Origin of the sequence: Paraburkholderia graminis (genome assembly GCF_003330785.1) — a bacterium.
GTDB classification, from domain to species: Bacteria; Pseudomonadota; Gammaproteobacteria; order Burkholderiales; family Burkholderiaceae; genus Paraburkholderia; species Paraburkholderia graminis.
Genome location: NZ_CP024935.1, coordinates 2393184 through 2450139, shown reverse-complemented (window position 1 = coordinate 2450139; position 56956 = coordinate 2393184). Strand labels below are relative to the sequence as shown.

The 56956-nt window shown below is 62.0% G+C and carries 52 protein-coding genes and 1 tRNA gene (2 of these 53 only partly in view); 27 read left to right on the top strand and 26 right to left on the bottom strand.

Annotated features, from left to right (window positions below):
* From CUJ91_RS35280 to CUJ91_RS29045, 5 genes are all read right to left on the bottom strand, one after another.
* Positions 1–91, bottom strand: the start of a protein-coding gene (locus tag CUJ91_RS35280) for a transposase (RefSeq protein WP_006047215.1). 197 nt of this gene lie to the left of the window's left edge; only the first 91 of its 288 coding nucleotides appear in the window; it begins with the start codon at positions 89–91; the stop codon falls past the left edge of the window.
* A gap of 101 nt (positions 92–192) precedes the next feature.
* Entirely contained in the window at positions 193–1461 is a 1269-nt protein-coding gene (locus CUJ91_RS29065; RefSeq protein ID WP_114157768.1) for an isoprenylcysteine carboxylmethyltransferase family protein, read from the bottom strand.
* 76 nt (positions 1462–1537) lie between these two features.
* Entirely contained in the window at positions 1538–3184 is a 1647-nt protein-coding gene (locus CUJ91_RS29060) for a collagen-like triple helix repeat-containing protein (protein ID WP_167450676.1), read from the bottom strand.
* Between the two features lie 275 nt (positions 3185–3459).
* Positions 3460–4623, bottom strand: a complete 1164-nt coding sequence (locus CUJ91_RS29050; protein WP_114157767.1) for an iron-containing alcohol dehydrogenase — start codon at positions 4621–4623, stop codon at positions 3460–3462.
* The gene (locus CUJ91_RS29045; protein ID WP_006047209.1) at positions 4620–4928 is read right to left on the bottom strand and encodes a putative quinol monooxygenase; all 309 of its coding nucleotides are present in this window, start codon (positions 4926–4928) and stop codon (positions 4620–4622) included. The genes CUJ91_RS29050 and CUJ91_RS29045 overlap by 4 nt, the downstream gene beginning before the upstream one ends.
* 318 nt (positions 4929–5246) lie before the next feature.
* On the opposite strand from CUJ91_RS29045, the gene CUJ91_RS29040 reads away from it, so the two are divergent.
* Positions 5247–6296: a TauD/TfdA family dioxygenase gene (locus CUJ91_RS29040; RefSeq protein WP_006047208.1), complete on the top strand. Its 1050-nt coding sequence runs from the start codon at positions 5247–5249 to the stop codon at positions 6294–6296.
* A 334-nt stretch (positions 6297–6630) separates the two neighbouring features.
* Positions 6631–8859, top strand: a complete 2229-nt coding sequence (locus CUJ91_RS29035) for an NADP-dependent isocitrate dehydrogenase (RefSeq protein ID WP_114157766.1) — start codon at positions 6631–6633, stop codon at positions 8857–8859.
* A 164-nt stretch (positions 8860–9023) separates the two neighbouring features.
* On the opposite strand, the gene CUJ91_RS29030 is transcribed toward CUJ91_RS29035, so the two are convergent.
* The 3 genes from CUJ91_RS29030 to CUJ91_RS29020 form a co-directional block, all read right to left on the bottom strand.
* Positions 9024–9251, bottom strand: coding sequence for a hypothetical protein (locus tag CUJ91_RS29030; RefSeq protein ID WP_006047206.1), 228 nt, complete (start codon positions 9249–9251; stop codon positions 9024–9026).
* 381 nt (positions 9252–9632) lie between these two features.
* Complete coding sequence (locus CUJ91_RS29025; protein ID WP_114157765.1) at positions 9633–10451, bottom strand: alpha/beta fold hydrolase; 819 nt, start codon at positions 10449–10451, stop codon at positions 9633–9635.
* A 111-nt stretch (positions 10452–10562) separates the two neighbouring features.
* On the bottom strand, positions 10563–11459 hold the full coding sequence (locus tag CUJ91_RS29020; protein WP_114157764.1) for a LysR family transcriptional regulator: 897 nt from the start codon (positions 11457–11459) through the stop codon (positions 10563–10565).
* Between the two features lie 99 nt (positions 11460–11558).
* Between CUJ91_RS29020 and CUJ91_RS29015 the strand changes: the two genes are divergently transcribed.
* From CUJ91_RS29015 to CUJ91_RS29005, 3 genes are read left to right on the top strand one after another with little or no spacing between them, the layout of a single operon-like run.
* Entirely contained in the window at positions 11559–12863 is a 1305-nt protein-coding gene (locus CUJ91_RS29015) for a CitMHS family transporter (RefSeq protein ID WP_029966992.1), read from the top strand.
* Positions 12864–12889: 26 nt separating this feature from the next.
* Positions 12890–14248, top strand: a complete 1359-nt coding sequence (locus tag CUJ91_RS29010) for an acyclic terpene utilization AtuA family protein (protein WP_114158094.1) — start codon at positions 12890–12892, stop codon at positions 14246–14248.
* Between the two features lies 1 nt (position 14249).
* On the top strand, positions 14250–14567 hold the full coding sequence (locus CUJ91_RS29005; RefSeq protein WP_006047200.1) for an AtuA-related protein: 318 nt from the start codon (positions 14250–14252) through the stop codon (positions 14565–14567).
* 72 nt (positions 14568–14639) lie between these two features.
* Here CUJ91_RS29005 and CUJ91_RS29000 read toward each other — a convergent pair whose 3' ends face one another.
* A complete protein-coding gene (locus CUJ91_RS29000; protein ID WP_006047199.1) occupies positions 14640–15359 on the bottom strand; it encodes a FadR/GntR family transcriptional regulator in 720 nt (239 codons plus the stop codon).
* 419 nt (positions 15360–15778) lie between these two features.
* Between CUJ91_RS29000 and CUJ91_RS28995 the strand changes: the two genes are divergently transcribed.
* The 3 genes from CUJ91_RS28995 (at position 15779) to kdgD (ending at position 19512) form a co-directional block, all read left to right on the top strand.
* Positions 15779–17110 carry an MFS transporter gene (locus CUJ91_RS28995; protein ID WP_114157763.1) on the top strand — a complete coding sequence of 444 codons (1332 nt, stop codon included), beginning with the start codon at positions 15779–15781 and terminating at the stop codon, positions 17108–17110.
* A 45-nt stretch (positions 17111–17155) separates the two neighbouring features.
* Positions 17156–18505, top strand: coding sequence for a glucarate dehydratase (gudD, locus tag CUJ91_RS28990; RefSeq protein ID WP_114157762.1), 1350 nt, complete (start codon positions 17156–17158; stop codon positions 18503–18505).
* Positions 18506–18594: 89 nt separating this feature from the next.
* A complete protein-coding gene (gene kdgD, locus CUJ91_RS28985) occupies positions 18595–19512 on the top strand; it encodes a 5-dehydro-4-deoxyglucarate dehydratase (RefSeq protein ID WP_006047196.1) in 918 nt (305 codons plus the stop codon).
* Positions 19513–19575: 63 nt separating this feature from the next.
* Here the strand turns inward: kdgD and CUJ91_RS28980 are convergent, their stop codons facing one another.
* Positions 19576–21084, bottom strand: a complete 1509-nt coding sequence (locus tag CUJ91_RS28980) for an MFS transporter (protein ID WP_114157761.1) — start codon at positions 21082–21084, stop codon at positions 19576–19578.
* Positions 21085–21345: 261 nt separating this feature from the next.
* Positions 21346–21933 carry a hypothetical protein gene (locus tag CUJ91_RS28975; protein ID WP_232292224.1) on the bottom strand — a complete coding sequence of 196 codons (588 nt, stop codon included), beginning with the start codon at positions 21931–21933 and terminating at the stop codon, positions 21346–21348.
* 457 nt (positions 21934–22390) lie between these two features.
* On the opposite strand from CUJ91_RS28975, the gene CUJ91_RS28970 reads away from it, so the two are divergent.
* The 7 genes from CUJ91_RS28970 to CUJ91_RS28945 all read left to right on the top strand — a co-directional run bounded on the left by CUJ91_RS28970 (position 22391) and on the right by CUJ91_RS28945 (position 30901).
* Positions 22391–24028, top strand: a complete 1638-nt coding sequence (locus CUJ91_RS28970; RefSeq protein WP_114157760.1) for a methyl-accepting chemotaxis protein — start codon at positions 22391–22393, stop codon at positions 24026–24028.
* Positions 24029–24246: 218 nt separating this feature from the next.
* The gene (locus CUJ91_RS28965) at positions 24247–25596 is read left to right on the top strand and encodes a saccharopine dehydrogenase C-terminal domain-containing protein (protein ID WP_114157759.1); all 1350 of its coding nucleotides are present in this window, start codon (positions 24247–24249) and stop codon (positions 25594–25596) included.
* Positions 25597–25605: 9 nt separating this feature from the next.
* On the top strand, positions 25606–27546 hold the full coding sequence (locus CUJ91_RS28960; RefSeq protein WP_114157758.1) for a glutathionylspermidine synthase family protein: 1941 nt from the start codon (positions 25606–25608) through the stop codon (positions 27544–27546).
* 387 nt (positions 27547–27933) lie between these two features.
* A complete protein-coding gene (locus CUJ91_RS34215; protein WP_161966599.1) occupies positions 27934–28101 on the top strand; it encodes a hypothetical protein in 168 nt (55 codons plus the stop codon).
* Positions 28101–28664 (top strand): lysozyme, encoded by a 564-nt coding sequence (locus tag CUJ91_RS28955; protein WP_114157757.1) that lies wholly within the window; start codon positions 28101–28103, stop codon positions 28662–28664. Before CUJ91_RS34215 ends, CUJ91_RS28955 begins: the two co-directional genes overlap by 1 nt.
* A complete protein-coding gene (locus tag CUJ91_RS28950) occupies positions 28651–29100 on the top strand; it encodes a hypothetical protein (RefSeq protein ID WP_114157756.1) in 450 nt (149 codons plus the stop codon). The genes CUJ91_RS28955 and CUJ91_RS28950 overlap by 14 nt, the downstream gene beginning before the upstream one ends.
* A gap of 217 nt (positions 29101–29317) precedes the next feature.
* Entirely contained in the window at positions 29318–30901 is a 1584-nt protein-coding gene (locus tag CUJ91_RS28945) for an alpha/beta hydrolase family protein (RefSeq protein ID WP_114157755.1), read from the top strand.
* A 43-nt stretch (positions 30902–30944) separates the two neighbouring features.
* Here CUJ91_RS28945 and CUJ91_RS28940 read toward each other — a convergent pair whose 3' ends face one another.
* On the bottom strand, positions 30945–31547 hold the full coding sequence (locus tag CUJ91_RS28940; protein ID WP_114157754.1) for a methylated-DNA--[protein]-cysteine S-methyltransferase: 603 nt from the start codon (positions 31545–31547) through the stop codon (positions 30945–30947).
* A 155-nt stretch (positions 31548–31702) separates the two neighbouring features.
* Between CUJ91_RS28940 and CUJ91_RS28935 the strand changes: the two genes are divergently transcribed.
* Together CUJ91_RS28935 and CUJ91_RS28930 are read left to right on the top strand one after the other, a co-directional pair.
* Positions 31703–33043, top strand: coding sequence for a leucine-rich repeat-containing protein kinase family protein (locus CUJ91_RS28935; protein WP_114157753.1), 1341 nt, complete (start codon positions 31703–31705; stop codon positions 33041–33043).
* 94 nt (positions 33044–33137) lie between these two features.
* On the top strand, positions 33138–34100 hold the full coding sequence (locus CUJ91_RS28930; RefSeq protein ID WP_114157752.1) for a substrate-binding domain-containing protein: 963 nt from the start codon (positions 33138–33140) through the stop codon (positions 34098–34100).
* 14 nt (positions 34101–34114) lie between these two features.
* Here CUJ91_RS28930 and CUJ91_RS28925 read toward each other — a convergent pair whose 3' ends face one another.
* Positions 34115–35689, bottom strand: a complete 1575-nt coding sequence (locus CUJ91_RS28925) for a methyl-accepting chemotaxis protein (protein ID WP_053859900.1) — start codon at positions 35687–35689, stop codon at positions 34115–34117.
* Positions 35690–36033: 344 nt separating this feature from the next.
* On the opposite strand from CUJ91_RS28925, the gene CUJ91_RS28920 reads away from it, so the two are divergent.
* Positions 36034–37065: a transporter gene (locus CUJ91_RS28920; RefSeq protein WP_053859901.1), complete on the top strand. Its 1032-nt coding sequence runs from the start codon at positions 36034–36036 to the stop codon at positions 37063–37065.
* Between the two features lie 23 nt (positions 37066–37088).
* Here CUJ91_RS28920 and CUJ91_RS28915 read toward each other — a convergent pair whose 3' ends face one another.
* From CUJ91_RS28915 to CUJ91_RS28905, 3 genes are all read right to left on the bottom strand, one after another.
* Complete coding sequence (locus tag CUJ91_RS28915; RefSeq protein ID WP_114157751.1) at positions 37089–37349, bottom strand: hypothetical protein; 261 nt, start codon at positions 37347–37349, stop codon at positions 37089–37091.
* A 174-nt stretch (positions 37350–37523) separates the two neighbouring features.
* Positions 37524–39146, bottom strand: coding sequence for a chaperonin GroEL (gene groL, locus CUJ91_RS28910; RefSeq protein ID WP_029966961.1), 1623 nt, complete (start codon positions 39144–39146; stop codon positions 37524–37526).
* Positions 39147–39179: 33 nt separating this feature from the next.
* Positions 39180–39497, bottom strand: coding sequence for a co-chaperone GroES (locus CUJ91_RS28905; protein ID WP_114158093.1), 318 nt, complete (start codon positions 39495–39497; stop codon positions 39180–39182).
* A gap of 392 nt (positions 39498–39889) precedes the next feature.
* On the opposite strand from CUJ91_RS28905, the gene CUJ91_RS28900 reads away from it, so the two are divergent.
* The 4 genes from CUJ91_RS28900 to CUJ91_RS28885 all read left to right on the top strand — a co-directional run bounded on the left by CUJ91_RS28900 (position 39890) and on the right by CUJ91_RS28885 (position 41703).
* The gene (locus CUJ91_RS28900) at positions 39890–40333 is read left to right on the top strand and encodes an Hsp20/alpha crystallin family protein (RefSeq protein WP_114157750.1); all 444 of its coding nucleotides are present in this window, start codon (positions 39890–39892) and stop codon (positions 40331–40333) included.
* 63 nt (positions 40334–40396) lie between these two features.
* Positions 40397–40828 carry an Hsp20/alpha crystallin family protein gene (locus tag CUJ91_RS28895; protein WP_029966956.1) on the top strand — a complete coding sequence of 144 codons (432 nt, stop codon included), beginning with the start codon at positions 40397–40399 and terminating at the stop codon, positions 40826–40828.
* A 144-nt stretch (positions 40829–40972) separates the two neighbouring features.
* The gene (locus tag CUJ91_RS28890; RefSeq protein WP_006047180.1) at positions 40973–41536 is read left to right on the top strand and encodes an Hsp20/alpha crystallin family protein; all 564 of its coding nucleotides are present in this window, start codon (positions 40973–40975) and stop codon (positions 41534–41536) included.
* A 91-nt stretch (positions 41537–41627) separates the two neighbouring features.
* Positions 41628–41703 (top strand) — tRNA-Lys (locus tag CUJ91_RS28885).
* 40 nt (positions 41704–41743) lie between these two features.
* On the opposite strand, the gene CUJ91_RS28880 is transcribed toward CUJ91_RS28885, so the two are convergent.
* From CUJ91_RS28880 to CUJ91_RS28845, 9 genes are all read right to left on the bottom strand, one after another.
* Positions 41744–43243 carry a sensor domain-containing diguanylate cyclase gene (locus tag CUJ91_RS28880; protein ID WP_029966954.1) on the bottom strand — a complete coding sequence of 500 codons (1500 nt, stop codon included), beginning with the start codon at positions 43241–43243 and terminating at the stop codon, positions 41744–41746.
* Between the two features lie 243 nt (positions 43244–43486).
* Entirely contained in the window at positions 43487–43756 is a 270-nt protein-coding gene (locus tag CUJ91_RS34050) for a hypothetical protein (RefSeq protein ID WP_006047178.1), read from the bottom strand.
* An 82-nt stretch (positions 43757–43838) separates the two neighbouring features.
* Positions 43839–45299 (bottom strand): xylulokinase, encoded by a 1461-nt coding sequence (xylB, locus tag CUJ91_RS28875; RefSeq protein ID WP_053859903.1) that lies wholly within the window; start codon positions 45297–45299, stop codon positions 43839–43841.
* Between the two features lie 49 nt (positions 45300–45348).
* Positions 45349–46251, bottom strand: coding sequence for an AraC family transcriptional regulator (locus CUJ91_RS28870; RefSeq protein ID WP_114157749.1), 903 nt, complete (start codon positions 46249–46251; stop codon positions 45349–45351).
* Between the two features lie 44 nt (positions 46252–46295).
* On the bottom strand, positions 46296–47471 hold the full coding sequence (locus CUJ91_RS28865; protein ID WP_006047175.1) for an ABC transporter ATP-binding protein: 1176 nt from the start codon (positions 47469–47471) through the stop codon (positions 46296–46298).
* A gap of 3 nt (positions 47472–47474) precedes the next feature.
* The gene (locus CUJ91_RS28860; RefSeq protein ID WP_114157748.1) at positions 47475–48509 is read right to left on the bottom strand and encodes an NAD(P)-dependent alcohol dehydrogenase; all 1035 of its coding nucleotides are present in this window, start codon (positions 48507–48509) and stop codon (positions 47475–47477) included.
* Positions 48510–48519: 10 nt separating this feature from the next.
* Complete coding sequence (locus tag CUJ91_RS28855) at positions 48520–49332, bottom strand: carbohydrate ABC transporter permease (protein ID WP_053859907.1); 813 nt, start codon at positions 49330–49332, stop codon at positions 48520–48522.
* The gene (locus tag CUJ91_RS28850) at positions 49320–50198 is read right to left on the bottom strand and encodes a carbohydrate ABC transporter permease (RefSeq protein ID WP_006047172.1); all 879 of its coding nucleotides are present in this window, start codon (positions 50196–50198) and stop codon (positions 49320–49322) included. The genes CUJ91_RS28855 and CUJ91_RS28850 overlap by 13 nt, the downstream gene beginning before the upstream one ends.
* Before the next feature lie 28 nt (positions 50199–50226).
* Positions 50227–51501, bottom strand: a complete 1275-nt coding sequence (locus tag CUJ91_RS28845) for an ABC transporter substrate-binding protein (protein WP_114157747.1) — start codon at positions 51499–51501, stop codon at positions 50227–50229.
* Positions 51502–51851: 350 nt separating this feature from the next.
* Here CUJ91_RS28845 and CUJ91_RS28840 point away from each other — a divergent pair, with 350 nt between their 5' ends.
* Entirely contained in the window at positions 51852–52250 is a 399-nt protein-coding gene (locus tag CUJ91_RS28840; protein WP_114157746.1) for a BON domain-containing protein, read from the top strand.
* Positions 52251–52269: 19 nt separating this feature from the next.
* On the opposite strand, the gene CUJ91_RS28835 is transcribed toward CUJ91_RS28840, so the two are convergent.
* Positions 52270–53214, bottom strand: a complete 945-nt coding sequence (locus CUJ91_RS28835) for a LysR family transcriptional regulator (protein WP_107706969.1) — start codon at positions 53212–53214, stop codon at positions 52270–52272.
* Positions 53215–53376: 162 nt separating this feature from the next.
* On the opposite strand from CUJ91_RS28835, the gene CUJ91_RS28830 reads away from it, so the two are divergent.
* From CUJ91_RS28830 to CUJ91_RS28815, 4 genes are all read left to right on the top strand, one after another.
* Positions 53377–54666, top strand: a complete 1290-nt coding sequence (locus CUJ91_RS28830) for an MFS transporter (RefSeq protein ID WP_114157745.1) — start codon at positions 53377–53379, stop codon at positions 54664–54666.
* A gap of 118 nt (positions 54667–54784) precedes the next feature.
* Positions 54785–56293, top strand: a complete 1509-nt coding sequence (locus CUJ91_RS28825) for a M81 family metallopeptidase (RefSeq protein ID WP_114157744.1) — start codon at positions 54785–54787, stop codon at positions 56291–56293.
* Between the two features lie 239 nt (positions 56294–56532).
* Positions 56533–56868: a DUF4148 domain-containing protein gene (locus tag CUJ91_RS28820; RefSeq protein ID WP_006047166.1), complete on the top strand. Its 336-nt coding sequence runs from the start codon at positions 56533–56535 to the stop codon at positions 56866–56868.
* A gap of 69 nt (positions 56869–56937) precedes the next feature.
* On the top strand, positions 56938–56956 hold the 5' portion of the coding sequence (locus CUJ91_RS28815) for an alpha/beta fold hydrolase (protein WP_114157743.1). Its footprint extends 761 nt past the window's final position; the window shows 19 of its 780 coding nt (coding positions 1–19); it begins with the start codon at positions 56938–56940; its stop codon lies beyond the right edge, outside the window.

The window sequence follows — 56956 nt, the reverse complement described above, 5'->3', positions numbered from 1 at the left end:
TTCGGCGCGGGCGCCCGCGCGTGGCAACAGGCTCCGGAAATAGACTCTGGACTCGCGCCCAATCGGCGTCGGAGAGGGGAATTTCTAGCATCGGCCAGCTTGATTGACTGTGTGCAGGACGCAGTCGTTGAGTTGCGTGGCTGACGATGCTAGTAAAAGTTCTTTGTCCGGTCAAATTGCCTCCTGCGTCTTCTATCGGAACGCGCGCGTTATCTTTGCAAAGACGCCGTTTCTCGCGATCCATTCGGCGTATGCACGATAGTCGGGGTCGTTCATCAGATGCTTTTCTTCTGTTTTCGCCCGCACGAAATAGAGAAGATTGACTGCAACGAGTGCTGCGCAATGCATGAGTGCGACTTGCCAACCCAAAGGCTCGATGAACGGCACGCTCACCATCCAGTACGACAGGTTCTTGGCAATATAGGCAGGATGCTTTGTCAAGCGATAAGGTCCGGAGGTGATGATTCCCCGGTTGGTCAGATTCGAGAAGCGCAAGCCAAAAGACATCGTGGCACAGGCATAGCACAGCAATAGCGCCACGATCACAGAGCCCCAGACTATCCGTAATACCGGCATCGAAATAAGCCAGTTGTCCCAGAACATCGAGCCTTCGTAGCGAATGTACTGACTGGAAATCAGCGACCAGAACGGCTGATAGCAGATGAGCGCAACGAGCCAGCCAAGCGTGGTCGGCTCCGCGCTGCGCACATGACTGTCCAGAATGCGAAGCGTGCATAAATAGCCGACCGTGCCGAACATCAGATCCATTGCAAACGAGAGGTCGTACATGAAGCGAAACGTTGCGAGAGAGAACGGCGCGTTCAATGCGGCGGAAAGCGAAGCGTTGAGTTGGGCTGCGTTGGTCGAGAGATAGACGGTCATCAGCGGAAGGAAGAACGCTTTCACCATCCAGCCGGCCAGCATTTCGCGTAGGGGCCGCCAGTTCGACGGACGTTCGCCGCGTAACAGCAGACGCGCGAGCAGCAGATAGGCGTCGTCGGTTTCGCGCTGATGCGTGTCCATCCACGCGAAGTAAAACGGCGCGGCGACTGCCACATAAGGTGCGAGCGTTCCAATCAGCGACCAGAACGGGTGATAGAACGAACCGTGGTATTCGGGCAATAGCCAGTAAAGCCCGCCGATGCCTGCATAGATACAGGCCAGGGACGCAAGACGCATTGCGACACGCGCGATGTTGAGCGACCGTAGCGCGCGACGCGTGAGCCCCGCGCTCGGACGCAAATAGACGCGCGCGACAAGCAGCTCGTAAGCACCCACGGTAGCGATGATCGCGAGGCAGGCCACGGTGCTGCGCGTGGCGCCGTCCAGCGCGGTGCTATCGCGCACGAGCCACAGCGTCAGCAGGCCGGCGAGCATGCCCAATAAGCCCACGGAAAACCGCGTTGCCGAGCGCGGAGCCGGATCGTCGGCACGCGCAAAGGTCTCGATGCTGGAGGTCATGTCATCCTCGTCGTCATGACATAAGCGGCGGCCGGGCGTTATTTTGTTTTGGGTCCCGGCCGCTTCGGGCTACTGGTTATTTCTTCGCAGGGGCGACGCCGCCGAGCAATCCGCCGACGAGGTTGGTCACCGGCGCAAGCGGGTTGGTGTTTGACGACGTGCCGCTCGAACCGCCTGTCAATCCGGTGATGAGGCCGGTGACCGGATTCGCGGCCGCGCCGGCTTGCGAACCGCCGGCCGCACCCGGGGCACCCGTTGCACCGGTCGCGCCGGCCGCGCCGACTGCCGATGTCAGCGATCCCAGAAGCGTCGTGACGGGGGCAAGCGGGCCGCTTGCGCTGCCGCCCGTGCTACCCGTCCCACCGCCCGCGCCGCCGAGCGAGCCCGCGGTGCCGAGAAGCGCGGTTACGGGCGCGAGCAGACCCGCAGCGCTGCCCGGCGGGTTCGCGCCAGCATTGCCGCCGAGCGAGCCGAGGTTGCCGATCAGGCCAGTCAACGGCGGGATGGATACGCTGCCGCTTGCGGTCGCGCCGCCTAGCGGGCCGAGCACGCCGGTAAGCGGCGCGAGCGGATTTGTCGTCGCTCCCGTGAACAGTCCGCCGGTGGTCGTGACTGTCTTGCCCAATTGACTCACGACTCCGCCGACGTCTTTGCCGACCTGATCGCCGGTCGCGGCCGACACGCTGAGTCCCGCGGAGTTGAGTCCATTGCCGACCGTGTTCAGCAGCGCGTTGAGCGGCGAGCCGAGGCCCGTTGCATTGCCGACTGTCTGCGTCGTGTTCGACACCGCGACCGTTATCGGATTGATGACCGAGCTGAGTTGAGTCTCGACCTGTTGCACGGGCGCGCCGGCCAGCGTGGTGCCGAGCCCCGAGCCGACTGCATTCAGGCCGCTTCCGACGCCGCCGACGACGCTGCCGAGCGTCGACGTCAGCGGCGCAGCCGGCGCGAGCGGTCCGCTGCCGAGGCTCGTGACCGCGCTGCCGAGCGACGTCACCGCGGCGGCCGCGTTGGACACGACGCCTGACGTTGATCCGAGTGTCGGGTTGAGCGGATTGGCCGAGCTGCCCAACGTGCCGAGGCCGGCGGCGCTGCCGTCCCCGAGAGCTTTGACGGCATTGCCAAGATCGGTCACGGCGTTGCCGAGGCCCGCGGTGGTTGCGTTGTTGACGCCGGGCACGGATGTGCCGGTGACTTTACTGCCGGTATCGGCGACGGTTGTGCCGACAGCGGTAATGAGGTTGCTGGCGTTGATGACGACCTGGCCTATCGGCGTCGAGGAGGTGCCGGAAGTACCTGAAGTGCCTGAAGTGCCAGTGCCTGAGGTTGTGCCGGACGAAGTGCCGGAAGTGCCCGAGGTACCCGAAGTACCCGAAGTACCCGAAGTACCCGAAGTACCCGAGGTGCCTGAGGTACCCGAAGTACCCGAAGTACCCGAAGTGCCTGAAGTGCCTGAAGTGCCTGAAGTGCCTGAAGTCCCCGAAGTACCCGAAGTCCCCGAAGTCCCCGAACTACTCGAACTACCGGACGTGCCCGAACTTCCAGATGTCCCCGACCCGCCCGAACTCCCCGAAGTCCCACCAAGTCCTCCGCCACCGAGTCCACTGGTGTTGGGCGTAAGCGGACTCTTGGTCGGCGTATTAAGCGTGGAACCGCAGCCGTAGAGCGCGAGTAATGTCGATGCCGCGACGGCGATAGCAGTGCGGCTGGCAAATTTGATCATGATGTCCCCGTTGAACGACTATTGACGGGGACATATCTGCAAGCTCCGCGCCATAGGCTGAGCCTGGCGCGAAATCGCACAAACGAGGCATCAAAACAATGTTTCGGCGCCACGCATAGAATTAAATGCCAAAAACGATCTGAAAACAAAAGGTCCACGCGCCGATGTTCCCGCGCACGCTACGTAACGCCCAGCTCCGTCGTAACGGCGCGCGCACGCACTTACAGCGCTAAGCGCGCGAGACCCACAGCCAAACCGCGAAGCCCAACGCAACGTCAAAACGCAGCCGTATAAATCGCCAGCGCATCTTCTTCAGCGACCGGCCGCGGATTATTCACGAGCAGGCGCGTTTGCAACATGGCGTCGCTGGCCATCCGCGGAAGGCCTTCGCGCTCGATGCCGACATCGCGCAATCGGGCCGGAATCGCCGTGGCGGCGATCATCTGTTCGAGCTTTTCGATCAGCGCATTCGTCTTGCTTTCAGCGCTGCCCGTTACGCCCGGCACAACGACATCCGCGAGTTCCGCATAAAGCGTCGCCGCCGATTCAGCGTTGAAGCGCAAAACATGCGGCAACACGAGCGCGTTGGAAAGCCCGTGCGGCACGTGATAAATGCCGCCGATCGGATACGCGAGCGCATGCACGGCGGCCACCGGCGAGTTCGCAAACGCCTGTCCGGCGAAGGTCGCGCCGAGCAGCATCGCCTCGCGCGCGCCGCGATTGCTGCCGTCTTCGCAGGCGGGCAGCAGGTTGCGCGACAGCAGGTCCAGCGCTTTGATCGCGAGCATGTCCGAGATGGGGTTCTTCAAATGCGCGGACGTGTAGGCTTCGATCGCGTGAACCATCGCGTCGATGCCCGTCGCGGCCGTTGCGGCCACTGGAAGCCCGAGCGTGAGTTCGGCGTCGAGAATGGCGAGGTCCGCGATCAACTGCGGGGCAACCACGCCCATCTTCTTCGCCTCGCCGATGGTCACGATCGACACAGCCGTGACTTCCGAGCCGGTCCCCGCGGTCGTAGGCATCTGCACGAGCGGCAAGCGCGACACCGTGACCTTGTTCACGCCATACATGTCGCTGAGCGGCTGCTCCTGCTGTGGCGCGAGCACGGCGATGAGCTTGGCCACGTCCATCGACGAGCCGCCGCCCAGCCCCAGCACGATCTCGGCACCGGCGCTGCGCGCCCGCGCTGTCGCTTCGAGCACGATATGTTCGGGCGGATCGGCGATGACGTCGTCGATGACTGTCGCGTTCCAGCCATGCGCCGCGAGGTCCGCCAGTGCGGGCTTCAGCAGGCCGCTCTTGTGCAGAAAGCCGTCGGTCACCACGCACACAGACTGAAGCGCGGGAAATTGCGCGCGCAGCAAAGCGCCCAGCCGTCGCGCCACGCCGAATTCGACGACGAGCGTCGGCACCGTTTGAAAACGGAATGCGTTCGTCATGCTGCGTCTCCCGGCACCATGTGGCTGGACACCTCGCGCCGCTCGAGCAACGGAATGATCGTGCCGAAGCCAAGACGCTGAAAATGTTCAGTCTCGCGATGCTCGGCGAGTCCGTTCGCGTCGCTGTACTGTTCGAGGATCACAAAATGATCGGGCTCGAGCGGCGAGCGGAAAAATTCGTAGTAGAGATTCTTCGGCTCGGCGCGGGTCGCCTCGGCGAGTTCGGCGAGATGCTTGACGATCGCGTCGCCGTGGCCGGGCTTCGCGAAGAAATGCGCGATTACCTGCAGGTAGGCATTAGCCATGACTTACTCCAGCAAGAACGTAGTGGGTCTTTTTGTGTGCAGCGCGCGGCATCCGCTCGCCACGGTAGTTTGGGCAGGCGGCGAAAGCGCCGCGCAGTTCTCAGTTGTACCAGATTCGAATCCGCCGCTAGGCAGCTCGGCCGCGAAGTCGACGCTGTTCGGCATTCTCTTCAGCCGAGGGTGTTGGAGTTTAAGTCTATTTCACATGTTTATTGAGAATGATTCGCGTTTGCGTTAGATTGTCATCGTATCGTCGGCACGGTTGCTCGTATGCGGCTCTGGATGCAGCCGGCGCGCCGCTTCTGCAAGAGGACTCGTATGACCATGCTTTCGATGCCGCGGCCCTCGCTCGCGGATCTCTCCATCGAGCCGGGGCTGCCGGCCGTCGTTTCGCCGCGCGCGGGCGCCGCCACTATGTCGCTGCACGAGGCGGCGCCGCTGCTGCATGCAATCGTCGATGAACACCTCGAGCGCGCGGGCGGCGTGCTCTTCACCGGCTTCCGCGTCGAATCGATCGACGCGTTTCAGGCTTTCGCGGCGTCGTTCGGGCATCCGCTGATCGGTTATGAATTTGCGTCGACGCCGCGCAGCCAGGTTGAGGGGGCGGTGTACACGTCGACGGAATATCCGCCGCATCGTTCGATTCCTTTGCATAACGAACAATCGTACACGTGCGAATGGCCGTTGCGCATCTGGTTTCACTGCGCGCTCGCCGCCCGTTCCGGCGGCGCGACGCCGATCGCGGATAGCCGCGCGATCTACCGCGCACTCGATCCGGCGCTCGTCGCGCGCTTTGCGAGCCGCGAACTGCTTTACGTGCGCAACTTCGGACAAGGACTCGACTTGCCGTGGCAGCAAGCGTTCGGCTCGGACGATCCGCGCGTGGTGGAGCGCGTGTGCCGCGCTCGCGGCATCGAATGCGAATGGCGCAACAGCGAAGACGGCGAACTGCTTCTGCGCACGCGCGAGCGCTGCCAGGCGGTCGCGCGGCATCCGCGCACGGGCGAGCGCGTCTGGTTCAATCAGGCAAACCTGTTCCACCTTTCGTCGCTCGATGAAGACATGCAGGAGGCGCTGATCGATTCCGTCGGCATCGAGAACGTGCCGCGCAATGTCTATTACGGCGACGGCGCGCCGCTCGAAGCGGACGCCCTCGCGCAGATTCGCGGCGTGCTGGACGAACAGCGCATCGTGTTTCCGTGGCGGACCGGCGACGTGCTGATGCTCGACAACATGCTGACGGCGCACGCGCGCGATCCGTTCGAAGGACCGCGCAAGGTGGTGGTCGCGATGGCGCAGAGCTACCGCGAGCGCGATGCGGTCGAAGGTGCGATTGAAGGTGCGGTCGGACATTCCGCCGACTGTTAAGCGGCCGATTACATCATCCAGGCGCGGTGGGCGGCGATAGTTGAGAGCGATTCTCATTGATCGCGAGCTTGTGGGTGCTGAGTCATCTATAAGACATATGTCTTTCGGCCTAGGGCAAATCGTTGAAACCCTTATCTGGCGGGCATCCGGCTAGTTTGACCCGCTTCTTCGGCCTGTTTGTTTAGCAGCGGACGGACGAAAACACGCATATACTCACGGTCGGGCCGTAAAAAGTAGTGCCGCGGGTCGCGCTGCGTTTTGCTGCTTCGTCGCAACTCGCTGGCTCAGCGCTTCCCACGCTCTGTCTCTCACTTCACCTAGCAAAGCATCAAACATGTCCACACCGCCGAAGATCATCTACACCCTCACCGACGAAGCGCCTGCTCTGGCGACTTATTCGCTGCTGCCGATCGTCAAGGCGTTCACGCGCTCGTCCGACGTGATCGTTGAAACGCGCGATATTTCGCTTGCTGGCCGGATCATCGCTGCATTTCCGGACTACCTGACCGCGGAACAAAAGGGTTCCGACGATCTGGCGGAGCTGGGTGGACTTACCACGCGTCCTGAAGCGAACATCGTCAAGCTGCCGAACATCAGCGCTTCGGTGCCGCAACTGAAGGCCGCGATCACCGAATTGCGCGACCAGGGCTACAAGCTGCCGCCGTATCCGGACGTCGCCACGACGGACACTGAAAAAGACGTCAAGGCGCGCTACGACAAGATCAAGGGCAGCGCGGTGAACCCGGTGCTGCGCGAGGGCAACTCGGACCGCCGCGCGCCGCTGTCGGTCAAGAACTACGCACGCAAGCATCCGCACAAGATGGGCGTGTGGTCCGCGGACTCCAAGTCGCATGTGGCGCACATGAGCGGCGGCGACTTCTACGGCAGCGAAAAGTCGGCGCTGATCGCAGCGGCCGGCACGGTGAAGATCGAACTGACGGCCGCCGACGGCACGAAGACGGTCCTGAAGGAAAAGACGCCGGTGCAGGCGGGCGAGATCATCGACGCTTCGGTGCTCAGCAAGAACGCGCTGCGCAGCTTCATCGAGTCGGAAATCAACGACGCCAAGGCGAAGGGCGTGCTGTTCTCCGTCCACCTGAAGGCCACCATGATGAAGGTGTCCGATCCGATCATCTTCGGCCAGGTCGTGTCGGTGTTCTACAAAGACGTGCTGGCCAAGCATGCCGACGCGCTGGCGCAAGCCGGCTTCAACCCGAACAACGGTATCGGCGACCTGTACGCGCGCCTGAAGGATTTGCCGGCTGAAACCGCCGCGCAGATCGAAGCCGACATCAAGGCTCAGTACGAACAGCGTCCGCAACTGGCCATGGTCAATTCGGACAAGGGCATCACGAGCCTGCACGTGCCGAGCGACGTGATCGTCGACGCATCCATGCCCGCCATGATTCGCGAGTCGGGCAAGATGTGGGGCGCCGACGGCGCGCTGCACGACGCCAAGGCGGTGATTCCGGACCGCTGCTATGCGGGCGTGTATCAGGCAGTGATCGAAGACTGCAAGAAGAACGGCGCATTCGATCCGGTCACGATGGGCACAGTGCCGAACGTCGGCCTGATGGCGCAAGCCGCCGAAGAATACGGCTCGCACGACAAGACGTTCCAGATTCCGGCTAATGGCGTGGTCCGCGTGACCGACGCCAGCGGCGCGGTGCTGATCGAGCAGGCGGTGGAAGCCGGCGACATCTGGCGTATGTGCCAGACCAAGGACGCCCCGGTGCAGGACTGGGTCAAGCTCGCCGTGAACCGCGCGCGCGCTACCAGCACGCCGGCTGTGTTCTGGCTCGACGCGGCTCGTGCTCACGACGCGCAGATCATCAAGAAGGTCGAGCAGTATCTGAAGGACCACGACACGAACGGTCTCGACATTCGCATCATGACGCCGGTCGACGCAACGAAGTTCTCGCTCGAACGCATCCGCGCGGGCAAGGACACTATCTCGGTCACCGGCAACGTGCTGCGCGACTACCTGACCGACCTGTTCCCGATCATGGAACTGGGCACGAGCGCGAAGATGCTGTCCATCGTCCCGCTGATGGCTGGCGGCGGCATGTTCGAAACGGGCGCGGGCGGTTCGGCGCCGAAGCACGTTCAGCAACTGGTCGAAGAAGGCTTCCTGCGTTGGGACTCGCTGGGTGAATTCCTGGCGCTGGCCGCGTCGCTCGAACATCTGAGCAACGCGTATCACAATCCGAAGGCGCAGGTTCTGGCCAAGACGCTGGATCAGGCAACCGGCAAGTTCCTCGATAACGACAAGTCGCCGGCGCGCAAGGTTGGCGGTCTCGACAATCGCGGCAGCCACTTCTACCTCGCGATGTACTGGGCCGAAGCATTGGCCGCGCAAACCGAAGACGCCGCGTTGCAGGCTCAGTTCGCCGGCGTGGCGAAGGCAATGGCCGACAACGAAGCGAAGATTCTCGACGAACTGCGCGCAGCGCAAGGCAAGCCGGTAGACATTGGCGGTTACTACCGTCCGAACGTTGAACTGACGAGCAAGGCCATGCGCCCGAGCGCGACGCTGAACCAGATCGTCGACTCGATCGCGTGATGTGTTGGGCGATATGCTGACGGGCGTGCGGAATGACGCGCGCGCCAAAGCACGGGTGCACGCACCTACGCACGCCCAAAAGTAAGCGGTAAGCAAGACGATGGCGCTCTCGAGCGCCATCGTCGTTTCTGGCTCCATCAAGCGGACGCGCGTCATGCGGTCCCTCAAACGTGAACGATTTCCCAGTCGCTCAGTTTCTCGGGAATTTCCAGCGTCGACGTATCGACTTCCGACAGATGCGGGCAGGTCAAGCCGCGCGCGAGATCGTCGGCCGCCTGTTGCGGGCTCGAGAACTCGCCGAGCTTGTCGTTGCCGTAGGTTGCTTCCCAACCGTCGTGGCCGGGCAGAATATAGAACGCTCCCTGAGCCGATCCAAAGCGAAAGCCTTTCATTTTTCGTCTCCCAATTGCCAATAAAAAACCGTGGTGCGTTGGCGGCGTCATGGGTGGGAGTGCGAGGGGTCGTCAGATTGCGTTTCGTCCCATCCAACTCACTGCACCGCATGAACCGCGTGCTCTTGTAAAAGAGTCTACGTCAGCAGTCGGGGCCGCAAGCCGGAGTTAGATGGTTGGTTCGAAGGAAAAATGTAGCGTAAAAACAGTCACTTACGCGCTTTGTTTCGCGATGTGCAACGCGGGGCGGCATTGCGAAATGGCGGATTTGTGCCACGCACCACGGTTTTTTACGAAGCAAGGGCGCGTGTCACATCGTGAAATTTGGGGCCTGCGCGATGCGGACAGGTATGTGCCGTGAAGGCGGCCTTCGCGAAAACTTCACGAACGCACGCGCGCAACGAACCCGAGCATCACTTCATTAAACAGCACAGGCCGTTGCAGCGGCGCGAAGTGACTCACGCCTGGCAGCACGCGCAATTGCGCGCCGGGAATGCTGCGCGCGAGATATTCGGCGTGCTCCGGCTTGATGAACTCGTCGTGTTCGCTCTGCACGATAAGCACCGGCACGCGGATACGAGCGAGATCAGGCGCGGCGTAGTTCGGCTCGGTCCTCATCATTTCGCTGACGGCCGCGACGAACGCATCGAAGTTGTCGGGCGTAGCGGATAGCCGCGCATAGTCCTGGCGATGACGGCTAAAACACCGATCGATCACCGGCGTCGCCACAAATTCCTTCGTGCCGCTCGGGTCCATATTGCAGCCGAAGAAGAACACGCCCGCGACGCGCTCGGGCGCCGCCATGCCCAGCACCATCGCCACGCAAGCGCCGTCGCTCCAGCCGACGATTGCCGCTCGCTCGACCGACAGCGCGTCCATGACCGCGAGCACGTCGGAAGCCATCAGCTCATATTTGTATGGCCGCGCATCGCGCGTGCTGCGTCCGTGACCGCGGCTGTCGATCACGATCACACGGTGGCCTGCATCGAGCAGGGCCGGCACCTGATAACCCCAGTTGCCGCTATGGCCCAGGCCGCCGTGCAGCAGAATCACCGGCGCGCCTTTGCCATGAGCCGCATACCAGATGCGCGCGCCCTCGTGCTCGATCCAGCCCGAGTCGTTCGATGCCGGCAGCGGCGGCGCGCCGTGCGCCTCGAAATGTTCGAGAGCGTCGTCGTGTGGGTCGGCGGAAGAGGTCATCGCGGCTGTCTCCGGTTTTTTGCACTGGGTTGGCGGCTGGATACGCCAGCGTGCCAGCATCGCGGCACGCAAAGCAACAAGCCTACGAGATTTAGCTGGCCGGACCGCGCTTCACACTGCGTCAAGCTTCGCAATCAGCATCGCAACGAAGGCTTCCGTCACAGGCGGCAACGTTCGGCCACGCTTCTTGATGAGCGCAATGGGCCGCGTGAACGCGGGATCGTCGACGGGACGCGCCACCAGCTCCGGCTCGGCTCGCACTTCACGCGCCGACGCCGGCAGTATCGTCACGCCGAGCCCCGCGCGAACCATCGCGACCGCGCTCATCATGTAAGTCGGCTCGCAGGCAATCTCCGGCACGCAACGCGCATTGGCAAACGCGCTATCGACAACCGCGCGCACGCTCGTGCCTTGCGCGGTCAGCACGAGCGGCGTCGCGGCAAGGTCGGCGAGCGTGATCTTGCGCCGCTGTTTAGCGAGCGCGTGCCGCTTCGGGCAAACAACCACGAGCCTGTCGATGCCCGCATGCAGCACTTCGAGATTCGCGTCGTCGAGTTCGCCGCCCGTCAGCCCAATGTCAGCCTCCTCATTGCGCACCAGCGTATTGACCATGCTCGCGACGACATCGCGCACCTGAAACCTCACACGCGGCACCGCTTCCTTCAGCGCCTGCACCAGCTCGGGCAGCGAGCTCGCCGCGAACGTCGGCAGACACGCGATACGCACGGTGCCGCTTGCGCCGTCGCCGAGCGCCCGCGCGTCGATCAGCACATGCTCCATGTCGTGCAGCGACTTCTGCAGAAGCGGCAGCACGTCCCGGCCGGTCGGCGTCAGCGCCACCTTGCGGCTGTTGCGGTCGAAAAGCCGCAAGCCCAGCGTTTCCTCGAGCCGCCGGATTTGTACGGTCAGCGCCGGCTGCGAAAGATGCAGGCGCGTGGCCGCCTGCGTGAAGCTGCCCGTTTGCGCGACGGCGATAAAAGCGCGAATGTCCCGGAGGTTCAGATCCATATCAACCCGTAATTGCTGCGATCAATTCATTTCAATTGATTTATCGCTGCATGGAAATTACGCTGGATCGCAGTAAAAAACAACATCGGAGACAAGCACATGCTGCCATTCCTGGGGCTGGCCACCATCGTCGTGCTGCTCGGCGCCATTCTGTCGAAACGCATGTCGCCGCTGGTGGCGCTCATCATCGTGCCGATCGCCGCGTCGCTGATCGGCGGATTCGGTTTTCAAACGAGCAAGTTCGTGATCGACGGACTGAAGGGCCTTGCGCCCGTCGTCGGCATGTTCGTGTTCGCGATTCTCTATTTCGGCACCATCACCGACGCGGGCACGCTCGACCCGATCATCGACCGCATTCTGCGCGCGGTCGGCACGCGGCCGACGCGCATTGTGATGGGCACGACGCTGCTCGCGCTGCTGATTCATCTCGACGGCTCCGGCGCGGTCTGTTTTCTCGTCACCATTCCGGCGATGCTGCCGCTTTACGATCGTCTGAAGATGGACCGGCGCGTGCTGGCCGCGGCGGTGTCGATGGCCGCGGGCATCAACTTTCTGCCGTGGACCGGCCCGATGATCCGCGCGTCCGCTTCATTGCATCTGCCCATCTCATCGCTGTTCAATCCGCTGATTCCGGTGCAGGCGATCGGCCTCGTGTTCGTATTCGGCGTCGCATTCTGGCTCGGACGCCGCGAGGAAAAGCGGCTCGGTCTTACCGCCGCAAGCGGTTCCGTGCCGATGCCAAAGCGCGAATTGACAGCCGACGAGCAGGCCTTGCGTCGTCCGAAAAACTTCTGGTTCAACATCGTGCTGACGCTCGTCGTATTGGGCACGATGGTCGTGATGGGCGAAAAAATTCCGCCCGCGATCATGTTCATGGTCGGCCTGTGCGTCGCGTTGATGGTCAACTACCCGAACGTCGACATGCAGCGCAAACGGATCGACGCGCACGCGCGCGCCGCGTTGATGATGGCCGGCATTCTGCTCGCCGCCGGTGTCTTCACCGGCGTCATGCAGGGCAGCGGCATGTTGAAGGCAATGGCGCAAGCCGCGGTCGGCTTTGTCCCGCCCGCGATGGCAAGCCACATCCCGGTCGCGCTCGGCATTCTGTCGATGCCGCTTAGCATGCTGTTCGATCCCGACTCGTTTTACTTCGGGGTCCTGCCGGTCATCGCCGAAGTGGCGGGGCAGCTTGGCGTGCCCGCCGTGCAGGTCGGCCAGGCCGCGCTGCTCGGACAGATGACAACCGGCTTCCCGGTGAGCCCGTTGACGCCCGCGACGTTTCTGGTCGTCGGCTTGTGCGGCATCGATCTCGCCGACCATCAGCGATTCACGTTCCCCTTGTTGTTCGGCGCGAGCATCGTGATGACGATTGCGTGCGTCGCGTTGGGGATATTCTCATTGTGAGCTTGACGCAAACAGGTGTGAGCAGCATGACAGTCACTCAGCATGAACGTGTTGTCCGGATCGGCGCGGGCGCCGGCTATTCGGGCGATCGCACCGAGCCCGCAGTCGAACTCGCGGAGCATGGCGCGCTCGATTACCTCGTGTTCGAATGTCTCGCCGAACGGACCATCGCTATCGCGCAACAGGCGCGCAGCAAAAATCCCGAGCTCGGCTACGACCCGTTGCTCGAAACGCGCATGAACGCGGTGTTGCCCGCGGCGTCGCGCAATGGCGTGCGCATCGTCTCGAACATGGGCGCGGCCAATCCGCTCGCGGCGGCGCGCAAGACGGCCGAAATCGCGCGCTCGCTCGGCCTCGGCGGCATCCGTATTGCAGCGATCACGGGCGACGATGTGCTCGACGCCGTGCGCAGCGGCGACTACCGCTTCGAGGAATCCGGCGAGCGCGTCGCGGACTACGACACGCGGCTTGTCTCGGCGAACGCCTATCTCGGCGCTGGCGCGATCGTCGACGCGCTGTCGGCCGGCGCGCAGATCGTTCTGACCGGACGCGTGGCCGATCCATCGCTATTCGTCGCGCCGCTGATCCACGAATTCGGCTGGCGCATGGACGACTGGCCGACGCTCGGGCAGGCGACGGTGATCGGCCATCTGCTCGAATGCGCGGGCCAGATCACCGGCGGCTACTTCGCTGACCCAGGTTTCAAGGACGTGCCCGCGCTCGCGAGACTCGGCTTTCCCATCGCCGAAGTCGGGCCGGACGGCGCGGTGGTCATCACGAAGCTCGCGCAAGCGGGCGGACGCGTGACCGAGGCGACTTGCAAGGAGCAGTTGCTATACGAGATTCACGACCCGCGGCGCTATTTGCAACCGGACGTGGTCGCGGACTTTTCGGCCGTGCATATCGAACAGGAAGGCCCAGACCGCGTGCGCGTGAGCGGCGGCAACGGCGCGCCGCGCACCGATACGTTGAAAGTGTCGGTGGCTTATTTCGACGGTTTCATCGGCGAGGGGCAGATTTCGTATGCGGGTCCGGGTGCGCTCGCGCGTGCTCGCCTCGCGCTCGACATCGTGCGCGAGCGGCTTGCGTTGACCGGCGTGCAGACGCATGAATTGCGCTTCGATCTGATCGGTGTGAATGCGTTGCACGGTGAAACGCTCGCGGCTGGTTCCGGCGAGCCGTACGAAGTGCGGGCGCGCGTGACCGGACGCACTGCATCGCTCGCGCAGGCCGTGCGAATCGGCAATGAAGTCGAGACGCTGTACACGAATGGTCCGGCCGGCGGCGGCGGCGTGACGAAGTCGGCGCGCGAAGTGGTTGCGGTTCAGTCGGTGCTGTTGCCGCGCGAGCAGGTGAAGCCGACGTTCACCATGGTGGAGGCGTGAGATGAAACTACGTGAGCTTGCTCATTCCCGAACCGGCGACAAGGGCAACACGCTGAACATTTCGGTCATCTGTTACGACGCGCGGCACTACGAGCATTTGCGCGCCGTGCTGACGCCGGAGCGCGTGAAAGCGCATCTCGGCGACGTCGTGCGTGGCAATGTGATGCGCTATGAACTGCCCGCCATTGCCGCATTCAATTTTGTGCTCGGCGATGCGCTCGGCGGCGGAGTGACGCGTTCGCTGGCGCTCGACGCGCACGGCAAATCGCTGAGTTCCGCGTTGATGGGGTTGGAGGTGGAGGCGCCGGTTGCGACATGAAACCACGGCAAGTTTGTGCAGCAGCTTGCTGCACAAACTTGCCGTAAGTCGAAACGGTCGGCCCTCGCCGCATCACCGCCCCCTACTCTCCGCCTCACTCGACTCATGCGCGCGGCGCAGCCGTTCGCGGCTGTTGCTCAGATGCATGCGCATGGCGGCGCGCGCGTCGTCGGGGTCCTGACGCTCGATCGCGCGATAAATCAGTTGATGCTCGTTGAGCACGTTGCGCAGGGTTTCGATCTGATCGAGCTTCGCGATCTCCGCTGACCCGAGGCGCGTGCGCGGACTGACTCCGCTTCCTAACTGGCTCAACACGTCGAAAAAATAACGATTGCCGCTTGCGCGCGCAATCTGCAAATGAAACTCGACGTCATGCGCGAGCGTGTCAGTACTGCCGCGCTCGAGTTCCGACTCGAAGCGCAGAAGCGCCGCGCGCATCTGCTTCAGGCTCTGCTCCGTGCGCCGCGCTGCGGCGAGCGCGGCCGACGCCGCTTCCACATCGATACGGAATTCGATGATCGCCATCACGTCGAGCATGCTCGACAGATCGGCGGCGGGCAGTTCCATGGTTTTCTCGGCGGCGGGCGCGAGCACAAACGTGCCGATGCCGTGGCGCGTTTCGACCACCCGTGCCGCCTGCAGGCGCGAGATCGCTTCGCGGACGACGGAGCGGCTCACGGACAACTGCTTCATCATCGCGACTTCTGTGGGTATGCGGTCGCCGGGTCTCAGGACGCCGCGACGGATTTCATCGGAAAGGGTGGCCACCACTTTCTCAGTCAGGCTGCTCATTTCTGTGTTGTGGCTGGTTGATCATCGGCTGAAAACGCGCGCCTCGCGTGCGCGCGCGACGTCTGGTGACGTCTGGACATTAGCCATCATAGCGTCTGTCGCGAAAATCCATGACGCGTTGGGTGAAGCGCGGGAATTAACCGGGCCAATTCTTGACGGTTGATACGCGACGAGACATCAGACGTCTTATTTTGCCGAGGAGCCATCATTTCCGTTGGGACCAAACCCCAGCCGACGCTGCAACCAAGCGTACTCACGGCGAAACGCAGGGTAAACACCACATTGGAAACCCACTCCGAACGGCTGTAGACTGTCATCAGACAACATATCTCGTGCGGCCTGACTGGGCCTCAGCAGACCTGTCAAACCGCACGCGACGTCAGACCACGGCCGCCCGACGGCCGACACCGGAGACTCCCTTGAACTCTGCTCTCACCACGGCACTCGATCCTCTCGCATCCGCCGTCTTGAAGGTCAAGCGGCACGTGTTGCCGCTTTTCCTGATCATGTTCATCGCGAACTATATCGACCGCGTGAACATCGGCTTCGTCAACGCTCACATGAAGACCGACCTCGGCATCGGCGCGGCGGCGTACGGCCTCGGCAGCGGCCTTTTCTTCATCGGCTATGCGCTGTTCGAAGTGCCGTCGAACGTGTTGATGCAGAAGTACGGCGCGCGCGCGTGGCTCACTCGCATCATGGGCACGTGGGGCGTCGTCGCGGCGTGCATGGCCTTCGTCTCCAACGAAACCTCGTTCTATGTCTTGCGCTTCCTGCTCGGCGTGGCCGAGGCAGGTTTCTTCCCCGGCGTGGTGTTCTATTTCACGCAGTGGCTGCCGCAGAAAGAGCGCGGCAAGGCCGTGGCGATTTTCCTGTCCGGCTCGGCGATCGCGTCGGTGGTGTCCGGTCCGATCACCGGCAGCCTGCTGTCGATTCGCGGACTCGGCCTGCACGGCTGGCAGTGGATGTTCCTGATCGAAGGCGGCTTCTCAATCGCGCTGTGCGCGGTGAGCTGGATCTTCCTGAAGTCGCGCATTCGCGACGCGTCGTGGCTCACGGCCGACGAGCAACGCGTGCTCGAAGGCGCGATCGCCGCTGAACAGGCCGAGCGCGTCGCGCACGGCGGCGCGCATCTGCCGGCCATCAAGCTGTTGAAGGACCCGCAGATCGTTCTGTTCTGCCTGCTGTACTTCGCGATCCAGTTGACGATTTACGCGGCCACGTTCTGGCTGCCGACCATCATCCGCAAGATCGGCGGTCTGTCCGATTTCGAAGTCGGCATGCTCAACGCGATTCCCTGGCTCATCGCGATGGTCGCGATGTACTGCTTCGCGTTGCTCTCGGCGAAGTGGCGTTTCCAGCAGGCGTGGCTGGCCGTCGCGCTCGTGATCGCTGCGTGCGGTCTGTTCGCGTCGACGTCGGGCAATCCGGTTCTGTCGTTCGTCGCAATCTGCTTTTCGGCGATCGGCTTCAAGGCGGCCGCCTCGCTGTTCTGGCCGATTCCGCAAGGCTATCTGGATGCACGCGTCGCCGCCGCGGTGATCGCGTTGATCAATTCCATCGGCAATCTGGGCGGCTTCTTCGCGCCCGCCACCTTCGGCTATTTGCAGCAGCACACCGGTTCGATTACCGGCGGTCTTTATGGCCTCGGCGTGGCGTCGCTGATCGCAGCCGCGGCGGCGTTCCTCGCGCGCAACCGGCGCGGCGACGGCAACGCCCTGCGCGATCCGCTGCAAGGCAACGCACACTGACCGCTCGTCACCGTCAGGCCCATTCACTTACCAGGTCCAGTTGATATGTCCACGAAACCTTCGAATCCAAACGATACGCCCACCGTCACAGAACTTCGCGTCGTGCCCGTTGCGGGCCGCGACAGCATGCTGATGAATCTGAGCGGCGCGCACGGTCCGTTCTTCACGCGCAACGTCGTGATTCTGCGCGACAGCGCCGGTCGTGTCGGCGTGGGTGAAGTGCCGGGCGGCGAGAATATCCGCAAGACGATCGACGATGCGCGTCCGTTCGTCGTCGGCCAGTCGATCGGTAATTTGCAAGCTATCCTGAACAAAGTGCGCACGCAGTTCGCCGACCGCGATGCCGGCGGCCGCGGCTTGCAGACGTTCGATCTGCGCACGACGATTCACGCGGTGACCGCGCTCGAAGCAGCGTTGCTCGATCTGCTCGGTCAGCATCTCGGCGTGCCGGTTGCGGCGCTTCTCGGCGAAGGCCAGCAACGCGACGAAGTGGAAATGCTCGGCTATCTGTTCTATATCGGCGATCGCAAGAAGACCGACTTGCCGTACGCAAGCGGCGCTGAAGGGCGCGACGACTGGGAGCGCCTGCGCACTGAAGAAGCGCTGACGCCGGAAGCGGTGGTGCGCCTCGCCGAAGCCGCGCAAGCGCGCTATGGCTTTAACGACTTTAAGTTGAAAGGCGGCGTGCTGTCGGGCGACGCCGAAATCGAAGCGGTGACCGCCCTCGCCGAACGCTTCCCGAACGCGCGCGTCACGTTGGACCCGAACGGCGCGTGGTCGCTCGCCGAAGCCGTGCGCCTGTGCCGCGACAAACACGACGTGCTCGCGTATGCAGAAGACCCATGCGGCGCGGAGAACGGCTATTCCGGCCGCGAAGTGATGGCCGAATTCCGCCGCGCGACGGGCTTGCCGACGGCGACCAACATGATCGCAACCGACTGGCGCCAGATGGGTCACGCGATCCAGTTGCAGTCCGTCGATATTCCGCTTGCCGATCCGCATTTCTGGACCATGCAAGGCTCGGTGCGCGTCGCGCAGATGTGCAACGACTGGGGCCTCACGTGGGGCTCGCATTCGAACAACCACTTCGACATCTCGCTCGCGATGTTCACGCAGGTCGCGGCCGCCGCGCCCGGCAAGATCACCGCGATCGACACGCACTGGATCTGGCAAGACGGCCAGCGTTTGACGCGCGAGCCGTTGCAGATTGTCGGCGGCAAGGTGAAGGTGCCGCAGAAGCCGGGCCTCGGCGTCGAAGTGGATATGGACGAGCTCGAGAAAGCGCACGCGCTTTATCAGCAGCACGGCCTGGGCGCGCGTGATGACGGCGTTGCGATGCAGTACCTGATTCCTAATTGGACATTCGACAACAAGCGTCCGTGCCTCGTGCGCTGATGCGTGCTTGCGCGCCACGCGAACCACGTGAACTACGCGAACGAGCGGCGCGCTCATTCCACTATTGACGATCTTCACGCAACCCAATCATGACTTCACCGCAAGAACTCAAAGCGATCGTATCCGAAGGCCTGTTGTCTTTTCCGGTCACTGACTTCGACGCGCAAGGCGACTTCCGCGCCGACACGTACGCCGAGCGGCTCGAATGGCTCGCGCCGTATGGCGCGACCGCGCTGTTCGCGGCGGGCGGCACGGGCGAATTCTTTTCGCTCACCAAGACCGACTACACGAACGTGATCCGCACGGCGACCGAGACCTGCAAAGGCAAGGTGCCGATTCTCGCGGGCGCAGGCGGCCCGACGCGCGTGGCGATCGAATATGCGAAGGAAGCGGAACGCCTCGGCGCGAGCGGCGTGCTGCTGATGCCGCACTATCTGACCGAGGCTTCGCAGGAAGGCATTGCCGCGCACGTCGAGCAGGTGTGCAACGCGGTGAAGAACATGGGCGTGATCGTGTACAACCGCGCGAATTCGAAGCTGAACGCGGACATGCTTGAACGGCTCGCGGATCGCTGCCCGAACCTGATCGGCTTCAAGGACGGCGTCGGCGAGATCGAAGCGATGGTGACGATTCGCCGTCGCCTTGGCGACCGTTTCTCGTATCTCGGCGGCCTGCCGACCGCGGAAGTTTATGCCGCTGCGTATAAGGCGCTCGGCGTGCCGGTGTATTCGTCGGCGGTGTTCAACTTCATTCCGAAGACCGCGATGCAGTTCTATCGCGCGATTGCCGCGGACGATCACGCGACCACGTCGCGCCTGATCGATGAATTCTTCCTGCCGTATCTGGCGATTCGCAATCGTCGCGCGGGTTATGCGGTGAGTATCGTGAAGGCGGGCGCGAAACTCGTCGGGCGCGACGCCGGTCCTGTGCGCGCCCCGCTGACCGATCTCACCGAAGAAGAACTCGCGCAGCTCGACGCGCTGATCAGGAAGCTCGGCCCGCAGTAAGGCGGGCCACGTGTTCCGCCAGCTCGAGGCACAAAGCGCGATGCTTATGCTTCGAGCCAACGTTCAACCGCGGCGGAACACGACATGCGAAATCCGCTGCACGAGCAACGCGGCGGCAAGCGCCGCGACGGCAGTCAGCCATACGCCGATGTGAATCGACTGCACGAGCGCATCGCGCGCCGTGTCGATCAATGCGAGCGTGTTGAGCCCCGACGGCTTCATGTCGGCGATCAGCTTCAGGCGCGAAGCGTCGTCGATCAAAATACGCAGATCGACGAAACGCGGCCGCCATTGCGAAGCCGCCGGCTCGCCGAGCACGCTCATCGTGCGCGTGACCACATCGCGATAGTGATGCTGCACGACAGTCGCGACGATGCTCGTGCCCAACATGCCGCCGACCATTCGCGTGGACTGCAACAGCGCAGTCGTGATGCCGAAGCGCTCGCGGCCCGCAATCTCCTGGCCGAACACATTCAGATTGTTGAGGATGAAGCCGAGTCCGACGCCGACCGCGGCCATCGGCAATTCAAGCCATAGATGCGGCGTATCCGCGTTCGCGAACGCAATGCCGATCGACGCGAACAACAGCAGCCCGAAGCCAATGGAAAGAATGCGCGTCGGCTTCTTCATGTGAATAACGATGCGTGTATTGAGCACGCTGCCAAGCGCGATACATGCGGCAATCGGCGTGGCAAGCAGCCCGGCCTGTTGCGGAGAAAGACCGAACCCGCCTTGCAGAAGCAGCGGCGCGAAAAAGATCAGCGAGAACATCACGAAGCCCGACAGCATGCCGAGCGTGAACAGCGTGACGAGCTGCGAGTCCTTGAAGAGATCGAGCGGAATGATGGGATGCGTGGCGCGCTTCTCGCACACGAACAACGCGATCGCGCCGACGACCACGCACACGGCGAGCGTCACGTTGCCCGCGGTCAGACCGTCTTTCGGCACGGCTTCGATAAACGCCTGAAGGCCGCCCAACACAGCCGCCACCAGTCCCGCACCGAGCCAGTCGATCTTGACTTCGCCTTCATGCGGACGCTGAAAGCTCGGCAGATGCGCCCAGATGAAGTACAGCGCCGCGGCGCCCACCGGCAGGTTGATCAGAAACGTGGAGCGCCAGCCGAGATGCTCGCTCATCCAGCCGCCAAGCGACGGCCCGGCGGCGGTGCCGATGCCGTAGGCCGCAGCCATCACCACTTGCCAGCGCACGCGGGCGCGCGGATCGGGGAACAGGTCCGGTATCGACGCGAACGCCGTGCCGACCATCATGCCGCCGCCCACGCCTTGCAAGCCGCGCGCGATCACGAGAAACAGCATGTCGTTCGCGACGCCGCACAGCACCGACGCCACCGTGAACGTGATGACCGCGGCGATCACGAAGCGCTTGCGGCCGAAGTAATCGCCGAGGCGCCCGAACACGGGCACCGTCACGACCGACGCCAGCAGATACGCGCTCGCAATCCACGCGTAGTACTCGAAGCCGTGCAGTTCCGCGACGATCGACGGCAGCGCGGTACTGACGACCGTTTGATCGAGCGCGACCAGCATGTTGACGAGACCGATGCCGAGCATCGCGAAGAGGGCGTTCCGGAAGGGCAGCGCGGCAGCAGCGGCAGTGGTAGTCACGGATCTGGGCAGGAGAACGATTGACGATGGAGCGCGGGACCGCGCGAGATCGAGACAACCGTGAGCCGAGTTGTCTGACCACTTCGTCATTATACGGGTTAGCCCTTAATTGAAACTATTGGTGGTGGGTTTTTGTGCAGAGGAAAGCGTGCGAGCGCATCAAACCAGCAGCGCGCTCGCACGCGGTTCATCGATCAGGCAAAGGCTTTAGTGATTGGCCCACCATTCGGTCGCTTTCTGCTTGTCCCACGCGGGGAGAACTTCGCGCTCGATCGAAGCGTTCGTCAGCGCCGGGAAATCCTTTTTGAATTCCGCCACGTCCTGATCGAACTCGTCGCTGACGCGAATATCCCAGGTGCCGCCGCTAAAGCCGGTTGCTGCCTGATCGATTAGTGGAATAACCGGCCCCGCGCGCAACTCACCGTCCTTGCGTTCGACCACGGTGGCGTCGACGTGGCCAAGGTACACAATCGAATTGGGTTTGATTTCCACGGTTTCGTGAAGCGGCGTAAAGAACATGCCGTGAAATGGGAATATGCCGCTTTGTCCGGTGATGCCGCGCATCACATATTTTCCGGGCGCGAGCGGAATTCGGACGAAATAGTGATTACCGTTGTCGCTCGTCGTGGTCGCCTGATCGTCGAACTTGAAATTGAGGCGGTCGGCGCGGCTATCCGCGGCGCCGCGCTCCATGTGCACGACGATGGGACTCGGCTGATAGCTCGTGTGATAAGCGTTTTTAAGCGTCACCGTCATCAACGCGTAGGAGTTTTTGCTCGTATCGACGGAGCTCATGGCCGTGGTTGGCGACATTGGCGCAACAGTTGCACAACCCGTGGTCAGCAAAGTGCCGGCAATAGCGAAACTGGCGAAGAGTTTTTTCATTTCGAGTAGGGACTATTTTCTAATGTTCTTATCCGGTAAAGAAACTGCCGGATGAGCGAACTGTTGACGTTTCAATATGCGACGCGAATATCGAATAACCGCCGCATGCCATGTAAACGACAGCGCTTGATGGAACTTAAGGGTTTGCTTCATGCGAAAACGTCGAGCGGCTTGCGTCGCGTCCGCAGCAATGCGCGCTTTCAACTGAGGGCGCGCACCGAAAGGGTTTGTCTCTACACATGCCGCCCTTGTCGCTGCCGATAAACAGGTCGAGTGGTCGTGTGATGCGGCATGGCGGCCGGAATCATCGGCGGTTCGTGCAGCCGGTCATCGACCTTCCTGAACCGGACGAAACAGGGACGTGAGCATGCACCGATTGAATTTCAAGCAGAAGCTCTGGTTGCCGCTCGTCGTCAGCCTGCTCGCGCTGCTCGCCGTGTCGGTGTCGGCGGCGTGGTTGTCGCGCGAGACGCGCATCGAAGAGCGCAAGCACGACCTCGTGAACGTGGGCCACGTCGGGCTCAGCATCGTGAAGGAGTACGCGTCGCTCGCGCAAAGCGGGGCGCTGAGCGAGGCCGACGCGCGCAAGCAGGCGCTCGAGCGTCTGCGCAACGTGCGTTACGGCGAAGACGGCTACTTCCTCGTGCTCGATTCGAAGCCGCGCATGATCATGCACGCGATGAAACCCGCGACGAACGGCAAGGACCTTGCAGGCGTCGAGGATGCCGACGGCCGTCATCACTACGTGACCTTCGCCGCGGTGGCGCAGGCGCCGGAGGGCGGCTTCGTCGATTATGTGTTTCCGCATCCAGGCAATCCGCCGTCCGCCGCGGCCGGCAAGATCGGTTACGTCGTGCGTTACGCGCCGTGGGACTGGATCATCGCGACCGGCGCTTATGTCGATGATATCGACGCCGCGTTCATGCAGTCGCTCTATGTGCTTGGCGGCATGTTCGCCTCGGTGGCGCTGCTGCTGTCCGCGCTCGTCGCGTTCACGAATCGCAGCATTCAACGCACGATTGGCGGCGACCCGGCCTACGTCGCGCATGTCGCCGGTGAAATCGCCCAAGGCAATCTCGTCATTCCGATCGACATTCGCACCGGCGACGATTCGAGCCTTTTGCACACCATGCGGCAGATGCGCGACGCGCTTGCGAACACCATCGTGCAGATCAGCGGCGCGGCCGACAAGGTCGCGACGGGCGCGCGCGAGATTGCCGCCGGTAATACGGATCTGTCCGCGCGGACGGAGAGCCAGGCTGCTTCGCTCGAAGAGACCGCGGCCAGCATGGAGCAGATGACCGCGATGGTCCGGCAGACGTCGGAGAACGCGCAGACGGCGAGCGAACTGACGGCGAGCGCCGAGCAGATCGTCACGCATGGCGGACAGATGGCGGCCGAAGCGGTGTCGACGATGCAGGAAATATCGACGGAATCGCACAAGATGGTGGAGATCATCTCGGTGATCGAAGGCATTGCCTTTCAGACCAATATTCTCGCGCTGAACGCAGCCGTCGAAGCGGCTCGCGCGGGCGACGAAGGGCGCGGCTTCGCGGTGGTGGCGGGCGAGGTGCGCACGCTGGCGCAGCGCAGCGCGGCCGCCGCGAAGGAAATTCGCACGCTGATCAGCCGCGCGGTGGGGCGCGTGGAGAACGGCGTCGAACTGGTCGACAAAACCGGCACCACGATTCAGGCGGCGAGCGAGGCGATTGGAAGGCTCTCGGGCGTGATGCGCGACATCGCCGCGGCTGCGTCGGAGCAGAGCGCAGGCATCGATCAGGTCGGCGACGCGGTCTCGCAGATGGACAGCGTGACGCAACAGAACGCCGCGCTCGTCGAGCAGGCCGCCGCGGTCGCGCAGACGTTGACCGAGCAGGCCAGGCTGCTGGAGGCGTCGATTCATACGTTCCAGGTTCAGTCGGATGGGCGAGGGGAGGCGGCGGGTTTGGCGGCGGGGCGTGCGGGGAAAAGCAAGTGGGCGGGTGCGCGACTTCGGGCTTTGTGATTGGGGAAGGTGGTGTTGCGAATTGGGCTAGGGCGATCGGACGAAGCGAGCGCGAGAATGCGCCTTACGGCGCGCTCAGAAATTTCGCCGGTTATGCGCAGTAAATAGCGAACCTTGCACGGGAAACTTCTCGCAGTTGACTTCGTCTGTTCATCCGGCATGACGAGCGATTAAGATGGCTGTCTTCGCTTATATCGGGCCGGCCCACAACTAGAAAAATGGTTCCTACAGAAATCCTGATCGTCGGCTTCGGCTGCATCGGTCAAGCGGTTTTGCCTTTGCTCGAACGCGTGTTTCCGTCAGTACCTATCGTCGTCGTGGACAGGGTGCTGGACGAAGCGCGTCTGTCGATCATACGGCGGCATAAGTTGAAAGCGGTCGAGGCGACGGTTAGCGAGTCGAATTACATTTCGTTGCTTGGGCCGAAGCTTTCGCCTGGCGGATTTATCCTTAATCTCGCGCCGAGCGTAAGCAGTTGCGATCTCATCGAGTTGGCTCAGAACTGCGGCGCCTTTTATCTCGATAGTGGGATCGAACCGTGGGCTTATGAAGAGCACGATTCATCGTTTCTCACTAACCATGCGCTCAGAGTTCGCTTGCTGAAGTTTGCAAAAGGCCGTGAAAACCGTGCTACCGCATTGGTCGCGCATGGCGCAAATCCGGGGTTCGTGTCGGCGCTCGTGAAGGAGGCGTTGCTTCGGCTCGCACGAAGGGCCGATGTGCTCGCCGATATGCCGTTCACACGCGGGCAATGGGCTGGCCTCGCTAGGGCGCTCGACGTTCGCGTCGTTCAGGTGAGCGAATACGACAGCCAGCATGCACGGCCGCCGGAGCCGTTCGAATTCGCCAATACGTGGTCGCCAGAGGGATTTATCACTGAATGCCTGCAAGACGCCGAACTCGGCTGGGGCACGCATGAAACTCGCCTTCCCGCTACGGCGTATCGTCACGCTGATGGCGGCGGTGCGGCCATCGCGCTGAATAGACCCGGACACCGCACATGGGTGCGCTCGTGGTCGCCGACTCACGGGCCGTTCAATGCACGATTGATTACGCACAATGAGTCCATTTCAATCGCCGAATATCTGACGTGCGAGTCTCGCGGTGAGTCTGCTTACAGGCCGACTGTCTATTATGCGTATCGGCCGACCGAGGCGACGAGTCTGTCGATGCAATGGCTCGATGACCGGTCCGCCCGACGCATCACGACGCATCGCGTGATGAAGGACGACATCGAATCCGGCATGGACGAACTCGGCGTGCTGTTGATGAGTCCGCGATACGGCGCGATCTGGTACGGCTCGCAACTCGATATAGACCGCGCACGGACCGTCGCGCCATATAACTCCGCAACGAGCCTGCAGGTGGCGTCGAGCATTGCGGCTGCAATGCAATGGATCTTGCAGAACCCGGTACGCGGTGTCATTGAATCCGACGCGCTCGATCATCAAACCGTGTTGAATGCAGCGGCGCATGCGTGGGCGCCGTTATCGGCACATTTCACGGATTGGTCGCCATGCCGGACCGACAATTCCCTGGTCTTCGACCAATTCATGCTGGAGCAATAAGTCCCGTTCATGAAACGCACGAAACAGATCCCACGCGCTAATTGGCCAACCGAACTCGAGCGTATTGGCTTTCACTTTCATTCGCTCGATGAGCATAACCAGCCGCGCAAAGTCGACCGCAATACGTTTTACTATTGGCGCGAAGACGCGGCATACGAATTCAGCGAGGCTCAGATCGAGTCGCTGTACGCGGCCGCGCGTGAGCTTAATTCACGCTGCCTCGAGGCCGTGCAGCATGTGATCGATCACGATCGCTTCTCGCGTATGGCGATCGCGCCGGAATTCGCCGAATTGATTCGCAAGTCGTGGGATAGCGACGAACCGACATTGTTCGGCCGTTTCGATATGACACTCGACGCACACGGCGTGCCGAAGATGTACGAGTACAACGCCGACACGCCGACGTCCATTATTGAATCGAGCCTCGCGCAGTGGTCCTGGAGGGAGTCCGTTCAGCCGAAGGCGGACCAGTTTAATAGCTTGCACGAAGCGCTTATTGCGCGCTGGCGCTGGATTCGCAAGCACTATCGGAAAGCGAAACTGCTTCACTTCGCCTGCGCGTTCGACAGCCAGGAAGATGTGTGCAACGTCGAATATCTGATGGACACTGCGGTCCAGGCGGGCTGGTCGGTCAAGCTCGTGGACGTGATGAAAATCGGCACCGATAGCGCGGGCCGCTTTTACGATGCCGACAACGAGCGGATCGAGGTTGCTTTCAAGCTGTATCCGTGGGAATGGATGGCGCAGTCGGAATACGGTCCGCAATTGGGCCTCGGCACCATGCATTGGGTCGAGCCGCCGTGGAAGGCCGTGCTTTCGAACAAGGCGATACTTCCGATTCTCTGGGAATTGTTTCCGGGACATCCGAACTTGCTCGAGGCGAGTTTCGAAGAGGCATCTTTTGACGGACGCCCGCATGCGACAAAGCCTATCTATTCGCGTGAAGGCGAAAGCCTGACGCTGGTTACGCCGGAGGGCCGCTTTCACAATCCGGGGCAGTACGGCGACGAAGGCTTCGTGTATCAGGCTTATTGCCCCGCGCGGCGCTTCGGCGGGTTGTACACGACACTGGGCGTGTGGATCGTCGACGATGTTCCGAGCGGCTTATGCGTTCGTGAAGAAGCCGGGCCCATCGCGAAAAACACCAGCTATTTCGTGCCGCACTTCTTTCGGAAAAGTGGCGATGTGGCCGCTTTCGGCCTGGGTGAACGCGCGCAACACGCGCTGCCGGCTCAGACGGCTGCTCACTCGGCTGATCGCGCGCAAAAAGCGCCGGCTCATACGGGTGCTTACTTCATTCAACAAAAAAAGTCGGGCTTGCCCAAGTTGCTGCTGATTGGCGCCTGTGCCGCATTGGCTGGCGGCACACTTGTGCATTCATGCTCCAGCAGCGATGACGACAGCGAACTTGATGAAGGCGTGCCGGTTACGCGTGCGAGCTACGAGACACTTGAGGACTGCCTCGCCGACTGGACGATGGTGGCGGATTGCAGAGAGGCGCCGATCGCTACGCAGACCGCTGACGTGCCGGCGAGCGATGCGGTCGCCAGCTCACCAACGAATGGTGTGGCGGGAAGCGCGGGAGGTTCGCATACCGGTGTGATTGCGCACTGGTACGGTCCGTACTACACGCGTTCGGGCACGGTCTACCATGGGGACGGTAGTCAGACTCAGCAGAGTGCGCAGTCAGGACCGCTGAGGCCTGCGTTGAAATACGATGCCGGTGGTCATCCGACGAGGGCGCTCGAGCCGGCTCCCGCGCACGCTGCTTTCACCGAGCAGGCCACTGTTGCGCAGCGCATTCTCACTCGCGGCTCGGGAGCGTCAATGTCGATGCATGCTGCCGCAGTGACGTCGCGCGGAGGCTTTGGCCGCGGGGGCGGGGGCGGGGGCTTTGGCGGCGGTGGTGGGCATTCTTTTGGCGGCGGTGGGTGGTCGTCGGGGGGATGAGTCAGGGTTGCGGTGCGTTTAGGTCGGCGCCCAGGTCCGGCATCGGCGACAACTACCTGGCGTAGAGGTCGCGTATCGTCGCCCTTATTGAAGACATAGGGCCAGCAGCAACAAAGCCCACCTTGCGCGGGCCCCGACTATTCAAGGGAAACTCCCACCGTCGAAATGTCTGGCCATCTCAGGCTGCATTCGTCGTCAATCAATCAGTGAACCGTCACGGCGTACTGCCGTTATCTTCCCGTCCCACGTTCCCCAACTTTTCAGACCGGTCCTATTTCGCACTGCGCAAGTGCCACGCGAGCATGGTCAATCGGGGCCGCAACATCGCTCCGTTGTCACCGGCCGCGACGCGACCGGTCTTTCCGTTGGTTTCTTGGGAGTATGGGAATGCCGAATCAGGAAGATGGCGAAGGCAGGACGTATGCATTCGCGACGAGTGGCGCACGTTGCGAGCGCGGCGGTTATGTGATCCGGACAACGTCCGGGTTGTCGATCTACGGTCTCAACGTCGCACTTGTCGCCGATAACACTTATGGTCACAGGCAGGAGGTCTGATGCCCGACGCACTTGCAACAGCGGTAACGAATACAAATTCCAATTCGTGTGTGAATGTGCAGACTGACCGGCTGTGCAAGCCATGGGAAATATCTCAGGCGGGAATCGGCTTTATTGAGACGTGGGAGGCTTTCCGCGCACATTTATATGACAACGATGGTGCGGGCGGCGGAGGAAATACGACTATTGGCTTCGGACACCTGGTCCACATGGGACCGATATCGGGCGCACCCTCGGAAGCTCCTTTTCTGAACGGTATAACCGTCGTACAGGCGCATCAATTAATGCACCAGGATTTACGGGATCCGCAGCGAATCGTAAACCAAAAAATAAATGTTCCGCTGTTTCAGTACGAATACGATGCATTGGTCGATTTCGTTTACAATTTGCGCCACCATAATGATGGCCTGCTTGGTCTTGTAAACACCGGCCAGTATGACCGCGTGCCGGCGAAATTCATGGAATACACATGGGCAGGCGGGCAGCAACCGCACGGGCTTGTGAAACGTCGCCGCGCTGAGGGTCGCTTATTCGCTTCGGGAGATTATAATGCGGATCACTAGACTAGCCCTAGCCACGACAGCTATCTTTATTTCAGCTTCGGCATTAGCGAATGCCGCCTGCGACAACGACGCAAAAACACGCGACGATTTTCTGGCCTGCTCAAAAAGGGATACAGATAAAATTCTTTCCGACTCGGAAAAGCTGTATCGAAGCATAAGAGCGCTCGCTAGTGACGGCGGGCGGGCTGAGCTAGATAAGAACTATAAGATCTGGAATGACAAACTTAAGTCCGACTGTTCCGTAATCGCGTATTCATTCAATGAATGGCGAAATGATTACACGCCGGACACGGATTTTCAGGTCTCCTCATGCCGCGCGAAGATCGCGACACAAGAGCTCGAGTTTTATAAATGGCTCGCATGTCCCGATGACATGGAAAGGTCCAAGGTCCCAGACTGCGCGGCGGTGAGAAAGGTGTTGAGCGACAGGCAATAGAGTGGACCGCGCGCCCCGCTTCGGCGGGGCTTTTCATTTGAGCGTCGTTTCGCGCCTGTTCTTGCCTAATACGACGCAACCCCGCCCATGCCCAAACCCTAAAACCGCGAAACGATATTGTCCCATCAGCCCCAACCGGGCATATTGACGCGTGTGAATCGCCAATCGACGAGTCTCGACGATCCACTCGCCAATCCATGTCCCGGAGCAACCCCGCATGCCACAACCCACCCGCATCGCAGCCCTCGCACTGCTGTCATGTATTGCGTTGACCGCGGGCGGCCCAGCGCAAGCCGACTCGTCGTGCGATAAAGCATGCCGCGCGCGCGGCCAACTGCTCGATCATCGGGTCACCTCGCGGTTGAATGCTGCAGCGTTGTCGAAGCTGCTTTCATCAAGCCCCTCCGGACAGCAACTCATGCAAATGGCGGGCGCGCCTGCTTGCGGCGTGCAGATCGTCTATTACCGTTATCGCACCATCGGCGCCGCCGGCGAACCGGCAACAGCGAGCGGCGCACTGATGATCCCGCACGGCGAGTCCGCGACGTGCAGCGGGCCGCGTCCCATGATGTTGTATGCGCACGGCACCACCGCGTATCGCAAGTACAACCTCGCCGACGTGACGCAAAGCGATCCAGAGAACGGCGGCGCGGGCGAAGGCCTCAGCGTCGCCGCGATGTACGCCGCTCACGGCTACATCGTCGCGGCGAGCAACTATGCGGGCTATGCCGGCTCCGATCTTCCGTACCATCCTTATCTGAACGCCGACCAGCAGTCCGCCGATATGATCGACTCGCTGCGGGCGGCGCGCGTCGTGCTCAACGACGAAGGCAAACGGGCAGCAATTCGCGAGAACGGCAAGCTGTTCATCACCGGCTATTCGCAAGGCGGTTTCGTTGCGCTCGCAACGCATCGCGCGTTGCAGGCAGCGGGCGTTAGCGTGACAGCCTCCGCGCCAGGCTCGGGCCCGTATGCGCTTGCCGCTACTGCCGACGCCATCAGCGCGGGCCAGGTCAGTCTCGGCTCGACGCTCTTCACGACATTGGTCGTGACCGGTTATCAGCATGCCTATAAGAACCTGTACCGCAAGCCGGACGACTTCTTCGAAGCCGCCTACGCACCCGACATCGAACAACTGCTGCCGAGCGCGCAATCGCTCGATACCATTTTCTCGCAGCGAAAGTTGCCGCCGTCGCATCTTTTCAGCAGCACGCCACCTGCCGCGCAGTTTCAGTCGATGACGCCGCCCGCATCGCCGGCTCTCACGCCACCTCCGTTGACACGGCTATTCGCAGCCGGTTTCGGCGACGCCCATCTCGTGCGCAACAGCTATCGCCGCGCGCTTCTCGAAGACGCCGCGGCGAATCGTGATGGCGCGTTCCCCAACGCAACGCCAAGCGTCGAGCCCGCGGCAAATCCGCTGCATCCACTGCGACAGGCGTTCAAGCGTAATGATTTGCGTAACTGGGTGCCAAAGGCGCCAGTGCTACTGTGCGGAGGCGGTGCCGATCCGATGGTGTACTTCTTCAACGCACGCATCGAGCAGGCGTATTGGCTCAACGCGAAAGTGCCGGCGGGACTCACTTCGGTGCTGGATGTCGACTCGCCCGTCACCGGAGCCGACGATTCATTCGCGGCGCTCAAGCGCGGTTTTGCGAACGCGAAGGCCGACGTTGCGAAAGAAGCGGTGGCTGCAGGCGCCACGGACGGCGGCGCGTCAGCGGTATTGCGTTCTTATCATGGAGAACTGGTTGCGGGCTCTTGCATGCTCGCGGCACGGGCGTTCTTCTCGAACTTCTGAACGTGCCTGTCTCTAGCTTCTGCCACGCATTCCGCCGATGCCGTCAATTGCCGAATAACGAACCCTGCATGCCGCGGGGCGCCGCAGCGCGTGAGCGTTTTGCGGCAGCTTTGGTAGTCGCTGCAGTGACTTGCGTTTGCACATCGGCGCCGGCTTCAAGCGACGTTTGCCCTGCTTCCAGCGCGAGTAACAGCATCTTGTTCGCCAACCCGCCCGCAAAGCCCGTGAGGTCGCCGGATGCGCCTATCACGCGGTGGCACGGCGCCACAATCGAAACAGGATTCCGACCGTTAGCGGCACCCACTGCACGCACGGCGTTGACATTGCCGATCTGCGCGGCGATCTGCGCATAAGTACGTGTCTGGCCAAATGGGATCGTCAACAACGCGGCCCACACTTTCTTCTGAAACTCGGTGCCCTGAAAGTCGAGTGCGAGATCGAACGCGTCTCTGTTGCCCGCGAAGTACTCGTGCAACTGACGCTCGGTTTCGAGCAGGATCGGTCGATCGTCGGCGAGCACCAACTCACCGAGCCGCACACGGTTCGGCTTGTCGTTCTCCCACAGAATGGCGGTCAACCGATCGCCGCGGGCGACGAGCTTCAATTGGCCGACCGGAGAATCCATCAGCTTGTAGGCGTAAGTCACTTGTCTGCTCCTGCGTATTTTCGTCGTCAAGTATGAAGGATTTGTGCAGCAGAGGGTGAGCGATCGCGATCACGCCGCAAGCCGCGCCGCACGTCACCCAGTAAAATCGACCCTACCAGCACGACGGACCGCAGCCACCGGATATTTCTACCACTGTGACCACGACACTTGAACAACTGAGAGCGGGCCAACTCGCGGGCACACGCCACTTGAAACTTGCGTGCGGGCTCAGCGAATTTCCACGCGAGATTTTGGATCTCGCCGACACGCTCGAAGTTCTCGATCTTTCCGGCAACGCGCTCACCACCTTGCCCGACGATTTCGCGCGGCTACGCAAACTGCGCATTCTGTTTGCGTCGAACAACCCGTTCACCGAGTTGCCGCCGGTGCTCGGACAATGCCCGCAATTGAGCATGATCGGCTTCAAGGCGAATCGCATTCGCACCGTCGCGGGGACTGCGTTGCCGCCGCGTCTGCGCTGGCTGATTCTCACCGACAACGAGGTCGACGCGCTGCCGCCAGAAATCGGTCACTGCACGCATTTGCAGAAATTGATGCTGGCAGGCAATCGTCTGCGCTTTCTTCCCGAACAACTGGCTGCGTGTTCGCGGCTCGAGTTGCTGCGGCTTGCCGCCAATCGACTCGATGAATTGCCGGCATGGTTATTTCATATGCCGCGGCTCGCATGGCTCGCCTATGCGGGCAACCCATTTGGCGAAGCACTCGAAGCGGCGGCTTTGGACGATACGCCCATCGCCGAAATTGGCTGGAACGATCTGCGTTTGCATGAGCAATTGGGCGAGGGCGCTTCGGGCGTGATCTATCGCGCGGAACTGCGCACGCACGAGAACACCGCGCGGCGCGTCGCGGTCAAGCTGTTCAAGGGCGCCGTTACGAGCGATGGTTTGCCCGACTGCGAAATGGCCGCTTGCATTCGATCCGGCGATCATCCCAACCTGATCGCAGTAGCCGGAAAAGTGAAGGACCATCCGGACAACGCGCACGGACTCGTGATGGAACTGATCGACCCGCAATACCGCAATCTGGCGGGGCCGCCGAGCTTCGAATCGTGCACGCGCGACATCTACGCGGCCGACGTGCGTTTCAACGCAGCCGACGTGGTCGACATGGCGCACGGCATTGCATCGGCGGCCAGTCATTTGCATCGGCAAGGCGTCATGCACGGCGACCTGTACGCGCATAACATTCTGCATGACGGCCAGGCACGTGTATTGTTAGGAGACTTCGGCGCGGCTTCTTTCTATTCGACGGAGAACCGCGAAGCAGGCGTGGCGCTGGAGCGTCTCGAAGTGAGAGCATATGGTTGCCTGCTCGAGGAATTGATGACGTGTTGCGACTGGAGCGATTCGCGTGTGCAAGCAGACGTCGCCGTGAAGCTCGCGAGCTTGCGCGACGGTTGCCTGAGCGAAGACGTCGACAAGCGGCCGTTATTCGAGCAGATCGCATCCGAGCTGCTCGTGCTGAAAGCTCGTTGATGTCGAACAGGCAAGCCGCTTGCGGTCCTATCGGTCCGCGTTCATCCGTTGGCGTTCATGCAATTGACGGGCGCCGCCACGAAGGAGAGAAACGATGACGCAGAGAATGCGCCGCCGCGTGCTGATCGCCGGTGCACTGGCTGCGGCCGGTCTCACGCGTGCGGCCGGCGCGGCAACCGTGGAAGGCGGCATGCCGAAGATCGCGCTCGTGCTGAAGTCGCTCAGCGACCCCTTCACCGCCGCGATGGCGAACGCGGCCAAAAACTATCAACAGCACTACGCGTCGCAATTCGCGTTGACGGTGCGCGGAACCGCGACGGAGCCCGACACGGCGGGACAGGTCCGCATTGTCGAAGACCTGATCCGCGCGAAGATGAACGCGATCGTGATTGCGCCGTCGGGCTCGAAAGGATTGACGTCGGTGGTCGCGCGCGCGATCAAGGCGGGCATCATCGTGGTCAGCATCGACAATCCGCTCGACGACGCCTTGCAGGACGCAGCGAAAATCTCTGTGCCGTTTGTCGGCCCCGACAATCGCAAGGGCGCGATGCTGGTGGCGAACTATCTCGTCGAGCGGCTGAAGCCCGGCGATCAGGTCGCGATCATCGAAGGCATCGCAGCGGATCGCAACGCGCAGCAACGCACGGCCGGCTACAAGGAAGCGATGAACGCGGCGGGCATGCAGCTCGTCGCGACCGAGGCCGGCGATTGGGAATATGGCAAAGGCCGCGACATTGCGTCGAAAATACTCGGCCAGCATCCGCAGATTCGCGGCTTGCTATGTGCGAACGACAACATGGCAATGGGCGCGGCGGACGCCGTTCGCGACGCGGGCCGAACGGGCGGCGTGTACATCACCGGCTATAACGCGATTGAAGCGATCAAGCCGTTGATCGCGGACGGCCACGTACTCGCCACCGTCAATCAGTTCGCCGACCGGCAAGCGGTGTTCGGCATGGACGTCGCGCTAAAGGCGGTGACGGAGCAGAGAAAGCAGGGCGAATTATCGCGAACGATAGAGACGCCACTGCAACTCGTCACCGCCGCGAAGCGGTAGTTCGGCAGCCGCCTTTATACGCCTTCGAGACGGAAGAACGACACCGACTGATTCAATTGCCGGCCCTGATCTTCGAGCGATTTTGATGCAGCCGCGGCTTCTTCCACCAGCGCGGCGTTCTGTTGCGTGACCTCGTCCATCTGCGTGATCGCCTGATTGACCTGTTCGATACCGCGGCTCTGTTCCGCAGAGGCCGCCGCGATTTCGCCCATGATGTCGGTCACGCGAGCGACTGCCTGAGTGACTTCGGCCATCGTCATGCCGGCCTTGTCCGCGAGCGACGAACCGTCGCGGATCTTCTGCACGGATGTGCTGATCAGATCTTTGATCTCCTTTGCCGCGCTCGACGAACGCTGCGCAAGATTGCGCACTTCGCTTGCCACCACGGCGAAGCCGCGGCCCTGCTCGCCGGCACGCGCCGCTTCGACAGCGGCATTGAGCGCGAGAATATTCGTCTGAAACGCAATGCCTTCGATCATGCCGGTGATCTCCGCGATGCGCGTTGAGTTTTCGCTGATCTCGCCCATCGTGCCGACCATTTCACCGACGACGCCATTGCCCTTCGACGCCACGTCGGACGCATTGGCCGACAAGGTACTCGCCTGCTGCGCGTTTTCCGCGTTCTGCTTCACCGTGGTCGTCAGTTCTTCCATGCTCGATGCGGTCTCCTGGAGGGACGACGCCTGCTGTTCCGTGCGCGACGACAGATCGACGTTGCCCGACGCGATCTGGCTGGAACCGGTCGCGATGCTGTCAGCGGCATGGCGAACGTTGCCGATCAGACGAACGAGGCTCGACTGCATTTCGCCCATCGATGCAAGCACGCTCCCTGCCGGCGCATTGCTGGCGCCAGGCACCGCGCGCAGATCGCCTTCCGCGACGCGCCGCGTGACTTCGGCGAGCGCGACCGGTTCGGCGCCAAGCGCACGCATCAAACCGCGCGTGATGACGATGCCGGCGCCGATTGCAAGCGCCATCGCGGCAACGCAGAAGGCAATCAGCAGATTGCGCTCATGCGCCAGGCGCTCGGCCGACTCCTTCGCCATTTCTACGGCGCGTTCATGCGTGGCGTCCAGGTACGCGTTCGCCGCTTTCGTCAATGCGGTCAACAGCGGACGGCATTTGCTGGCGATGTCGGCGATGGCGGCATCGCGCTGTCCGCTCGCCGCGAGCCGGTCGATCTCGAGCGCGACGGGCCGATAAAGCTGTTCGATACGCGATATTTCCGCGGCGAGCGTGCGCGCGTTTTCGCTGATGTCTTTCGCGCTGGCCACCATCGCGTTGAATTTGTCGAGGCGGCTCTCGACGCGCTTCTCCGCGTCGAGCACCGCGGCCTTCTCGACCTCGATATCCGCCGGCGATGAAACAAGCACGAGATTACGCACTGCAATCGCGCGGTCGCTGACCGCGTTTCGCACCGACTCGGCCATCTGCGCACGCGCATTGATGCCGCTGATGAACCCGGCGAAGCGCTCGTTCGCGTCGTTAAGCGCGATCAGCGATATGCCGGAGACGATCATCACGACGACCGCAAGCGAACCGAACGCGGCAGTCAGCTTCGCCTTTTCCGACAGATTATGAAAGTTCATGATTCGGGACTCCAGTCGCCCACATGTTTGGCCGAAAACTATTTGAAGACTTCGGATGCCCGGACAATCCGGGGTCAGCAGCAGACGGTTGGAAATCGGTTTTCGCTGGCGCCACACGCAATAACGGCGCGCTTCTTCTTGACCGTAGGGCGGTTACTCCCAGGTAAGAGGCCGCAAAGGTTTGCGGATGATTGATATTCACTATGAAGCAATCGCTCAATGTTGCGAGCGTCGTGGCGACGCTCGAGTTGAGGCAATATGACGGCCATTGCGGCTTCATGTTGGACTGGTAAATTGCGAGTGTCATCACAAACCGCAAGCGGAAAGCAAGGTCTGAAAGACTTATGAAATCTGAACTTCTGCTGCAAACTTATGGCTCGGATTCGTCCGGCATTGTGTGCGGCTTCGTCTTTTCGCCCACGCAACCGGGCCGGCCCATTTCCGCCGACGAAGCGCTCGAATGGCTGCGCGCGCAGCAAAACGGCGCTTCGCATGCGGACGAATTTCTGTGGCTGCATTTCAATCTCGCGCACAGCGCGGCCGAGCGTTGGATGCACGCGCAACTTGATCTGCCCGAGACGTTTTTCGACGCGTTGCGTGAAGGCTCGCATTCCACGCGTATCGAGCAGGCCGACGGCGCATTGCGCGCCGTGGTTAACGACGTGATGTTCAACCTCGAGTTCACGCCGTCCGAGATTGCGACACTGTGGATCTACGCACATCAGCGGATCATCGTGACGGCGCGGCTCAAGCCGCTGCGTTCGGTGGACCGCTTGCGCGCGTCGGTGAAAGAGGGCGAAATTTTCCGCTCGCCGGTCGAACTGCTGGTTCATCTGATGCGCGATCAGGCGGATCTGCTCGTGCAGATCGTTCGACGCACGAGCGCCGATATCGACCGTATCGAAGACCGTTTTCTCTCGCAGCGGCCCACGCAAAACCGGCTCGATCTGGGCGCCATGCGACGCATGCTGACGCGCTTGCAACGGATGCTCGCGCCGGAGCCGGGCGCGATCTTCCGCCTGCTCGCGAGACCGCCGCGCTGGCTTCATCCGGAAGACGTACAGGATTTGCGCGAGTCGACGGAAGAGTTCTCCGTGGTGCTCTCCGACATGGCCGGGCTGATCGAACGCGTCAGGCTATTGCAGGAAGAGATTATTTCGCGGCTCGAAGAACAGAATAACCGCACGCTGTTTACGCTGACGCTGGTCACGGTTCTCGCGATGCCGATCAACATCGTCGCGGGCTTCTTCGGTATGAACGTGGGCGGCATTCCGTTTGCCGAGAACCATCACGGCTTCTGGGTGTTGGTCGTGCTCGTGGCCTGCTTCACGGGACTGGCGGCATGGTGGGCGTTTCGTCGAAGGAAGGAACGATAGCCGCATAGACAGACCCGCGCCGTTCAATGCGGTTGCTCGATCATCAGATAGCGGATCACCAGCGCGGGATCGGCGATGTCGAGTATGAGGCGGCGCATGATGCGCTTGCGCATGTGATTTTCGTCGAGCATCCACGGCCCGCCGGCATCGCTCAGATAGCGCGAGAGCGCCGCGCGCGTGTCGGTGTTGGCGGGCAGGTTCAGGCGAGCGGCAAGCAGGCCCGCCACCACGTCGTCCAGTTCGAGCGTCAGTGGACGCGAGTCGATAGTGAGCGTCAGTTCCATACGTATTCGATCGTTTCGAATCTCACGCAAACCGGCTGCGGCTCATGCAAAAAGCGGCTCCGCCAGCCGCGAACGGACAGCGGAGCCGAACTGGAGCCGTGCCGGACGTGAGCCCGGCAATGGCAGCCGAACCTTCTCCTTTGTACTCTGCTCAGTACTTTGCTTGGTACTCGGCTAGTACTCGAGTTCGGGCGCGTTCGCCGCGGCGGGCTTCTCTTCCTTCGGTGCTTCGGCGACGGTTGCATCCGTCGTGAGAATGAGGCCGGCGACCGACGCCGCGTTTTGCAGCGCCGTGCGCGTCACCTTCGTCGGATCGACGACACCGGCTTCCACGAGGTCGCCGTACTGACCCGTGGCCGCGTCATAACCGAAATTGCCCTTGCCTTCGAGCACCTTCGCGATGACCACCGACGGTTCGTCGCCCGCGTTCGAAGCGATTACGCGCAGCGGCGCTTCGAGCGCGCGCAGCACGATGCGAATACCGGCATCCTGATCGGCGTTGGCGCCCTTCAGGTCCGCGATGGCCGCACGCGCACGCAACAGCGCCACGCCGCCGCCCGGCACGATGCCTTCTTCCACGGCCGCGCGCGTCGCGTGCAACGCATCGTCGACGCGGTCTTTCTTTTCCTTCATCTCGACTTCGGTCGCCGCGCCCACCTTGATGACCGCGACGCCGCCCGCGAGCTTCGCCACGCGTTCCTGCAGCTTCTCGCGGTCGTAGTCGCTGGTGGTCCCGGCGATCTGCGCGCGAATCGCCTTCACGCGCGCCTCGATTTGCTGCTGGTCACCGGCGCCGTCGATGATGATCGTGTCGTCCTTGCGCACTTCCACACGCTTTGCGCTGCCGAGATCTTCGAGCGTCGCTTTCTCGAGCTGCTTGCCGGTTTCTTCGGAGATGACGGTGGCGCCCGTGAGCACCGCGATGTCCTCGAGCATCGCCTTGCGGCGGTCGCCGAATCCCGGCGCCTTGACGGCCGCGACCTTCAGCACGCCGCGCATCGAATTGACGACGAGCGTGGCGAGCGCCTCGCCTTCGACGTCTTCCGCGATGATGAAAAGCGGCTTGCTTGCCTTCGCCGATGCTTCGAGTATCGGCAGCAAATCGCGGATCGCCGAGATCTTCTTGTCGTACACGAGGATCAGCGGATCGTCGAGATACGCGGCCTGCCTGTCCGGATTGTTGATGAAGTACGGACTCAGATAGCCGCGATCGAACTGCATGCCCTCGACCACGTCGAGTTCATTGTCGAGCGACTTGCCGTCTTCGACCGTGATCACGCCTTCCTTGCCGACCTTGTCCATTGCATCGGCGATGATCTTGCCGATCGCTTCGTCGGCGTTCGCGGAGATCGACGCCACCTGCGCGATTTCCTTGCTCGTCGAAATACGCTTGGACGTCTTCAGCAATTCGTCCAGCACGGCCGCAACCGCCTTGTCGATGCCGCGCTTCAGGTCCATTGGATTCATGCCCGCGGCGACGTGCTTCATGCCTTCCTGCACGATGGATTGCGCGAGCACGGTCGCGGTCGTGGTGCCGTCGCCGGCCACGTCGGCGGTTTTAGACGCGACCTGCTTCACGACTTGCGCGCCCATGTTCTCGAAGCGGTCCTTCAGTTCGATTTCTTTCGCCACCGACACGCCGTCTTTCGTGATGACCGGCGCGCCGAAGCTGCGCTCGATCACGACGTTGCGGCCTTTGGGGCCGAGCGTCACTTTCACCGCATCGGCCAGCACGTTCACGCCCTTGACGATCCGGTTACGGGCGCTGTCGTGAAACCTGACATCTTTCGCACTCATCTTGTTGCTCCGGGAAAAGTCTTTGAACGTTTATCACGCGGCTTTGCGCTGCGCGGCCGCGTCGGCTTCGAGTACGCCAATCACGTCTTCTTCGCGCATGACGAGCAGTTCCTCGCCGTCGATCTTGACGGTCTGGCCTGCATATTTGCCGAAGAGTACGTGGTCGCCGACCTTGAGTTCGGGAGGACGCCGGGTGCCGTCCTTCAGCAGACGCCCGTCACCGACCGCGATCACCTCGCCCTGTTCGGGCTTTTCGGCGGCGGAGTCCGGAATCACGATGCCGGATGCCGTCGTGCGTTGCCGCTCGATTCGCTTGACGACAACCCGGTCGTAGAGGGGACGAATTTTCATTTCCATCTCCTGTGCGATAACAGATCACCAAAAAGGAATCCGGCTGCGCGCGAACAGCGAGATGGATGACGCCCGCGTTGGGGCGCAGCCGTTGCCAGTGTCCTGGCGGAAAGCGAAATAGAGGTTCGTTGCGGGACTTCAAGAGCGTGTCGAGCGGGCTCTTTGTAACAAAATTTTTCAGCGTGACTCACGCGTTTTCGCGCCGTGTTTTTCTTAGGCGACTCTGCAAAAACCGTACTTGAAATTCGTTCGGCGCCGACCTATTTTATTGTCGGCTCAGCAGTCGCGTTGCACGCGCTGCGTGTTTCGATTTGTTTGTCAGTGGATGAATGTCCCTGGCGGGCGAACTGGAGCGCGTGGTCCGGTTCGCCCCAGGGCGAAGGAGCAACACCATGAGCGATCTCTTCTCAAGCGCCGGGTTGGCCGGCGATATCGAACGCCTGCAACGGCAGGTCGCGAGTCTCTTCGACGGCTTTCCCACGAGCATTCGCGCCGCGGGTTTAGGCACGTTTCCGCGGATCAATATCGGCAGCACGGACGAGTCCATCGAGATCGTCGCGTTCGCGCCGGGCGTCGACCCGGCGAAACTCGATGTATCGATCGACAAGCGTCTGCTGACGATCAGCGGCGAGCGCGAATTCCCGCAGACGGAAGCCGCCGGCGACGACACGCGCACTTATGCGCAGGAGCGTTTTGCCGGCCGGTTCCGGCGCGCGATCGAATTGCCGCAGCATGCGGACCCGGACAAGGCCAGCGCACGTTATGTCGACGGCTGTCTGGTCGTGAGCGTGGCGAAGCGCGAGTCGTCGAAGCCGCGCGCCATTACCGTTCAATGATGTTTTGGGTGAGAACCGAATCGTGAGAACGAATCGCAAAGATCGTGAAGTAAGGAGGCAATCATGAGCGACACAACCGAACTTGCGAGAAAAGATGAAGCCACGAGCGAAACGGCGAGCGAAACCGCGGTGACGCGCCGCGACGACGAGCGCGCGCAAAGCCGCGTCACGCTGACGCCGCCCGTCGACGTGTCCGAGGACAGTCAGGGCATTACGCTGTGGGCCGATTTGCCGGGTGTGACGAAGGAGCGGTTGAGTGTGAAAGTCCACGATGGCAATCTGTATATCGAGGCCGAGGCGATGGTGCCGACGCCGGCCGGGCTGCGTCTGCAGCACGCGGAAATTCGCGAACCGCGGTTTGCGCGGGCGTTTTCGCTCGGCGCCGACTTCGACACGTCGAAGATCGATGCGAATCTGAAGGACGGCGTGTTGAAGTTGACGATTCCGCGTCACGACGAAGCGCGTCCGCGCCGCATCGAAGTGCGGACGAACTGACCCGGCGCATTGGCAACGACGACAGGAGAAAACGGGTGGCGGCGTTATGCCGCCACTTCCGCCACGTCCGCCATGTTTGCGATGGCATGGCGTCGGCGCTATGGTGAATATGCGGTTCTCGTACCAGACGTAAAGGAGGATGCGATGAACACCGATCCGAAAAAGTGGAACCCTTTCAAGTTTCTTCGCGGCTCGGCGCGCAAGCAGCAAGCGGACAGTGCGCCGGATACGCCGGCGAGCGAGCAGTGGCGTGCCGCGTGGCCCGATATTTCGCGGCTTTTTCCGCGCGATCCGTGGCGTGCGGTCGAGGAGTTTTTCCATGATCCGTTCGCGGGTCGCGGCGCGCTCGAACGATGGTTCGGCGACTTTAGTTCGTCGCGTTTCCAGCCGCGCATCGACGTGGTCGACGAAGGCAAGGTGTTGCGCGTGACCGCCGAGTTGCCAGGCATGGCGCGCGAGGATCTGACCGTGAGTGTCGAGGATGGCGCGCTCGTGTTGCGCGGCGAGAAAAAGCAGGACGTACACAGCGAGGAAGACGGTTGCTACCGGCTCGAGCGTGCATACGGCGCTTTCGTGCGCACGATCCCGATGCCGGAGGAGGCGGATCCGGACCGCGCGCTGGCCAAATTCGACAAAGGCGTGCTAACTTTAACTGTGCCGAAGCAGGAGCGGCCGCGAACCGCCAGCCGGACAATCGAGATTGGCTAGCGCGGGCGGCATCGGCTATCGGCTATCGGCTATCGGCTGTCTGTTCGCCTTGGCCTGAAAAACGCTCGCGGCGAACGGGCGTGTTGAGAGTGGGTCGTTAGCTCAGCTGGTAGAGCAGCGGACTTTTAATCCGTTGGTCGGCGGTTCGAATCCGCCACGGCCTACCAATCTTTTTGCATGGCGTCCAAAGAAGCCGCACCCCGCACCTTACTCCGAGCAACTAGCAACACGATTACGCCCGGTCGCCTTCGCGTTATAGAGCGCTTCATCGGCCGCCTTGATGACCGTTGTCACATCGGCGTCGTGGTCGGGCGACCAGCTTGCGGACCCGATACTCGCGGTCACGCGTCCATATTCGCTGCCTGCATGCTCGATAGCGAGTTCGTTGATCGCCGAGCGGATTTTCTCCGCGATAACGGACGCCCCTTGCGGCGGAGTATCCGGCAGAACGACAATGAACTCTTCGCCGCCATAGCGGGCCGCAGTGTCGGCCGGCCGCCGGATGTTATCGCCGATGCAGCGCGCGACCGCGGCCAGCGCATCATCGCCGGCCTGATGGCCGTACGTGTCGTTGTAGGCCTTGAAGCGGTCGATATCCACAAAGAGCAGCGAGAACACGCTGTGTGTGCGCCTCGCGCGGCGCCACTCCTGTTCGAGAATCTCCCCAAGCGTGCGCCGGTTGTGCAAACCGGTGAGGCTGTCCGTTCGGGCAAGCAACTGCAGCTCCGATTCGGCGCGCAGCCGACGCTGCAGTTGTGTGCCCAACACGAACGACAGCGCGACGAATCCCACAGCGAACGCGCTCATCAGCGAGCCGATTGTGAGTGCCCGCCGATGCCACGCCGCGTAGATGTCCGGCTCCGCTTCGGCCACCATGATGATCAACGGCAGGTGCGGGAAGTTGCGGAAGTAGTAGAGCCGACGCACGCCGTCTATCGACGACGTGTCGGAAAAGCTGCCTTCCTCGGCGGTCATGAACTGCCTGAAAGTGCTGGCCTTGCTGATGTCGCGTCCGATCACCTTCGGATCGTAAGGGTGCCGCATGATCATGAGACCATTGCGCGCGATCAGCGAAATGGCGCCGTGCTGTCCGAGCGACAATCCGCCGAACAGGTCGTGAAAATATTGAAGGTTGATCGCCATCAGCGCGATGCCGGCGAACGAACCATCCGGGTTCGATATGCGGCGGCTCAACGCGATGCTGGGCGCACCATTGCGCAGACGCGAATGAAACGGTGCGCTGACGTACAGGCCGGCGTTGGGGTTGTCGCGCTGCACGACGAAGTAATCGCGGTCGGCAAAGTTGCCGGTGCGCGGCGCGTCGTTCCCCGCGTCGATGATGATCTTGCCCGACGCATCGAACACGAGCATCGAGCCGAGATTTTTTGCGGCGGTGGCGCCGTCGAACAGGATCTGGTTTCGCAGACGGGGCGGCAAGGCCATCACGTCCCGGTTGCCGAGCCCGTCAACCACCGACTGAAGCGAAAGCCCGTACAACTCGAAATTGCGCTCGATGTCACGCTCCGCGATCAGTGCGACGTTGCGCGATGTCTCGCGCGCCCGATCGAGCGCGTCCTGCCGGCTCTGGTACAGCGAAGCGGCGCATAGCGACACCATCACGATGGCGATGAAGAAGCCGCCATAAAAAACGGCACGCGGTCCAAGGTGCCATGCAGCGATGTTTTTGTTGTTACGCAGCGACAGCATGTTCACCTCGTTATTGTTGGGCTCTGGCGCTGACCCGGGAGACGAAAAACAGTGGACCGGTGAATGCCGAACATCGATGCGATTTCCTTGATGCCGGGTTTGCCCTGGTCGGTGAGCCGATCTATTGACTCGGGTCGCGCAGGGGAGAGCGCCGGTTTTACATGTGGGTTCCCCCGCATTCTAGCGGAGCGGTGTGCGACACCCATGCAATGCCGATATCGCCGAAAAAACGCGCCCGGCTAGTTAGCCGTTAAAGTCGGCCGTTGGAATGTCGTTAATGCGGGCATGGATTCCGAACTCCCCTTCATAACCGATGACCTGCTGCACGAACTGTGCGTAGCGATGGCCGCTTTCGACGCGATCGGAAGAGCGAACCCCGCTGACGACGCGGTGCGGCAGTGTGCGGAGCTTCGCGAGGAGGCCGCGATGCTTCTCGCGGCGTTCGGTGACAGGAGTCTTTAGCCGTGGCCCGCGTTGGGGCCACAGTGTGGTGTTGGCAGGAACCCTTGCCATGTGGAATACCGCAGCCGCGCCTTGGTCATTGAAGCGCGGCTGCGTTGACAAAACATTGAGCGAGTTGGAACGTAACGAATCCCTATCGGGAGAACTCGTCCTTAAGCGCCGCATAGATCCTGCGATACCGCGCAAGCCGCTCTTCGATTAAGCCTCGTTGCGCCGCGTCAGGCGCGCACACTTCGATCGTCGCCGGCGATGTACACACCTGCGCGACGCTCTCCTTCGTCACGGCCAGACGCGCAAGCCGCGCGGCGCCCAACGCTCCGCCGACATCGCCGCCCTGGTGACGGCGCATGGCAACGCCCGTAGCGGTTGCACAAAGCTGGGCCCAGAAGCGGCTACGCGAGCCGCCGCCGATGAACGACGCGGTGTCCAGCGTGGTCCCCGCGCCCTGTAGCGCCGCATAACCGTCGGCCATCGCGAAGGCCACGCCTTCCATCACGCTGTACGCGAGGTCGGCGTTCGTGTGAGCGCCGGTGAGTCCCCAGAACACGCCCTTCGCGTTCGCGTCGTTGTGAGGCGTGCGCTCGCCGCTCAGATACGGCAGGAACAGCGGTGCGCTGCGTACATCGGCGGTTTCGGCCGAGGCCGCAAGCTCGGCGACGTCGGTCTTCAGCACGCCGGACAACCATGAGAGACTCGAAGCCGCCGACAAGATCACGCTCATCTGATGCCAGCGGTCCGGCAAGCAATGGCAGAACGCGTGTACCGCCTGCGTGGGATTCGGCGCAAAGCGGTCGGTGCCCGCAAACAGCACGCCCGATGTACCCAACGACAAAAACGCGCTACCGGCTTCGGCGACGCCCATGCCGATCGCACTCGCCGCGTTGTCGCCCGCACCGCCGCACAGCAGCACCGGGTTCGCAATGCCCCATTCGCGCCGCAACGTATCGTTTAACTGTGCCGCTGCGTCGCTGCCCTCGACGAGCCTCGGCATGTGTTCACGCGAAAGCCCGGTGGCGTGAAGCATTCTGTCCGACCAGTCGCGCTTCGCCACGTCGAGCCATAGCGTGCCCGACGCATCCGACATGTCCGAGACGAACTCTCCCGTGAGCCGCCACGCGAGATAGTCTTTCGGCAACAGCACCTTGTGCGCTGCGCGGAACACGGCCGGCTCGTACTTGGACAGCCACAGAAGCTTCGGCGCGGTGAAGCCCGGCATGGCGAGGTTGCCGGTGATCGAACGCGATTCGGGCACCAGCGCTTCGAGTTCGACGCATTCGGCAGCCGCGCGCGTGTCGTTCCAGAGAATCGCTGGACGCAGCACCTGGCCCGCGCGATCGAGCAGCGTCGCGCCATGCATCTGGCCGGACAAGCCAATGCCGCGCAGCGCCGCGAAGCCCGCCGGATTCGACGCCCGCACCTGCGCGATGGCATCGAGCGTGGCATGCCACCACGACTGCGGGCTCTGTTCGGACCAGTGAGGATGGAGTTTTTCGACTTCAAGCCGTGCGCTGCCGGTGGCAAGCGTTTGCGATTCGTCGTCGGTGAGCAGTACCTTGACCTCGGATGTCCCAAGGTCGATTCCAAGGAAAGTCAAGAGTGTCGTCCCGGTTGTGGCGGCCGTCGTGTGTTGCCGAGGCAAGACGTCAGGCCGCGATCATGTGTTCGTTGATGTGTTCGTTTACGTGTTCGTTCAGTTGATGCAGCGCGCGAAACTTCGACGGCGGCATCCCCTTCGTCGAAAGAAACTGGCGATTGAAATTCGACAGGTTGTTAAAGCCGACGCGATAGCAGATGTCCGTCACGCTGAGCGTCGAACACATCAGCAGTTCGCACGCCTCGTTGATGCGCAAACGGTTCAGGTACTGCACGAACGTACATCCCGTATGACGGCGGAAAAAGCGAGTGAATGTACTCACGCTCATGCCGGCGAGTTCCGCAACGTCGGCCTCGCGCAAAGTGCCCGGAAGATTCTGCTGAATGTACGACAGCACCTGGTTGATCGTGGACTGCATGTAGCGATGCGCGTTGACGTCGTAGGCGGGCCCTGCGAGCAAGGTGCGCTCGTTGCACGACGACAACCTGTCGAAGATCGACATCAATAGTTCGACGCGGCGGCAGCCGTGCGACGCGGCGAGTTCCATCATCATCGGCGCGATGGCGAGACCCACGGCATCGGGAAACTGGATGCCGCGCGCGGCGTCGTCGACGAGACTGACAATGGGGTGCAATTCATTGAACGCGGCCGCCATGCGTTCGATCGCATCGCGCGAAAACTGCAGCACAACATCACGCGAGGGCACCGTTTGGCGCTCGCCGATTTCGCTAATCCAGTTGTGCGGCAGATTCGGCCCGGTGATCACGAGATTGCCTGGCGCAAAGTCGCCGATAAAGTCGCCAACAAAGAACTTGCCCGACGACGCGCGTATGACGTGAATCTCGTACTCCGGATGAAAGTGCCACTTCGCCACCGTGTGCGGATAGTCATGCACCCAGGCGCGGAACGACTCGTCGCGCCGCGTGTGCACCAGTTCGAGGTCCGGATTCATCGCGCTTCTCCTTGGCGGCTGTCTCGGGGCCGCGTCTTATTGCGTCAATGTACAGCCGCTCCTTGCACGCCCGTGGTCCGATGCAGCGGATCAACCGGCGATGTCGCTCTCATGTGAGCAACGGGCAAGGACACATTCTGCTCCGTCTGCGCGTCGAAAACGTGCAGGTCGGCTAGTTTGAACTGAAACGTTACCACGCTATCCAGCGCCGGCAATTCACTTGCCGGCACAAGAGCCGCGAGGCGTTCGCCGGCGAATTCGAGCGTGACGAGCGCCTCCGCGCCCAGCAGTTCGATCAGTTCCACTTTGCCGCGCAGCTTGAGCATCGCGATGTCGTCGTCCGCGGAGGCGACCTTCAGATAGTTCGGCCTGATCGCGAGCTTCACCGCCTGGCCCGACTGCAACTTCGCAAAGCGCGGCCCGGCAAGCGTCCAGCGCTGACCTTGTACCTGAACGAAACAGGTGTCGCCGGTGCGTTCAATGGTCCCGGACATGAAGTTCATCGCGGGTGTGCCGATGAAGCCCGCGGCGAACAGCGTATGTGGGAAATGGTAGAGGTCGGACGGTGTGCCCGCCTGCTCGATACGTCCGCCTCGCATCAGGATCACGCGGTCGGCGAGCGTCATCGCTTCGAGCTGGTCGTGCGTCACATACACCGTTGTGGTCTTCAGCCGCTGATGCAAGCGCTTGATGTCGCCGCGCAACTGCGCACGCAGTTTCGCGTCGAGATTGGACAGCGGCTCGTCGAATAAAAACACTTCAGGCGTCTTGATCATGGCCCGCGCGATGGCGGCGCGCTGCTGCTGACCACCCGACATCGCGCGTGGCTTGCGATCGAGCAAGGCGTCGAGATTCAGCATCGCGGCGACTTCGCGCACGCGGCGGTCGATCTCCGCAGCCGGAACTTTCAGCCGCCGCAAGCCGAACGCGACGTTCTCGTACACGGTCATGTGCGGATACAGCGCGTAGTTCTGGAACACCATCGCGACGTTGCGCTCGCGCGCCGGCAGATCGTTCACGACCTTGTCGCCGATCGCAAGGTCGCCGCCGCTGATACCTTCAAGGCCCGCGATCATGCGCAGCATTGTGGACTTGCCGCAGCCGGATGGCCCGAGCAGCACGACGAACTCGCCGTCGTCGATTTCCATATCGAGCGGATGCAGCACCGGCGGTCCGCCGTCATAACGCTTGGTGAGGCCTTTGCAAACGATCTTCGCCATGACTCAGTCCATCTCTATCTGGATCTTCACATCGTGCGGGCGCGCTGCCGCCGCTTCCTCGAATGCCTTCAGGCCGTCGGCGAAAGCGAACTTGCGCGAGATGAACGGCTTCACGTCGATCATGCCCGAGCTGATCAATGCAAGCGCACGCGGAAACACATTCGCGTAACGGAACACCGATTCAAGGCGCGCCTCCTTCGCCTGCATCGCGACGACATCGAGCGGCACGCGGTCCACCGGCATGCCGACGAGCACCGCACAGCCGCCAGGGCACAGCAGATCGAACAGGTCGTCGTAGACGCGCGCGTTGCCGCTCGCTTCGAATGCCACGTCGGCGCCCCAGTTTGTGGTGACTTCGCGAACCACATCGGCGAGCCGCTGCTCGCGTACATCGACGGTCGTCACCGCGGGATTGCCGGCGAACAGCGCGAGCTTTTCCTTGATGACGTCGGCGAGAATCACGCGCGACGCGCCGCCTGCGAGCGCGGCGAGCGCGGTCATCGCGCCGATCGTCCCCGCGCCGATGACCACGGCGACATCGCCCGGTTTCATCGAAGCCTTCTTCGCGGCCTGCAGGCCGATCGAGAGCGGCTCGACAATCGCGCCTTCCGCGAAAGACACATTGTCGGGCAGGCGAAACGTGAAAGCGGCCGGATGCACGACATACGGCGTCAGACAGCCGTGAATGGGCGGCGTGGCCCAGAAGCGCACGGCGGGGTCGAGGTTGTACAGGCCGCGCATAGTGGCGGGCGAGTCGAATTGCGGAACGCCCGGTTCCATGCAGACGCGGTCGCCGACATGCAGATGCGTCACCTCGCTGCCGGTTTCGACCACCGTGCCGGATGCTTCGTGGCCGAGGACCATCGGCGCGTCGACCTTGAACGGTCCGATACGTCCGTGCGTGTAGTAATGCACGTCGCTTCCGCACACGCCCACCGTATGAATCTTGATCTTGACGTCGCGCGGACCGACTTCGAGCGGCAGGTCGATATCGCGCAGCGCGAGTTGCCGTGCTTCTTCGAGTACGAGGGCTTTCAAAAGAGTCTCCTTACTTGCCTTTGAGCATTGAGTTCAACAGCCGGCCGAGTACGCCGACAAAAATAATCGGAGGCAGCGCGAGCAGCACCGTCGACGCGTTGATCACGCCCCACGGCACTTCCTGTCCGAGCGATGTGAACGCGGATGCGACGACCGGCAGCGTCGCGCTTCTCGACGACGTGAGGGCGAGCGCGATCATCAGTTCGTTCCACACCAGCACGAAGCTGAACACGATGCCGCCCATCAACGTGGTCGCGCTGATCGGCAAGGCGATCCGCCAGAACACCGCGTAGGGGCCGTAGCCGTCGAGCGTGGCGGCCTCTTCCACTTCGCGCGGCAGACGCTGGAAGACGGGAATGGACAGCCATGTGATGGTCGATAGCGTGACGAGCAGATACGTGACCACCATCGACAACTTCGTGTCGTACAGACCGAGGTCGACCCAGATAGCGATCAGCGGAATCGCGACCGCCACCGGCGGCAGGAATCGCAGCGACAGCAGAAAGAACTGGATGTCGCGCTTTCCCGGTACGTGATAGCGAGCGATGACATACGCGGCCGGTACGCCGAGCAGCGCGCCGAGCATGACGGCAAAGCCCACGATAGACAGGCTATTGCCGAGTCCGATCAGCACCTCGGGACTCGACACGACTTGCCGGTAGTTCTCGAGCGTCGGCGAGAAGATAAAGCGCGGCGTCGGCGTGACGATATCGAGCAGGCTCTTCAACGAATTGAGGAAAGCCCACAACACCGGAAAGACGGCAACGAGCGCGAGCGCCACGCCGAACGACCACGCGGCGCTGCGCGAAATCAGTCTTCCCATTTGTTCACCCGCTTCCAGATGAAAGTGAAGATGAGCGTGGTCGCGACCATCATCAGAACGGCCATACTCGATGCATACGAGACCTTGCCCGACAAGCCGATGCCTTGCGAATACGCATACATGTCCAGCGTTTCCGTGGTGATGCCGGGGCCGCCCTTGGTCATCACATAGACCAGATCGAACGAGCGCAGCGATTCGACCATCTTGATGAACACGAGGCTCATGATCGGCACCTTCAGCATCGGCAGCGCGATGTACGCATAGACCTGCCAGGTGCGCGCATAGTCGAGCCGCGCAGCTTCTAGCGGCTCGGGCGGCAACGTCTCGAGCAGTTTCAATACGACCACGGCGAAAAACAGTCCCCATTGCCAGATATCGACAAGCGCCACCGCATACAACGCAAGATGCGGATCGGACAGAAACGCGGTGTTCTCGACGCCCAGCAAACCGAGAAACCAGCTAAGAATGCCGGTCAGCGGCGAATACATGAACTTCCAGATGAAGGCCGCCGACACGCGCGGCAAAAGCACCGGCACGATCAGCAACAGCGAAATCACGGCGCGCATGCGGCCATGCACCTGCTCGAACAGATAGATGGCGATCACCACGCCCACCACGACCGCGCCGAGCACGGTGACGATTTCCCAGATCGCCGACACTTCGATGGCGTTGACAAAGCGCCTGTCCGAAAACAGGCGCGCGAAATTGCGCAGCCACACGTAGTCGCTATCGGCATAGCGCAGCACGCGGTTCTTCAACGCGAGATTGATGGCTGCGATGGTGGGAACGAGACCGAGGACCGCCATCACGGCAAGAGGCGGTCCAAGGAACACGAACGGAAGGCTGGTTTTGCCCCGATTGAACATTGACGTCTCCAACAGCGTGGCGTCGGCGTTACTTCTTCGCGCCGTGTTGCATCGCGTCCTCGGCATACTGAACGGCGTCGTTGAGGCTTGCCTGAGCGTCCGGTTGCGTGCCCGTGAATACTTCTTCGAGCGCGATGCCCAGGTTGTCGCCGATGTCCGGCCATTGCGGACTCGACCAGATCGTGACCTTCGTCACCGGATTCGTGTCGTTCAGTCCGGCGAGGATCTGCGGCTTCACATGCTTCTGGAAGTAATCGCTTTTGATCGTGCTCGTGCGGTTGTAGTCGCTAAAGACGTTCTCGCGCAGGCGCGCCTGCTCCTGGTCCTTGCCCGTCGCCCACGCGATGAACTTGCCGGCCGCCTGGCGCGTGCATTCGTCTTTTGCGCCGACAGACGAAATCGCGAGACCGTGGCCATAGGCAGCGGAGGGCAACGGTGCGGGCGGCCTGACGTAGCCGACCTTGTCGGCCACGCTGGATTTCGTGGGGTCTTCCATCCAGTCGGCGAACGGCGTCGATTCGATCATGAAGGCGACCTTGCCGGAGCGGAACGCTTCGAGCGCATTGCTCCAGTCGTAGGTCGCCGCGCCCGGAGGCGCATATTTGAAGAGATCGCGATAGAGCAGCGTGGCTTTCACCGCGGCCGGCGAATTGAAGTCCGGCGCCTGGTTCTTGCCGGTCCATGTGCCGCCCTCGGCGAGCATGAAGGGCGCCCAGCGCCACACGTTCATGCCCGAGCCGCGTTGACCGCGTGCGACCCAGCCGTACATGTTCGGCGGTGCATTGAGCTTCTTGATGGCCGCGACGAGTTCGTCGAGCGTCTTCGGCACGGGTATATGCGCTTTCTCGAGAAGGTCGCGCCGGTAAAACAGAAAGTCGCCGCCGCCGATGAGCGGAGCGAAATACGCGACGTTCTTATAGCTTGCCACCGCGCGGCGGCCGGGCAGAAAGTCGTCGTAGTCGGCGTCTTTCGGGTAGTACTTGAGAAGCGGCACGACCCAGCCCGCCGATGCGAACTCGGCGACGTTCGCCTCGTCGATGTAGTAGATCTGGTAGGAACCGGCACCCGTCGACGCGTCGAGCCGCGATTTCGAACGACGGTCGTTCTCGCCGAAGTAATTGATTTCAATCCGGGTGCCGCTGCGCTTCTGATAATCGGGCAGCGACTTCTCCATGACCGTGAGGCCCAGGCTCTTTTGCGCGAGCACCTTGAGCACGGGAACGTTGCAGGTCTGGGCCGCCGCCAGCAGGGGAAAGCCTGCGCCCAGCACGGTGCAGGCCGTCAACAATCGAATCGCTTTCATGCTCGTCTCCGCATTTTGGAATGTTCTTGTCATCGCCATACGGGCGCTGCGGTTGGCAGCAGAGCAGACGTACGGTGACGAGAACTGTAGTAGTCGCGGTCGAGTGCGGGCCACTGCAAAAGGTCGAAGGCGCTGATACTTTTTGCTCGCGCGTTGGATGCGGCGCACAAAATGTGTCAGTGATGGCGGCGCGCGCGTGCCAGTATCTGGGCGATACGTTCCGATACGTCGCCGACACACACCAGATACATTCCGCGCTTCTAATGTCTATACGGCGCAAGCGTAGCCAGTTGCAGTGATCGTTCTAAAAAACCAAAACGTTGTTCTCTCCAACCTCAAAAGGATCAATCATGAAACTTCGACATCTCGTTGTGAGCAGCGGCCTCGCGTTAGCTGCAGCAGCATTCGCATACACGCCGGCATTCGCCGCGGACGCCGCAGCAGCGGCATCGGGCAGCAGCGTGTCCGCCAGCAGCGTGTCTCCCAGCAACCCGGCGCCGAGCAAGAAATCAGTTCGGGCAGCTAATCGTACATTTTCGAAGACAGTCCAGAAAGCCCTGTTCCGGACCAAGGGTCTTGAAGACACAACCATCGCCGTGTTCGGCAATGCAAAGACGGGTCATGTGACGCTGGCCGGACAGATCGAGAGCGACGATCAGGAGGGTCTGGCAGTGGACGCCGCGAAGAAAGTACAAGGCGTGACCTCGGTCAGCAGCAAACTGACGCTGCGCGAGCAAGGCGGAGGCTGAACGAACACAGCCTTTGGATTCAGCGTATGGGTTTCCGGCGCGCCGGCCGTTTCACCGGCGCGAACATCGGCATGCGTTCCTCGATCCATTTCAATAGTTCCAGCGGCCCGGCGGCAAGCGGCCGGTCCGCTTTGACCAGCACTCTCGCCTGCGCGCTCTCGAATAGCGGATGAGCGATCGCAACCGTGGTGAGTTCCTCACTTCCGAGTTCGCGGTACGCGGCAAATTCTCCGACCAGCGTCATGAAGTTTTCCGCGGTGACGAAGCGCTTTAGCGCGCTCAACGAGTTCGTGACGAGCGTTGGGCGGATCGACACGTTCGCGGCCACCTGCGCCATCGAAACGACATGGCCGATGCCGAACGTGGACGGCATCAGCGCAAGCGGATACGCCTGCAAGTCATCGAGACTCGCCGGGCCGCCCCGTTTCGCTAATGGATGGTCCTTTCTGAGTAACAGCACGACCGGCTGCGCCGAACTCGCGCGATACGCGATGCGCGCGTGCGGCGGCGGGTTATACGCGAGCCCGATATGAGCGCGATTCTCCGCGACCTCGTCGAGCAACGCGTCGACGGCCAGCATGGTCATGCTGACTTCGAGACCGGGATAGCGCGTGCAGAACGGCGCCAGCACATCGTCCACAAAGATATCGACAAACCCTTCGCTGACGGCCAGTTGAATCTGCCCGGTGCGCAGACCTTTTAGCGCGTGCAACTGGTCTTCGAGCTTTTCCTGTTGCGAGCGATAGCCGCGCCAGAATTCGAGCAGATGCATCGCGGCTTCGGTCGGCTTCACGCCGCGCGCCTGTCGCTCGAACAGCACGGCGCCGAGTTCGTCTTCGAGCAATTTGATCTGCCGCGTAATGACCGACGGCGACGTGTTGATGTGCTCGGCCGCGCCGCGAACGGTGCCATGAGTCAGCACTTCATGGAAATAGCGTAGACGCTGCTGGTTGATTTCTCGCATTTCACCGCTCCTAACGCCGCATTGGCGTTTTCATGGCGATCGCCGTTGCGTTGCTTAAGAGGCAACGATACGTGAACTTAGTTGCTCTTGCTAGCCGACTTTTGCGCTGCCACCATCGACTCAACCCCTGCGACGGGTCCAGTGAGACATTCGGAGACAACCATGTCAGCAATTCATCCATCGGCCGCCGGCGATCCCGCCGCCGCGCTGTACAGCAAGCTCAACTGGCGGCTTCTGCCGTTTCTGGTGACCTGCTACATGTTTGCGTATCTGGATCGCGTGAACGTCGGCTTCGCGAAATTGCAGATGCAGACCGACCTCGGTTTCTCCGACGCCGCGTATGGCGTGGGCGCGGGCATTTTCTTCATCGGCTACGTGTTGTTCGAATTGCCGAGCAACCTGATGCTGCCGAAGGTCGGCGCGCGCAAGACCTTCAGCCGCATTCTGGTGCTGTGGGGCATCACATCCGCGTGCATGCTGTTCGTGCGCAGCGTGCCCGCGTTTTACGCGATGCGCTTTCTGCTCGGCGTATTCGAAGCGGGCTTTGCGCCGGGCATGATCTATTACCTGTCGTGCTGGTATGGACCGGCGCGCATGGCGCGAGCCATTGCGCTCGTGTTCGTCGCGGGACCGCTGGGCGGCATTGTCGGCGGCCCGGTGTCGGCGTGGCTGATGACGAATCTCGCCGGCGTCGGCGGCCTCGCGGGCTGGCAGTGGATGTTTCTCGTCGAAGGCTTGCCGTGCATCGTGCTTGGCCTGCTGACGCTGCGCGTGATCTCCGATCGGCCCGCCGAAGCACGCTGGCTCAACGACCGTGAAAGAGCCTTGCTCGACGGCGAAACCGCGCCGACCCAGCATCGCGCGGATTCGTTCAAGGCGGTGCTGAAAAGTCCGCGCGTGTATGTGCTCGCGCTGGCTTACTTCAGCGTCATTTTTCCGATCTACGCGATCAGTTTCTGGCTGCCGACGCTGCTCAAGGAGCAGGGCGTGAAAGACACGCTGCGGCTAGGCTGGTACACGGCAATTCCTTATGTGGCTGCGGCCGTCTGCATGTATCTCGCCGGCCGCAGTTCCGACCGGCTCGGCGAGCGACGCTATCACTTCGCGATTCCCGCACTGGGCGCCGCGGTCTTCCTGATCGCAGCGATCCTTGCCGACGGCAATCTGCCGCTCACGCTTGTCGCGCTGACGCTCAGCACCGCTTGCCTGTGGATGGCCTACACGGTGTTCTGGGCGATCCCGTCGCAACTCGTCGAAGGAACGGCCGCGGCGGGCGGGATCGCGCTCATCAATACGGTCGGATTGACGGGCGGTTTCTGGGGCCCGGCAGTAGTCGGCTGGACGAAGGCGGGTACCGGCAGCATGCATGCGGGACTCTTCGTCATGGCTTGCGCGGCCGCGCTGGCCGCCGTTCTCATCCTCAAGGGCAAGCTGACGCTCAAGCAGGAATAGCTGCTTCGAAGCTGCGTTCGCTCAGATCTCTGACGACATGACAAATAGGCATCCGAATTAATTCGTGAATGCGCCCGAGTGCGTTCGCGCACGAGTCAAACATAGCAAGGTGACTTCAATGAAAATCCTGATCGCCGGTTTCCAGCACGAAACCAATACCTTTGCGCCGACCAAGGCGTCGTACGAGAGTTTCGTTCAAGGCGAGGGATTCCCGCCGATGGTGCGCGGCGCCAGCGTGCTCAATCTGCGCGACGTCAACGTGCCGATCGGCGGTTTCATCAAGGTCATGGAAGCGAATGGCCGCGAGTTGAAGCCGGTGATCTGGGCCGGCGCGAGCGCGTCGGCGCATGTCACCACCGACGCCTTCGAGCGCATCGGCGGCGAGATTATCGCGGCGGTCGAACAAGGCGGCTTCGATGCGATCTATCTCGACCTGCACGGCGCGATGGTGACCGAGCAACACGACGATGGCGAGGGCGAGTTGCTCGAGCGCGTGCGGCGGATCGTCGGCGAGCGGATGCCGGTGGTCGTGTCGCTCGATCTGCATGCGAACGTCACCGCGCGCATGTTCGCTCACGCGAGCGCGCTCGTCGCGTATCGCACGTATCCGCACGTCGACATGGCGGAAACCGGCGACCGCGCCGCGCGCATTCTCGAAGACCTGATGCGCGAGCGGCGGCCGTTGCATCGCGCGGTGCGCCGCGTTCCTTTCCTGATTCCCGTGAACGGCATGTGCACGCTCGTCGAGCCCGCGAACGACATGTATCGCATGCTCGCCGAGCTGGAGAAACGGCCGGTAGTCTCGGTGTCGTTCGCGCCGGGTTTCCCGGCGGCGGATTTTCCCGAGTGCGGCCCGACGATCTGGGCCTATTCGTTCGACGAAGAAGCAGCCGCGCAAGCCGCCGATGCCTTGTTCGCGAAGATCGTCGGCGAAGAAGCGCGCTGGGACGTGCCCTTTCTCTCGCCCGATGAAGCCGCGCTCGAGGCGATCCGCCTGAGCGCGTCCGCAACGCGCCCGGTCATCATCGCGGATACGCAGGACAACCCCGGCGTGGGCGGCGATTCGAACACCATGGGCATGGTGCGTGCGCTGTTGCGCCACGGTGCGACCGATGCGGCCGTGGGCGTGATCTGGGACGCGCAAGCCGCGGCGGCGGCGCATCGTGCGGGTGTCGGCGCGAAGATTGCGCTGCGGCTCGGCGGCGGTTCCGGTGTGGAAGGCGACTCGCCGCTCGAAGCCGAATTCGAAGTCGAGCACTTGTCGGACGGGCGCTTCCGCTTCGACGGCCCGATGCTGAACGGCATGGAAGGGGAATTGGGACCGGTCGCCTGCTTGCGGATAGAAGGCGTGCGCATTGCCGTGAGCTCCGTGAAGATGCAGATCTTCGATCGCAATCTGTTCCGCGTGGCGGGCATCGAGCCGGAGCAAATGAAGATTCTCGTCAACAAGAGTTCGGTGCATTTTCGCGCGGATTTCGAAGCGATCGCCGAGGCGATTCTCGTCGCCAAAGCGCCTGGCCCGATGGCCGCCGATCCGGCCGATCTGCCGTGGGAACATCTCGCCCCGGACATGCGCGTGCGGCCGCTCGGACCGTCGTTCAGCGAGTTGAATACGGTAGCCGGCTGATTCGATTCGCAGAGGTTTTTGTATCGCAGTGTATCCACGCCGTGTCGAGATAAACGCCGTTGCATTAAACGGCTTTGCGAAAACATTGCAGATACGTCGGCGGGGTTAAATGTCTACACGCAAGGTTGATTCGCAACACTGCGCCGGATTCGGGTGACACGCTAGTTCGCAGCTTCCTGCTGCCGCGTGTTTCAACCGAACCTTGACCTTTATATGCCGTCTTTATCTGGAGAAAGCTCATGAAACTCGTTCAATCCCTTCTCGTTGCAGCACTCGTTGCCGTTCCCGCCGTGTCGTTCGCTCAATCGACTCACGCATTGACGCGTGCCGATGTGCGCGCGGAACTCGTCCAGTTGCAGAAGGCCGGCTACAACCCGGCCAGCGACAACACGCAATATCCGAGCAACATCGAAGCGGCCGAAGCGCGCATTGCCGCCCAGAACGGCTCGGCATCCGCTGCATATGGCGGCGTCGAGCAAAGCCGTTCGGCGGCGGGTTCGCACTCGTCGGTGAACCACGTGTCGACTTCGCAGCAAGACGTGGTCGGTCTCGGCCCGATCTACGCGCATTCGTGATTCACGCGACGGCGCGCTTAACCGGGCGTAAAGCGCGCGTCGTCAACTCTCTCGTCGGAAGAAAAACAAATGACAAGACTTCTCAAGA

Bases quoted from the DNA above. Each gene is read 5' to 3' on its own strand.
- CUJ91_RS29065 (WP_114157768.1), bottom strand. From the start codon at position 1,461: ATGACCTCCAGCATCGAGACCTTTGCGCGTGCCGACGATCCGGCTCCG.
- CUJ91_RS29060 (WP_167450676.1), bottom strand. From the start codon at position 3,184: ATGATCAAATTTGCCAGCCGCACTGCTATCGCCGTCGCGGCATCGACA.
- CUJ91_RS29050 (WP_114157767.1), bottom strand. From the start codon at position 4,623: ATGACGAACGCATTCCGTTTTCAAACGGTGCCGACGCTCGTCGTCGAA.
- CUJ91_RS29045 (WP_006047209.1), bottom strand. From the start codon at position 4,928: ATGGCTAATGCCTACCTGCAGGTAATCGCGCATTTCTTCGCGAAGCCC.
- CUJ91_RS29040 (WP_006047208.1), top strand. From the start codon at position 5,247: ATGACCATGCTTTCGATGCCGCGGCCCTCGCTCGCGGATCTCTCCATC.
- CUJ91_RS29035 (WP_114157766.1), top strand. From the start codon at position 6,631: ATGTCCACACCGCCGAAGATCATCTACACCCTCACCGACGAAGCGCCT.
- CUJ91_RS29030 (WP_006047206.1), bottom strand. From the start codon at position 9,251: ATGAAAGGCTTTCGCTTTGGATCGGCTCAGGGAGCGTTCTATATTCTG.
- CUJ91_RS29025 (WP_114157765.1), bottom strand. From the start codon at position 10,451: ATGACCTCTTCCGCCGACCCACACGACGACGCTCTCGAACATTTCGAG.
- CUJ91_RS29020 (WP_114157764.1), bottom strand. From the start codon at position 11,459: ATGGATCTGAACCTCCGGGACATTCGCGCTTTTATCGCCGTCGCGCAA.
- CUJ91_RS29015 (WP_029966992.1), top strand. From the start codon at position 11,559: ATGCTGCCATTCCTGGGGCTGGCCACCATCGTCGTGCTGCTCGGCGCC.
- CUJ91_RS29010 (WP_114158094.1), top strand. From the start codon at position 12,890: ATGACAGTCACTCAGCATGAACGTGTTGTCCGGATCGGCGCGGGCGCC.
- CUJ91_RS29005 (WP_006047200.1), top strand. From the start codon at position 14,250: ATGAAACTACGTGAGCTTGCTCATTCCCGAACCGGCGACAAGGGCAAC.
- CUJ91_RS29000 (WP_006047199.1), bottom strand. From the start codon at position 15,359: ATGAGCAGCCTGACTGAGAAAGTGGTGGCCACCCTTTCCGATGAAATC.
- gudD (WP_114157762.1), top strand. From the start codon at position 17,156: ATGTCCACGAAACCTTCGAATCCAAACGATACGCCCACCGTCACAGAA.
- kdgD (WP_006047196.1), top strand. From the start codon at position 18,595: ATGACTTCACCGCAAGAACTCAAAGCGATCGTATCCGAAGGCCTGTTG.
- CUJ91_RS28980 (WP_114157761.1), bottom strand. From the start codon at position 21,084: ATGCTCGGCATCGGTCTCGTCAACATGCTGGTCGCGCTCGATCAAACG.
- CUJ91_RS28975 (WP_232292224.1), bottom strand. From the start codon at position 21,933: ATGAGCTCCGTCGATACGAGCAAAAACTCCTACGCGTTGATGACGGTG.
- CUJ91_RS28970 (WP_114157760.1), top strand. From the start codon at position 22,391: ATGCACCGATTGAATTTCAAGCAGAAGCTCTGGTTGCCGCTCGTCGTC.
- CUJ91_RS28965 (WP_114157759.1), top strand. From the start codon at position 24,247: ATGGTTCCTACAGAAATCCTGATCGTCGGCTTCGGCTGCATCGGTCAA.
- CUJ91_RS28960 (WP_114157758.1), top strand. From the start codon at position 25,606: ATGAAACGCACGAAACAGATCCCACGCGCTAATTGGCCAACCGAACTC.
- CUJ91_RS34215 (WP_161966599.1), top strand. From the start codon at position 27,934: ATGCCGAATCAGGAAGATGGCGAAGGCAGGACGTATGCATTCGCGACG.
- CUJ91_RS28955 (WP_114157757.1), top strand. From the start codon at position 28,101: ATGCCCGACGCACTTGCAACAGCGGTAACGAATACAAATTCCAATTCG.
- CUJ91_RS28950 (WP_114157756.1), top strand. From the start codon at position 28,651: ATGCGGATCACTAGACTAGCCCTAGCCACGACAGCTATCTTTATTTCA.
- CUJ91_RS28945 (WP_114157755.1), top strand. From the start codon at position 29,318: ATGCCACAACCCACCCGCATCGCAGCCCTCGCACTGCTGTCATGTATT.
- CUJ91_RS28930 (WP_114157752.1), top strand. From the start codon at position 33,138: ATGACGCAGAGAATGCGCCGCCGCGTGCTGATCGCCGGTGCACTGGCT.
- CUJ91_RS28925 (WP_053859900.1), bottom strand. From the start codon at position 35,689: ATGAACTTTCATAATCTGTCGGAAAAGGCGAAGCTGACTGCCGCGTTC.
- CUJ91_RS28920 (WP_053859901.1), top strand. From the start codon at position 36,034: ATGAAATCTGAACTTCTGCTGCAAACTTATGGCTCGGATTCGTCCGGC.
- CUJ91_RS28915 (WP_114157751.1), bottom strand. From the start codon at position 37,349: ATGGAACTGACGCTCACTATCGACTCGCGTCCACTGACGCTCGAACTG.
- groL (WP_029966961.1), bottom strand. From the start codon at position 39,146: ATGAGTGCGAAAGATGTCAGGTTTCACGACAGCGCCCGTAACCGGATC.
- CUJ91_RS28905 (WP_114158093.1), bottom strand. From the start codon at position 39,497: ATGAAAATTCGTCCCCTCTACGACCGGGTTGTCGTCAAGCGAATCGAG.
- CUJ91_RS28900 (WP_114157750.1), top strand. From the start codon at position 39,890: ATGAGCGATCTCTTCTCAAGCGCCGGGTTGGCCGGCGATATCGAACGC.
- CUJ91_RS28895 (WP_029966956.1), top strand. From the start codon at position 40,397: ATGAGCGACACAACCGAACTTGCGAGAAAAGATGAAGCCACGAGCGAA.
- CUJ91_RS28890 (WP_006047180.1), top strand. From the start codon at position 40,973: ATGAACACCGATCCGAAAAAGTGGAACCCTTTCAAGTTTCTTCGCGGC.
- CUJ91_RS28880 (WP_029966954.1), bottom strand. From the start codon at position 43,243: ATGCTGTCGCTGCGTAACAACAAAAACATCGCTGCATGGCACCTTGGA.
- CUJ91_RS34050 (WP_006047178.1), bottom strand. From the start codon at position 43,756: ATGGCAAGGGTTCCTGCCAACACCACACTGTGGCCCCAACGCGGGCCA.
- CUJ91_RS28870 (WP_114157749.1), bottom strand. From the start codon at position 46,251: ATGAATCCGGACCTCGAACTGGTGCACACGCGGCGCGACGAGTCGTTC.
- CUJ91_RS28865 (WP_006047175.1), bottom strand. From the start codon at position 47,471: ATGGCGAAGATCGTTTGCAAAGGCCTCACCAAGCGTTATGACGGCGGA.
- CUJ91_RS28855 (WP_053859907.1), bottom strand. From the start codon at position 49,332: ATGGGAAGACTGATTTCGCGCAGCGCCGCGTGGTCGTTCGGCGTGGCG.
- CUJ91_RS28850 (WP_006047172.1), bottom strand. From the start codon at position 50,198: ATGTTCAATCGGGGCAAAACCAGCCTTCCGTTCGTGTTCCTTGGACCG.
- CUJ91_RS28845 (WP_114157747.1), bottom strand. From the start codon at position 51,501: ATGAAAGCGATTCGATTGTTGACGGCCTGCACCGTGCTGGGCGCAGGC.
- CUJ91_RS28840 (WP_114157746.1), top strand. From the start codon at position 51,852: ATGAAACTTCGACATCTCGTTGTGAGCAGCGGCCTCGCGTTAGCTGCA.
- CUJ91_RS28835 (WP_107706969.1), bottom strand. From the start codon at position 53,214: ATGCGAGAAATCAACCAGCAGCGTCTACGCTATTTCCATGAAGTGCTG.
- CUJ91_RS28830 (WP_114157745.1), top strand. From the start codon at position 53,377: ATGTCAGCAATTCATCCATCGGCCGCCGGCGATCCCGCCGCCGCGCTG.
- CUJ91_RS28825 (WP_114157744.1), top strand. From the start codon at position 54,785: ATGAAAATCCTGATCGCCGGTTTCCAGCACGAAACCAATACCTTTGCG.
- CUJ91_RS28820 (WP_006047166.1), top strand. From the start codon at position 56,533: ATGAAACTCGTTCAATCCCTTCTCGTTGCAGCACTCGTTGCCGTTCCC.